The 56761-nt window shown below is 50.1% G+C and carries 50 protein-coding genes and 1 tRNA gene (1 of these 51 running past the window's edge); 23 read left to right on the top strand and 28 right to left on the bottom strand.

The window, feature by feature from the left end; all coding sequences use genetic code 11:
• Positions 1–350 precede the first annotated feature (350 nt).
• From prmB to BBW69_RS06985, 5 genes are all read left to right on the top strand, one after another.
• Complete coding sequence (gene prmB / locus BBW69_RS07005) at positions 351–1250, top strand: 50S ribosomal protein L3 N(5)-glutamine methyltransferase (RefSeq protein WP_167395548.1); 900 nt, start codon at positions 351–353, stop codon at positions 1248–1250.
• A gap of 152 nt (positions 1251–1402) precedes the next feature.
• Positions 1403–2140: a toxin-antitoxin system YwqK family antitoxin gene (locus BBW69_RS07000; RefSeq protein WP_107996524.1), complete on the top strand. Its 738-nt coding sequence runs from the start codon at positions 1403–1405 to the stop codon at positions 2138–2140.
• Positions 2141–2268: 128 nt separating this feature from the next.
• Positions 2269–2541 (top strand): ACT domain-containing protein, encoded by a 273-nt coding sequence (locus BBW69_RS06995; protein WP_003680574.1) that lies wholly within the window; start codon positions 2269–2271, stop codon positions 2539–2541.
• A gap of 19 nt (positions 2542–2560) precedes the next feature.
• Positions 2561–3379 (top strand): NYN domain-containing protein, encoded by an 819-nt coding sequence (locus BBW69_RS06990; RefSeq protein ID WP_188210850.1) that lies wholly within the window; start codon positions 2561–2563, stop codon positions 3377–3379.
• A 54-nt stretch (positions 3380–3433) separates the two neighbouring features.
• On the top strand, positions 3434–4792 hold the full coding sequence (locus BBW69_RS06985) for a PFL family protein (RefSeq protein WP_188210849.1): 1359 nt from the start codon (positions 3434–3436) through the stop codon (positions 4790–4792).
• A 60-nt stretch (positions 4793–4852) separates the two neighbouring features.
• Here the strand turns inward: BBW69_RS06985 and alr are convergent, their stop codons facing one another.
• Entirely contained in the window at positions 4853–5911 is a 1059-nt protein-coding gene (gene alr, locus BBW69_RS06980; RefSeq protein ID WP_107859677.1) for an alanine racemase, read from the bottom strand.
• A gap of 224 nt (positions 5912–6135) precedes the next feature.
• Between alr and BBW69_RS06975 the strand changes: the two genes are divergently transcribed.
• Both BBW69_RS06975 and BBW69_RS06970 read left to right on the top strand, forming a co-directional pair.
• Positions 6136–6600, top strand: a complete 465-nt coding sequence (locus BBW69_RS06975) for a winged helix-turn-helix transcriptional regulator (RefSeq protein WP_107859678.1) — start codon at positions 6136–6138, stop codon at positions 6598–6600.
• Between the two features lie 784 nt (positions 6601–7384).
• Positions 7385–7873, top strand: coding sequence for a disulfide bond formation protein B (locus BBW69_RS06970; RefSeq protein WP_188210848.1), 489 nt, complete (start codon positions 7385–7387; stop codon positions 7871–7873).
• Positions 7874–7929: 56 nt separating this feature from the next.
• On the opposite strand, the gene BBW69_RS06965 is transcribed toward BBW69_RS06970, so the two are convergent.
• On the bottom strand, positions 7930–8658 hold the full coding sequence (locus BBW69_RS06965) for a YebC/PmpR family DNA-binding transcriptional regulator (RefSeq protein WP_002238219.1): 729 nt from the start codon (positions 8656–8658) through the stop codon (positions 7930–7932).
• Between the two features lie 323 nt (positions 8659–8981).
• On the opposite strand from BBW69_RS06965, the gene BBW69_RS06960 reads away from it, so the two are divergent.
• The gene (locus BBW69_RS06960) at positions 8982–10400 is read left to right on the top strand and encodes a sodium:alanine symporter family protein (protein ID WP_188210847.1); all 1419 of its coding nucleotides are present in this window, start codon (positions 8982–8984) and stop codon (positions 10398–10400) included.
• Between the two features lie 63 nt (positions 10401–10463).
• Here BBW69_RS06960 and BBW69_RS06955 read toward each other — a convergent pair whose 3' ends face one another.
• Positions 10464–11090, bottom strand: coding sequence for a hemolysin III family protein (locus BBW69_RS06955; RefSeq protein WP_107859681.1), 627 nt, complete (start codon positions 11088–11090; stop codon positions 10464–10466).
• Between the two features lie 144 nt (positions 11091–11234).
• Between BBW69_RS06955 and BBW69_RS06950 the strand changes: the two genes are divergently transcribed.
• Positions 11235–12575, top strand: coding sequence for a DUF2868 domain-containing protein (locus BBW69_RS06950; RefSeq protein ID WP_188210846.1), 1341 nt, complete (start codon positions 11235–11237; stop codon positions 12573–12575).
• Between the two features lie 74 nt (positions 12576–12649).
• Positions 12650–13990 (top strand): DUF3482 domain-containing protein, encoded by a 1341-nt coding sequence (locus tag BBW69_RS06945; protein WP_188210845.1) that lies wholly within the window; start codon positions 12650–12652, stop codon positions 13988–13990.
• A 293-nt stretch (positions 13991–14283) separates the two neighbouring features.
• Here the strand turns inward: BBW69_RS06945 and infB are convergent, their stop codons facing one another.
• Genes infB through rimP form a run of 3 tightly spaced genes read right to left on the bottom strand, consistent with a single transcriptional unit; the run spans position 14284 to position 19124 of the window.
• The gene (infB, locus tag BBW69_RS06940) at positions 14284–17151 is read right to left on the bottom strand and encodes a translation initiation factor IF-2 (protein WP_107859684.1); all 2868 of its coding nucleotides are present in this window, start codon (positions 17149–17151) and stop codon (positions 14284–14286) included.
• Between the two features lie 11 nt (positions 17152–17162).
• On the bottom strand, positions 17163–18665 hold the full coding sequence (nusA, locus tag BBW69_RS06935) for a transcription termination factor NusA (RefSeq protein WP_188210844.1): 1503 nt from the start codon (positions 18663–18665) through the stop codon (positions 17163–17165).
• A gap of 27 nt (positions 18666–18692) precedes the next feature.
• The gene (gene rimP / locus BBW69_RS06930) at positions 18693–19124 is read right to left on the bottom strand and encodes a ribosome maturation factor RimP (RefSeq protein WP_167395547.1); all 432 of its coding nucleotides are present in this window, start codon (positions 19122–19124) and stop codon (positions 18693–18695) included.
• 352 nt (positions 19125–19476) lie between these two features.
• On the opposite strand from rimP, the gene serC reads away from it, so the two are divergent.
• Both serC and BBW69_RS06920 read left to right on the top strand, forming a co-directional pair.
• Positions 19477–20583 carry a phosphoserine transaminase gene (gene serC / locus BBW69_RS06925; RefSeq protein WP_107960733.1) on the top strand — a complete coding sequence of 369 codons (1107 nt, stop codon included), beginning with the start codon at positions 19477–19479 and terminating at the stop codon, positions 20581–20583.
• 123 nt (positions 20584–20706) lie between these two features.
• Positions 20707–21264 carry a nitroreductase family protein gene (locus BBW69_RS06920; RefSeq protein ID WP_003678239.1) on the top strand — a complete coding sequence of 186 codons (558 nt, stop codon included), beginning with the start codon at positions 20707–20709 and terminating at the stop codon, positions 21262–21264.
• 602 nt (positions 21265–21866) lie between these two features.
• On the opposite strand, the gene BBW69_RS06915 is transcribed toward BBW69_RS06920, so the two are convergent.
• A complete protein-coding gene (locus tag BBW69_RS06915; RefSeq protein ID WP_188210843.1) occupies positions 21867–22622 on the bottom strand; it encodes a formylglycine-generating enzyme family protein in 756 nt (251 codons plus the stop codon).
• A gap of 179 nt (positions 22623–22801) precedes the next feature.
• Entirely contained in the window at positions 22802–23974 is a 1173-nt protein-coding gene (gene nirK, locus BBW69_RS06910) for a copper-containing nitrite reductase (protein ID WP_188210842.1), read from the bottom strand.
• A 380-nt stretch (positions 23975–24354) separates the two neighbouring features.
• Here nirK and BBW69_RS06905 point away from each other — a divergent pair, with 380 nt between their 5' ends.
• Positions 24355–26610, top strand: a complete 2256-nt coding sequence (locus BBW69_RS06905) for a nitric-oxide reductase large subunit (protein ID WP_107859690.1) — start codon at positions 24355–24357, stop codon at positions 26608–26610.
• A gap of 401 nt (positions 26611–27011) precedes the next feature.
• On the opposite strand, the gene BBW69_RS06900 is transcribed toward BBW69_RS06905, so the two are convergent.
• The 3 genes from BBW69_RS06900 to rnhA form a co-directional block, all read right to left on the bottom strand.
• The gene (locus tag BBW69_RS06900; RefSeq protein ID WP_188210841.1) at positions 27012–28199 is read right to left on the bottom strand and encodes an LD-carboxypeptidase; all 1188 of its coding nucleotides are present in this window, start codon (positions 28197–28199) and stop codon (positions 27012–27014) included.
• Between the two features lie 39 nt (positions 28200–28238).
• Positions 28239–28643 carry an HIT family protein gene (locus tag BBW69_RS06895; RefSeq protein WP_188210840.1) on the bottom strand — a complete coding sequence of 135 codons (405 nt, stop codon included), beginning with the start codon at positions 28641–28643 and terminating at the stop codon, positions 28239–28241.
• A 279-nt stretch (positions 28644–28922) separates the two neighbouring features.
• Entirely contained in the window at positions 28923–29360 is a 438-nt protein-coding gene (gene rnhA / locus BBW69_RS06890) for a ribonuclease HI (protein WP_188210839.1), read from the bottom strand.
• A gap of 113 nt (positions 29361–29473) precedes the next feature.
• Between rnhA and tehB the strand changes: the two genes are divergently transcribed.
• Positions 29474–30343: an SAM-dependent methyltransferase TehB gene (tehB, locus tag BBW69_RS06885; RefSeq protein WP_107859694.1), complete on the top strand. Its 870-nt coding sequence runs from the start codon at positions 29474–29476 to the stop codon at positions 30341–30343.
• A gap of 49 nt (positions 30344–30392) precedes the next feature.
• On the opposite strand, the gene thiD is transcribed toward tehB, so the two are convergent.
• The 6 genes from thiD to BBW69_RS06855 form a co-directional block, all read right to left on the bottom strand.
• A complete protein-coding gene (thiD, locus tag BBW69_RS06880; protein WP_188210838.1) occupies positions 30393–31199 on the bottom strand; it encodes a bifunctional hydroxymethylpyrimidine kinase/phosphomethylpyrimidine kinase in 807 nt (268 codons plus the stop codon).
• A 345-nt stretch (positions 31200–31544) separates the two neighbouring features.
• A tRNA-Glu gene (locus BBW69_RS06875) sits at positions 31545–31620 on the bottom strand.
• Between the two features lie 127 nt (positions 31621–31747).
• Positions 31748–33160 carry a Trk system potassium transporter TrkA gene (trkA, locus tag BBW69_RS06870; protein WP_003678057.1) on the bottom strand — a complete coding sequence of 471 codons (1413 nt, stop codon included), beginning with the start codon at positions 33158–33160 and terminating at the stop codon, positions 31748–31750.
• A gap of 109 nt (positions 33161–33269) precedes the next feature.
• On the bottom strand, positions 33270–34793 hold the full coding sequence (locus BBW69_RS06865) for a fumarate hydratase (protein WP_107859697.1): 1524 nt from the start codon (positions 34791–34793) through the stop codon (positions 33270–33272).
• Positions 34794–35294: 501 nt separating this feature from the next.
• Entirely contained in the window at positions 35295–36101 is an 807-nt protein-coding gene (locus BBW69_RS06860; protein WP_003678051.1) for a basic amino acid ABC transporter substrate-binding protein, read from the bottom strand.
• A 51-nt stretch (positions 36102–36152) separates the two neighbouring features.
• A complete protein-coding gene (locus BBW69_RS06855; protein ID WP_002234140.1) occupies positions 36153–36404 on the bottom strand; it encodes a hypothetical protein in 252 nt (83 codons plus the stop codon).
• A gap of 101 nt (positions 36405–36505) precedes the next feature.
• Here BBW69_RS06855 and BBW69_RS06850 point away from each other — a divergent pair, with 101 nt between their 5' ends.
• The 3 genes from BBW69_RS06850 (at position 36506) to BBW69_RS06840 (ending at position 38893) form a co-directional block, all read left to right on the top strand.
• The gene (locus BBW69_RS06850; protein ID WP_188210837.1) at positions 36506–37276 is read left to right on the top strand and encodes a hypothetical protein; all 771 of its coding nucleotides are present in this window, start codon (positions 36506–36508) and stop codon (positions 37274–37276) included.
• Between the two features lie 145 nt (positions 37277–37421).
• Complete coding sequence (metZ, locus tag BBW69_RS06845; protein WP_188210836.1) at positions 37422–38591, top strand: O-succinylhomoserine sulfhydrylase; 1170 nt, start codon at positions 37422–37424, stop codon at positions 38589–38591.
• 95 nt (positions 38592–38686) lie between these two features.
• On the top strand, positions 38687–38893 hold the full coding sequence (locus BBW69_RS06840; protein WP_002212781.1) for a DUF2788 domain-containing protein: 207 nt from the start codon (positions 38687–38689) through the stop codon (positions 38891–38893).
• Positions 38894–38967: 74 nt separating this feature from the next.
• Here BBW69_RS06840 and BBW69_RS06835 read toward each other — a convergent pair whose 3' ends face one another.
• The 4 genes from BBW69_RS06835 to parC form a co-directional block, all read right to left on the bottom strand.
• Positions 38968–39720 carry a class I SAM-dependent methyltransferase gene (locus BBW69_RS06835; protein WP_188210835.1) on the bottom strand — a complete coding sequence of 251 codons (753 nt, stop codon included), beginning with the start codon at positions 39718–39720 and terminating at the stop codon, positions 38968–38970.
• Positions 39721–39818: 98 nt separating this feature from the next.
• Positions 39819–41318, bottom strand: a complete 1500-nt coding sequence (locus tag BBW69_RS06830; RefSeq protein ID WP_188210834.1) for a sigma-54 dependent transcriptional regulator — start codon at positions 41316–41318, stop codon at positions 39819–39821.
• Complete coding sequence (locus tag BBW69_RS06825; protein ID WP_188210833.1) at positions 41311–42903, bottom strand: ATP-binding protein; 1593 nt, start codon at positions 42901–42903, stop codon at positions 41311–41313. The genes BBW69_RS06830 and BBW69_RS06825 overlap by 8 nt, the downstream gene beginning before the upstream one ends.
• A 19-nt stretch (positions 42904–42922) precedes the next feature.
• Positions 42923–45226, bottom strand: coding sequence for a DNA topoisomerase IV subunit A (parC, locus tag BBW69_RS06820; protein ID WP_188210832.1), 2304 nt, complete (start codon positions 45224–45226; stop codon positions 42923–42925).
• Between the two features lie 148 nt (positions 45227–45374).
• Between parC and BBW69_RS06815 the strand changes: the two genes are divergently transcribed.
• Positions 45375–46058, top strand: a complete 684-nt coding sequence (locus BBW69_RS06815) for a 2,3-diphosphoglycerate-dependent phosphoglycerate mutase (protein WP_107960749.1) — start codon at positions 45375–45377, stop codon at positions 46056–46058.
• A gap of 72 nt (positions 46059–46130) precedes the next feature.
• Here BBW69_RS06815 and tehA read toward each other — a convergent pair whose 3' ends face one another.
• Positions 46131–47075 carry a dicarboxylate transporter/tellurite-resistance protein TehA gene (gene tehA / locus BBW69_RS06810; RefSeq protein WP_188210831.1) on the bottom strand — a complete coding sequence of 315 codons (945 nt, stop codon included), beginning with the start codon at positions 47073–47075 and terminating at the stop codon, positions 46131–46133.
• A gap of 111 nt (positions 47076–47186) precedes the next feature.
• Positions 47187–47546, bottom strand: a complete 360-nt coding sequence (locus BBW69_RS09995; protein WP_223169967.1) for a hypothetical protein — start codon at positions 47544–47546, stop codon at positions 47187–47189.
• Positions 47547–47659: 113 nt separating this feature from the next.
• On the opposite strand from BBW69_RS09995, the gene BBW69_RS06800 reads away from it, so the two are divergent.
• Positions 47660–48061 (top strand): hypothetical protein, encoded by a 402-nt coding sequence (locus BBW69_RS06800; RefSeq protein WP_188210857.1) that lies wholly within the window; start codon positions 47660–47662, stop codon positions 48059–48061.
• Positions 48062–48388: 327 nt separating this feature from the next.
• Here BBW69_RS06800 and BBW69_RS06795 read toward each other — a convergent pair whose 3' ends face one another.
• The 3 genes from BBW69_RS06795 to alaS all read right to left on the bottom strand — a co-directional run bounded on the left by BBW69_RS06795 (position 48389) and on the right by alaS (position 52177).
• Positions 48389–48583, bottom strand: coding sequence for a hypothetical protein (locus BBW69_RS06795; RefSeq protein WP_188210830.1), 195 nt, complete (start codon positions 48581–48583; stop codon positions 48389–48391).
• Positions 48584–48592: 9 nt separating this feature from the next.
• Positions 48593–49189: a hypothetical protein gene (locus tag BBW69_RS06790; protein ID WP_188210829.1), complete on the bottom strand. Its 597-nt coding sequence runs from the start codon at positions 49187–49189 to the stop codon at positions 48593–48595.
• 96 nt (positions 49190–49285) lie between these two features.
• Positions 49286–52177: an alanine--tRNA ligase gene (gene alaS, locus BBW69_RS06785; protein ID WP_188210828.1), complete on the bottom strand. Its 2892-nt coding sequence runs from the start codon at positions 52175–52177 to the stop codon at positions 49286–49288.
• Between the two features lie 194 nt (positions 52178–52371).
• Between alaS and BBW69_RS06780 the strand changes: the two genes are divergently transcribed.
• A complete protein-coding gene (locus tag BBW69_RS06780) occupies positions 52372–53502 on the top strand; it encodes a polyamine ABC transporter substrate-binding protein (RefSeq protein WP_188210827.1) in 1131 nt (376 codons plus the stop codon).
• 40 nt (positions 53503–53542) lie between these two features.
• Here BBW69_RS06780 and BBW69_RS06775 read toward each other — a convergent pair whose 3' ends face one another.
• The gene (locus BBW69_RS06775; protein WP_107859711.1) at positions 53543–54445 is read right to left on the bottom strand and encodes a DMT family transporter; all 903 of its coding nucleotides are present in this window, start codon (positions 54443–54445) and stop codon (positions 53543–53545) included.
• Positions 54446–54592: 147 nt separating this feature from the next.
• On the opposite strand from BBW69_RS06775, the gene BBW69_RS06770 reads away from it, so the two are divergent.
• Positions 54593–55081 (top strand): membrane lipoprotein lipid attachment site-containing protein, encoded by a 489-nt coding sequence (locus BBW69_RS06770; RefSeq protein WP_107860088.1) that lies wholly within the window; start codon positions 54593–54595, stop codon positions 55079–55081.
• A 56-nt stretch (positions 55082–55137) separates the two neighbouring features.
• Here the strand turns inward: BBW69_RS06770 and BBW69_RS06765 are convergent, their stop codons facing one another.
• The gene (locus BBW69_RS06765) at positions 55138–56052 is read right to left on the bottom strand and encodes an AraC family transcriptional regulator (RefSeq protein WP_188210825.1); all 915 of its coding nucleotides are present in this window, start codon (positions 56050–56052) and stop codon (positions 55138–55140) included.
• A gap of 128 nt (positions 56053–56180) precedes the next feature.
• Here BBW69_RS06765 and BBW69_RS06760 point away from each other — a divergent pair, with 128 nt between their 5' ends.
• Positions 56181–56516 carry a carboxymuconolactone decarboxylase family protein gene (locus BBW69_RS06760; protein ID WP_003678017.1) on the top strand — a complete coding sequence of 112 codons (336 nt, stop codon included), beginning with the start codon at positions 56181–56183 and terminating at the stop codon, positions 56514–56516.
• A gap of 176 nt (positions 56517–56692) precedes the next feature.
• Positions 56693–56761, top strand: the start of a protein-coding gene (locus BBW69_RS06755; RefSeq protein ID WP_188210856.1) for a hypothetical protein. 354 nt of this gene lie beyond the right edge of the window; the window shows 69 of its 423 coding nt (coding positions 1–69); its start codon is at positions 56693–56695; the stop codon falls past the right edge of the window.

The following is a 56761-nucleotide window of genomic DNA, read 5'->3' as shown; positions in this document are numbered from 1 at the left end:
CAGGACCGTGAAACGACTCAGCGCCGATGATAGTGTGGTTCTTCCATGCGAAAGTAGGTCACTGCCAAACACCCATTCAGAAAACCCCCGGATATCCGGGGGTTTTTGCTTTGCCAGGAAAAAATGTCGAGGATATTCAGGAATATTGAGGATATTTAGAAGGAATGAGAATAATAAATAAAAGGTTAGAGTGTGTTATCCTTTCCTAGAGGAAAGGATGTTTTGTTTTGATGTTTTCAGCAGCTTCTTGTATTTGAATGTACGGATTAAATGCTATTTGGTGATTTAAAATGGCATAGTTGTTGTTTCTGCTATAATTCTAGATGTTTATATGTGAAATGGTTCATGTTATGTTTATTCAAGCGGTACAGGAATTAATGACTATCCGTGATATTTTGCGTTTTGCAGTCAGTCGTTTTAATGAAGAGGGACTTTCTTTTGGTCATGGTAGTGATAATGCTCATGATGAAGCAGCTTATTTAATTTTGCATACGTTAAATTTGCCTTTGGATGTTCTTGATCCCTATCTTGATGCAAAATTACTTAAAGCTGAAAAAGAGAAAGTGTTGGCGGTTATTGAGCGACGCGCCGTTGAACATATTCCTGCTGCTTATTTGACGCAGCAGGCATGGCAGGGAGAGTTTGATTTTTATGTGGATGAGCGCGTAATCATACCTCGTTCTTTTATTTATGAATTGTTGGGTGACGGACTTCGTCCTTGGATAGAATACGATGAGTTGGTGCATAATGCGTTGGATCTTTGTACCGGAAGCGGATGTCTCGCAATTCAGATGGCGCATCACTATCCCGATGCGCACATTGATGCGGTTGATGTGAGCTTGGATGCTTTGGAAGTAGCAGGGATTAATGTCGAAGATTATGGTTTGGAAGAACGCATCCAGCTTATTCATACGGATTTGTTTGAAGGATTGGAAGGTACTTATGATTTGATTGTTTCCAATCCTCCTTATGTTGATGCGGAATCGGTTGAGTTATTACCTGAAGAGTATTTACATGAACCGGAATTGGCATTGGGTAGTGGTGAGGACGGATTGGATGCAACCAGACAAATTCTTCTGAATGCTGCAAAGTTTCTGAATCCTAAAGGTGTATTGTTGGTAGAAATCGGGCATAACAGGGATGTATTAGAAGCAGCGTATCCGGAATTGCCTTTTACTTGGTTGGAAACCAGTGGAGGAGATGGTTTTGTTTTCCTGTTGACGCGTGAACAGTTATTGGGTGAAGAGTGAGTTGAAGGGAAAATGCCGTCTGAAGACGATTTGTTTTCAGACGGCATTTTTTACTATGTGTTGTCTTGGGTTTGACGGTTGGTTGATAAATCCTTTACCATATTGTTTACAAGTTAATTGCTTTACTTTTTGATTTTTATATTGCTATTGTAATGAAAACGTTATATCGGATTATATTTTCAATTGTACTTTTGAGTTTTTCGGCTACGTTGTCGGCGCAGACTTATTCAGTTTATTTTAATCAGCATGGGAAACTGACGGCAACGATGTCATCTGCGGCTTATATCAGGCAATATAGTGTGGTGTCTGGTATTGCTCATGCTCAGGATTTTTATTATCCGTCGATGAAGAAATATTCCGAACCTTATATTGTTGCTTCAACACAAATCAAATCTTTTGTACCTAACCTGCAAAATGGCATGTTGATTTTGTGGCATTTTAATGGTCAAAGAAAGATGACGGGAAGTTTCAGTAAGGGTAAACCGGATGGTGAATGGGTCAACTGGTATCCGAACGGTAAAAAATCTGCAGTTATGCCTTATAAAAATGGCTTGAGTGAGGGTACGGGATACCGCTATTACCGTAATGGCAGCAAGGAAAGCGAAATCCAGTTTAAACAGAATAAGGCAAACGGCGTATGGAAACAATGGTATGCTGATGGCAATATCAAGACGGAAATGGTCATGGTTAATGATGAGCCAGCCAAGATTCTGACATGGGATGAAAGCGGCCGATTACTCTCGGAACTGTCTATCCATCATCATAAACGTAATGGAGTAGTCTTAGAGTGGTATGAAGATGGTTCTAAAAAGAGCGAAGCTGTTTATCAAGATGATAAGTTGGTTAGGAAAACCCAGTGGGATAAGGATGGTTATTTAATCGAACCCTAAATTTGATGCCGTCTGAAATATATTCAGACGGCATTCTTATATGTGCAGATTGATGGCATTGTTTCTTGAAAATTTAGCAGTGGTATATAATTTTGGCTTTAAATGAATATCTGCAAGGAGAAAGCTTCGTGAATAATTCAGTCATCACCGTCATCGGCAAAGACCGTGTGGGCATTGTGTACGACGTTTCCAAAATTTTAGCGGAAAACCAAATCAATATTCTTAACATCAGCCAACAACTGATGGATGATTTTTTTACCATGATTATTTTGGTGGACACTTCAAAATGCACCAAATCGCGTCAAGAAGTCTTGGATTTGTTTGCGGAAGAGAGCAAAAAACTCGCGCTTGATATCCGTATGCAAAACGAAGAAATATTCCAAGCCATGCACCGCATTTGATTTTAGGAATTCTAAAATTATGTCAAAAAATAAAATTAGTTTTAATGTCGCTGAAGAGAAATCTGCACGGCTGGCTGTTTTAATTGATGCTGATAATGCGTCAGCGCAAACCATTGATGCGATTTTAGAAGAAACAACTAAATTCGGTGAAGCGATGGCAAAACGCATATATGGCAACTTTGTTGGTGACAACGGCAAATGGAAAACCGTCATTAATGAACATGCTATCAAACCTATGCAGCAATTCGCCTACACCACAGGTAAAAACGCCACTGACGGTTTTATGATTATTGATGCGATGGATTTACTCTATACCGGCCGTTTTGATGGTTTTTGTTTGGTATCTAGTGATAGTGACTTTACTGCACTAGCTATTCGATTGAAGGAACAAGGTGTAACAGTTTACGGTTTCGGAAAAAAGCAAACGCCTGAAGCTTTCCGTAATGCGTGCAGCCAATTTATCTATGTAGAAAACTTGATGCCTGAACCCGCAAAAAAAGGCACAGTAATTGATAAACCACAGAAACCAATAGAAAAACAGATTCAAACAGTCTCACCCGAGAATGTTCAAGCTCAACCGAAAATTGCCGAACAACTTGAGAACAAATTACCATTAGAGACGATACATAAAATTTTCGAACATGCGGAAAGTGAATGGATGGCTATGACTGCATTCGGTGCTACGTGGAAACGCTTGCAGGTAGATTTTGACCCACGTAATTACGGGTGTAAGAAATTTACCGATTTAGTGAAAAAATATTCTGATGTGTTTGATTACGAAATGCGAAAAACTGCCGACGGCACGCAAGAGCATATGTATGTCAAGCTTAAAGTCTAATTGGAGGCCGTCTGAAAATATTCTTCAGATGACCCGTAAGAAAGGTTGAAGCCCATGAACAATTTCCACAGTAGCGAGATACTTGAAACTGTCAAAATGGTTGCCGACCAGCATTTCGACGTCCGCACCATTACCATAGGTATTGATTTGCACGACTGCATCAGCAGCGATATTAATGTATTGAACCAAAACATTTACAACAAAATCACTACTGTCGGCAAAGATTTAGTCGCTACGGCGAAACATCTGTCCGCCAAATACGGCGTGCCGATTGTGAATCAGCGTATTTCCGTCACGCCGATTGCCCAAATTGCGGCGGCGACCAAAGCCGATTCTTACGTCAGCGTGGCGCAGACTTTGGATAAGGCAGCTAAAGCCATCGGCGTGTCTTTTATCGGCGGCTTTTCCGCGCTGGTACAAAAAGGCATGTCGCCTTCAGACGAGGTGTTAATCCGCTCCATTCCTGAAGCAATGAAGACGACCGACATCGTGTGCAGCTCCATCAATATCGGCAGCACACGCGCGGGCATCAATATGGACGCGGTCAGACTGGCGGGCGAAACGATCAAACGCACGGCGGCAATCACGCCCGAAGGTTTTGGCTGCGCCAAAATCGTCGTATTCTGTAACGCGGTGGAAGACAATCCGTTTATGGCGGGCGCGTTTCACGGTTCGGGCGAAGCGGATGCCGTTATCAATGTCGGCGTATCCGGCCCAGGCGTGGTCAAAGCTGCACTGGAAAATTCGGACGCGGTCAGCCTGACCGAAGTCGCCGAAGTTGTGAAGAAAACCGCCTTCAAAATCACCCGCGTGGGCGAACTCATCGGCCGCGAAGCCTCGAAAATACTGGGCATTCCGTTCGGTATTCTTGATTTGTCGCTGGCACCGACCCCTGCCGTCGGCGACTCGGTGGCGCGCATCCTTGAAGAAATGGGCTTGAGTGTCTGCGGTACGCACGGCACGACGGCTGCCTTGGCATTGTTGAACGATGCCGTGAAAAAAGGCGGTATGATGGCTTCCAGCGCGGTCGGTGGTTTGAGCGGCGCGTTTATTCCCGTTTCCGAAGACGAAGGTATGATTGCCGCCGCCGAAGCAGGCGTACTGACGCTGGACAAACTCGAAGCGATGACCGCCGTCTGCTCGGTCGGGCTGGACATGATTGCCGTTCCCGGCGATACGCCTACTCATACCATTTCCGGCATCATCGCCGACGAAGCCGCCATCGGCATGATCAACAGCAAAACCACCGCTGTGCGCATTATTCCGGTAACGGGCAAAACCGTCGGTGACAGCGTCGAGTTCGGCGGCCTGTTGGGCTATGCGCCTGTGATGCCGGTTAAAGAAGGTTCCTGCGAAGTGTTCGTTAACCGCGGCGGCAGGATTCCTGCACCGGTTCAATCGATGAAAAACTGATTGCCGTATATTAAAAATGCCGTCTGAAACACTTCAGACGGCATTTCTTTTTTAGTTCATTTATTCAATATAAGTGAATTTTGCACGTTTTATATTGCACATTAATTCGTAAGGAATGGTTCCGGCTGCTTCGGCAACGGTATTGATATTGACCGTATCGCCCCACAGTTCGACTTCATGACCCAAACCTTCTTGCGAAGCATCCAGCTCGATGGTCATCATATCCATAGAGACCCTGCCGATGACCCGGGTCAATTTACCGTCGACGGCTACGGGGGAGTTGGTTGGAGCACGGCGCGGATAACCGTCCGCATAACCGCAGGCAATCAGGCCGACGCGCGTAGATTTACTGGTATAAAATGTTGCGCCATAACCGATAGGGGAGTGCGGCTGTAAAACGCGTTCGCCGAAAATACGGGTGGAAAGCCTCATCACGGGTTTCAGCCTGTCATCGCTGCCTCCGAACGGGGAAATGCCGTATAACGCCAAGCCCGCGCGCCCCCAATCCCTGCGTGCTTCGGGGATATTCAAAATAGCCGCCGAATTGGCAAGGCTTTCTTCGCCTTCCAGCCCTTTCGTACCCAAATCGAATGCTTCCATCTGTATTTCCGTCATGCCGCTTTCGGGTTCGTCCGCACAGGAGAAATGCGAGAACTTGACAATACTGTCCACATATTCCGACTGTTTCAATGCTGCGTATGCCGAAGCGTAATCATGAGGGAAAAATCCGGTACGGTGCATCCCCGAATCCATTTTCAACCAGACCTTGACAGGTTTTTTCCAATGACGGGAAAGCAAAGCCTCAAGCTGCCATTGGTTTCCGACTGCCGGCCAGAGCGAGTATTGTTCGACCGCTTCATACTCTGATGCTTCAAATACGCCTTCTAAAAGGACAATCGGATTGGTAATGCCGCTCTCCCGCAGCTTGATTCCCTCATCGATTGTGGCCACTGCGAAACCATCTGCCAAGTCTGCCAGCGCGAAAGCACATCTGACCGCACCGTGTCCGTATGCGTCGGCCTTCACTACCGCCAACAGTTTGCCTCCGTGCATTTCCTTTAAAATCTGATAATTGTGCCTAAGGTTGCCCAACCTGATCTGCACGTTCAAAGGGCGCATAAATTCATTCCTTACCAAACAAGTGTTTATTAGCAAAATTAAGAAATCGGTTAGGGGATTATAATCCAACGGCAAGGCTTTTAAAATATTAAAGAACCGTACTCTCCGGAGGTAGGGTTGGGTTTGCCATAGGGAAAGGAGGCTTGTGTTTTCCTGATATAATTGTCTTTCCTTATCAGTATCCAAACCATTAAAATCAATAATAAACAATAAGGTAAAGACAAATGAAAGAGTTAGATAAGATTGATTTCCGTATCCTCAAGATCCTGCAGAAAAATGCCCGTATTCCCATGACGGAGCTTGCCGAGAAAGTAGGATTGTCTACTACTCCGGTTACCGAACGGGTACGCCGTTTGGAGCGGGAGCATTATATTACGGGTTATCATGCACATCTCAATCCTCATTTATTGGGCAAACCGTTGTTGGTTTTCGTCGAACTGAAATTACAATCCAAGTCGGGCAACATCTTTGAAGACTTTAAAAAGGAAGTATTGAAAATACCGCAGATTATGGAGTGCCATCTGGTATCGGGGGAGTATGATTATCTGATTAAAGTCCGCTTACACGATATGTCGGCTTACCGCGATATGCTCGGCAATATTTTGTTACAACTTCCTGCAGCATCTGAGAGCAGGAGTTATGTCGTGATGGAAGAAGTCAAAGAAAATACGGTGTTGGATTTGGATTGAATATTTCAGGCTGGCTATGTAGTTTGACACCTGAATGAAATATAACAACAAAACGTATGGTGGGTTGTAGTTTTAGATAAAAAATGCACACATTCAATAGAATGTGTGCCAAGTCTACAAAGGAGAAATAGAGGAGAAACTATTAACTGACTACTCGAACCAGCTAACGGGGTAAATTATGCCGTTATCAGTCATAAAAGGCAAGTTTTTTCTTGTTAAATTTCTTAAAGAATAGAAATCCAAACGATAAAAGTAATTAAACTTCAAGAGAGGACGGGATAAAAAAACGCGCACAGCTTGTTTAAGCGTGCGCCAAGTCTACAAAGGAGAAATAGAGGAGAAAAATCAAGCTGCATCAAGCAACTCAACGGCGGTAATTATCCGCCGTTTCTTACTTGCTGTCAATTATTTTCTGAAAATTTACCCGCCTGATTCGAATTCGGCAAAAAATCTTACCCGATGACTAACGGGGAACAAATTTCTCCAAAAACTTATCAATCCGTTTGTTTCAAGAAAATCATACGCACTTCATTGAAATAAACTTTTGCCTTTTCTTTATCGGCTGTTGTTTTTCATTCATTAAGTTTGCCAAATCTAAATTCCTCGGTATTTCCTTGTCGGTATTGAGCGGAGCAAATCGCCGTTTTGTCCCTTGTCAGGTCTTGTACATATTAGAGAAAACCGAAATTGTCTGCACCTGCACTGATTTTTATGCGTCCCTTGCCATCTCGGAATATATCCAGCAAAATCGGTGTATCGGTATTTTGATTGATGTGTTGAGAAAATGAACCCGTTATTTAAAAAAACCGTTTGGCTGCTGTTTGCCGTCTCGGTTTGCGCTTTCGCCGGCTCTTTGGCGGCGCAGTATGTTTTGGGCATGGACCCTTGTGTTTTGTGTATCAGCCAGCGGTTGTGCGTCTTGGCAACCGCATTATGTGCGGCAATTGTGCTGGCGTGTAAGCCTAAGGGCAGGGTGGGCGGACTGTCAGGCGCAGTGTTTATCAGTATTCCTGCCGTTACGGGCGCGGCTGTTGCGGCATATCAGTTGTGGCTGCAGTCGCTGCCGCCGGGTACGGCTCCTTCGTGCGGTGCGCCGTGGACGTTTCGATTGAAGGGCTGGCCTTTGTTTGATTGGTTCGAGCCTGTTGTGCGCGGGTTCGGAAATTGTGCTGAACCGGATTATCTGCTGGGGGTCGCTTTGCCTGTTTGGAGTGTGGTGTATTTTCTGGCGGTTGTCCTGACGGTTTGGTGGGCGTGGGCAAGGGCTAAATAAATCAATGCCGTCTGAAAGGTTCAGACGGCATTGTCGGATGCTTGTGCTATACGGTATCAGTCTAAATTCAGTACGGCAGAAGTATAAACGTCTTGTACGTCGTCTAAATCTTCCAGCGCGTCAATCAGCTTCTGCATTTTGACGGCATCGTCGCCGGAGAGTTCAGTTTCGTTTTGAGCGCGCATGGTTACGTCGCCGTCAACGGATTTGTAACCCGCTGCTTCGAGAGCGGATTTCACGCCCGCCCAATCGTTTGGCGCGGTGATGACCTCGATGGAACCGTCGTCGTTGGCAACCACGTCTTCTGCACCGGCTTCCAAAGCCGCTTCCATCAGCGCGTCTTCATCAACGCCGGGTTCAAATACCAAATAACCTTGATGTACGAAGTTGAACGCTACGCAGCCGTCGGTACCCAAGTTGCCGCCGTTTTTGGTGAACGCATGGCGTACGTCTGCAACGGTGCGGGTTTTGTTGTCGGTCAGGCAGTCCACCATCAGCGCTGCACCGCCGATGCCGTAGCCTTCGTAGCGCAATTCGATGTATTCCACACCCTCTAAGTTGCCCGTACCTTTGTCGATGGCACGTTGTACGTTGTCTTTGGGCATATTGTTTTCGGCTGCTTTTTCCAGAGCCAGGCGCAGGCGCGGGTTGGCACCGGGATCTCCGCCGCCCATACGCGCCGCAACGGTGATTTCTTTGATTAAACGGGTGAAGATTTTGCCACGTTTGGCATCTTGACGGGCTTTTTTATGCTGGATATTCGCCCACTTGCTATGGCCTGCCATAGATTTCCTTTCATATTTCAAATAATTAATCCGCTTTATCGGATTTTTAGACGTGCATTTTAACATAAGTTGCAACCGCCCAAAATATTCTGCCCTATATCACTCCGACTCATATTGTCTTCATCTGAAATGGGGAAGGGGATGCAGGTTTTCACTTGAAAACAAGGAAATATTTTAATTGGCGTTGTTTTACGGTATGATGGCTCTGCTTTATTCCGATTGTTGACAATTGGGGCGGTATGATAAACGCGGCCTGCTCGCCGTGTTGCCCGTTGGCACTTTTGGGATAAGCGATTGTTTTAATCGTAATGTAAGGTTATTTTATGGAAAATATATTGTCTGTTCTGGTGGGTACAGTCAATCGGTTCCTTTGGGACTACCTGTTGATTTATGCGCTTTTGGGTATCGGCCTGTTTTTTACGCTGTATCTTGGTGCGCCTCAGATTTTGAAGTTTGGCGCGGGGTTTAAATCCGTATTCGGCGGTTTGTTTGCCAAAAGGGATAAAGACGATAAGTCCTTATCGCAGTTTCAGGCGCTTGCGGTTGCCATATCCGCGCAAATCGGTACGGGCAATGTCGCCGGCGTGGCGACCGCTATCACCGCAGGCGGGCCGGGAGCGATTTTTTGGATGTGGATTTCCGCTGCTTTGGGGATGTCCACGATTTTTGCCGAAGCCCTGCTCGCGCAGAAATATCGGGTGGTCAGCCACGGCAAATATATCGGCGGACCGGCGTTTTATATTACGCACGGCCTGACTCCGAAAATTGGTCGCGGCGCGGCGCGTTTTTTGTCTGGTTTCTTTTCCATTGCGTTGATTATCGCATTGGGCTTTATCGGTAATGCGACACAGGCCAATTCCATTGCTTCTGCAGTTAATATTGCGTTTGGTGTGCCTTCGCTGACGGTAGGCATTGTGCTTGCCGTCTTTACCGGCATGATTGTCATCGGCGGTGTAAACCGTATTGCCAATATTGCCCAGTTTGTCGTGCCGTTTATGGCGGTTGTCTATATTTTGTGCGCGGTGGTGATTTTGTTTGAATTTTCAGACCATATCATACCTATGCTCAACCATATTTTTGTTTCCGCCTTTAATCCTGAAGCGGTATTGGGCGGTGCTGCAGGTATCGGTATGCGCGAAGCGATACGTTTTGGCGTGGCGCGCGGCCTGTTTTCCAATGAGGCGGGGATGGGTTCTACCCCGCATGCACATGCAACCGCGGATGTGAAACACCCTGTCCAACAAGGTATGGCGGCATTTGTCGGTGTGTTTATCGATACGATTTTGGTGTGTACGGCTACGGCGTTGATTATCTTGTTGACTGATGCCAACCTTTCAAGCGGACAGGGCGCGGCGGTTACTCAGTTTGCCTTTAATAAGGCCTTCCCGGGATTCGGTTCGCAATTGCTTGCGGTATGTCTGACTTTCTTTGCCTTTACCACTATTATCGGTTGGTATTATTTCGGTGAGTCCAACATCCGCTTTCTGTTCCGCGGCAGGCATCTGGGTATTTACCGTGCGTTGGTTCTGTTTGCCATTGTCTTGGGTACGTTGGGTAAAGTCGATTTGGTTTGGAGTCTGTCGGATATGTTCAACGGTTTTATGGTTATCCCCAACTTGATTGCCCTGTTCTTGCTGCGTAAGGAAATCCGCGCCATTTATGATGATTATCTGGCGCAGGAAAAGTCCGGCCGGGGTTTGTCTTATCAGTATGAATTTCACGAGTTTCACGATAAGGGCTGATGCCGGAAAATAAAAAGCCTCCCAACTGCCAAGGTTGGGAGGTTTTGTTTTTCAGACGGCATTTTATATGACGTAACCGTATACGCTGATAAATTGGGTGATGCTGCCGCCTAGTACGAATAAATGCCAGATGCCGTGTCCGTGTCTGATTTTTTTATCGTTTACAAACCAGTAAATGCCGATACTGTACAGTATTCCGCCTGCTGCCAGCCAAACCAGCCCTGCTGCCGGGAGGGAGGCGGTCAGGGTTTTCATCACCGCTAAAACCATCCAACCCATAACGACATAAATCACAATAGACAGCAGTCGTTTTTCACTTTTCCGCCCTAAAGTGAGTTCTTGGATGATGCCTGCAACCGCTAGCAGCCATGACAGCAAAAATACCGTCCAGCCCGGCCCGTTTCGTAAAGAGACCAGTGCAAACGGTGTGTAGCTTCCGGCAATAAGCACATAAATCATACAATGATCGACTTTTTTCAGAATGCTTTTCAGCCTTCCGGCTTTGATTCCGTGATACAGGGAAGAGCTCAAATACAGCAGGAAAAGGCTGATGCCGTAAACGGATACGCTGAAGGTACGGTAGCCGTCGCCGTATTCTTCGGCCTTAAGCAGCATCATGACCAAACCTGCTGCAGCTAAAACCAAACCGCTCAAATGGCTGTAAGTATTGAAGCGTTCGCCTGGATACATCGCATAACCTTCCGATTGGACAGAGGCAGCCAGTTTACGCCGATATCTTTGCCTTTGTCTGGGATTTACTCTTTGCCTACATTCTGCATATTCTCGAAAATGCTTGTGTTAGAATCTCGTTTTCTTCTTTTCAGACGGCATTTTATGTTGAATCCTTCCCAAAAACTGGTTGAGCTGGTCCGCATCTTGGAAGAAAACGGTTATATTTTCAGCGGCGATCCTGTTCAGGCAACGGAAGCGCTGTGCAGTATAGAAGGCAGTATCGGAGAAAAAATGATACGCCGTGCCGAGATTATCGACCGAAATCGAACGTTGAGGCATACTTTGGAAAATGTTCGCTCCGGTTCGTTTTGGTTGTGGCTGGCAGCAGCGATGTTTACATTTTTTACCGGTTTTTCCGGCGCGTATCTTCTGATGGACAGCCAAGGGCTGAATTTCTTCCTGATTTTGGCGGGCGTGTTGGGCATGAATACGCTGATGTTGGCGGTATGGTTGGCATCGCTGTTCCTGCGCGTGAAAGTGGGGCGGTTTTTCAGCAGTCCGGCGACGTGGTTTCGGGGTAAAGATCCCGTCAATCAGGCGGTGTTTCGGCTGTATGCGGACGAATGGCGGCAGCCTTCGGCGCGTTGGATCGCCGGCGCAACTTCGCACAGTCTATGGCTTTGTACCCTGAGCGGGATGCTGGTGTCGGTATTGCTGCTGCTTTTAGTGCGGCAATATACATTCAACTGGGAAAGCACGCTGTTGAGCAATGCCGCTTCGGTACGCGCGGTGGAAATGCTGGCGTGGCTGCCGTCGAAACTCGGTTTCCCTGCGCCGGACGCGCAGGCGGTGGTCGAAGGTCGTCTGAACGGCAATATCGCCGATGCGCGCGCGTGGTCGGGCTTGTTGGTCGGCAGCATAGCCTGCTACGGCATCCTGCCGCGCCTGCTGGCTTGGGCGGTATGCAAAATCTTTTTAAAAACAAGCCAAAGCAAGTTAGATTTGGAGAAGCCTTATTATCAGGCGGTCATCCGCCGTTGGCAGAACAAAATCGTCGATGCGGATACGCGTCGGGAAACCGTGTCCGCCGTTTCTCCGAAAATCACTTTAAACGACGCGCCCAAGTGGGCAGTCATGCTGGAAACCGAATGGCACGAAAGCACATGGTTTACGGGCAGGCTGGCGCAAGAATGGCTGGATAAAGGCGTAGCGGCGAATCGGGAAGAGGTGGCCGCTTTGGAAGCCGAGTTGAAACAGAAACCCGCCCAGCTTCTCATCGGCGTACGCGCGGAAACCGTCCCCGACCGAGGCGTGTTGCGGCAGATTGTCCGACTCTCGGAAGCGGCGCAGGGAGGCGCGGTGGTGCAGCTTTTGACGGAACGTGCGCTTTCAGACGACCTGTCCGAAACATTGAACCATTGGCGTAATGCGCTGGCAGAGTGCGACGTGGCATGGTTGGAACCTGACAAGGCGGCGCAGGAAGGTCGTCTGAAAGACCAATAAAATCACTTGAAATGTTCTGTTAAGCCGCCATTCTGAAAAAAGGCCGTCTGAAAATCCATTCTTCAAAAAACATCATGAACAAACAACCCCTTTCCCTTGCCGTCGTCGGGCATACCAATACCGGCAAAACCTCGCTCCTGCGCACCCTGTTGCGCGACAGCGGCTTCGGCGAAGTCAAAAATGCCCCGTCCACCACGCGCCATGTCGAAGAAGCAGCGATTACCGACGGCACCGACACGCTGCTGTACCTGTACGATACGCCCGGGCTCGAAGACGCGGGCGGCGTTTTGGACTGGCTTGAAACCCATACGGAAGCACGCGCCGACGGTATCGAGCGGCTGCAAAAGTTCCTCGACAGCGACGGCGCGCATCATGATTTCAACCAAGAAGCCAAAGTGCTGCGGCAGCTTCTGCAAAGCGACATGGCGTTGTACGTCATCGACGCGCGTGAACCCGTCCTCGACAAATATCGGGATGAATTGACCATCCTTTCATGGTGTGCCAAACCGGTTATGCCCGTGTTCAACTTTACCGGCGGACAGCTTCCCGAAGCGTGGACGACCATGCTGGCACGGAGAAACTTGCACGTTTTCGCAGGATTCGACACCGTCGCATTCGATTTTGAAGGCGAATTGAACCTTTGGAACAAGCTTGCCACCATGTTGCCGCAGCACGAAGTCATCGACCGCCTGATTGCTTCCCGCCGCCGCGAATGGACGCGTTTGGATAAAGAAGCGCGACACGAAATCGCAGGTTTCCTGCTCGACGTTGCCGCCTTCGCGCAGGAAATTGGCGAAAACGACGACCCCGCGCCCGTCCTGCAAACCATGCAGGCGGAAATACGCCAGCTCGAACGGCAGATGCAGCAGCGGCTGTTTTCCCTTTACCGCTTCTACCACAGTGAAATCGACGGCGGCGACTGGGTGCCCAAAGCCTTCCATCAAGACCCGTTCGACAGCGAATTGCTCAAACAATACGGCATCCGCACCGGCACGGGCGCGGCAACCGGCGCACTCATCGGATTGGGGCTGGACATCGCCACGCTCGGCGGTTCGCTCGGATTGGGGACGGCAATCGGCGGCTTTTTGGGCGGCATCCTGCCCAATACCCGCACCATTTCCGACAAGCTCAACGGCCGCCAAACCTTACACACCGATCCCGAAACCCTGACCCTGCTTGCCGCCCGCGCCCTCGATTTGCTCCACATCCTGCAAACGCGCGGCCACGCGGCGCAATCGCAAGTCGAGTTGCACAGCCGCAAAGCACCCTGGACACCAGACAAACTCCCTTCCGAACTCAACAAAGCCCGCAGCAGGTGGAAATGGTCGTCTCTCAACACCCATCTCCCCGAAACCAGCCGCGCCGAACGCGAGGAATATGTGGAAAAACTCCAAATACGTTTGTCGGGCAAATAATGCCGTCTGAAGCGTTATTGTTTGTCGGGGTTTTCTAAAAATAGGGGGAGCAAGGAAGGATGCGGTTTCGGGAGACGGAGCCGGGATTTATGATGAGGAAAGGATTCTTACAGATCAAGACAGGCATTAAGCTGGGGCTTTATGTTCATTTTTGAGCGAGGACAAGGTGTCTTGTATTGAAATCAGGGCAGGTTGATAATCAGTGATAAAAACGGGTTCCGTATCGTAATTATACGGAACCCGTTTTGAGATGCCGTCTGAATGTTTCAGACGGCATTTGATTTGCATGAAAATTATAGCGTGCGTGCAACTTCGACGATGTCGAAGCATTCCAGTTGGTCGCCTTCCATAATTTCGTTGTAGCCTTTTATCATCAGGCCGCATTCGAAGCCCATGCGGACTTCTTTGACGTCGTCTTTGTAGCGTTTCAAAGAAGACAGCTCGCCGGTATGGATAACCACGTTGTTGCGGATGAGGCGGACATGGGAATCGCGTTTGACCACACCGTCGGTAACCATACAGCCTGCAATGTTACCGACTTTTGAAACGGAGATAACCTGACGGATTTCGACCGTACCGGTTACTTGCTCTTTCTCTTCCGGAGAGAGCATGCCGCTCATCGCGGCTTTCACGTCGTCAATGGCATCATAGATGATGTTGTAGTAGCGGATTTCCACGTTTTCATTTTCGGCCAGCTTGCGTGAGGAAGCGTCTGCACGGACGTTAAAGCCGATGATGAATGCGCCTGAAGCGATGGCAAGGTTGACATCCGATTCGGTAATGCCGCCCACGCCGCTGTGCAACACGTTCACTTTTACTTCGTCGGTGGACAGTTTTTTCAGGCTGCCCGCCAGAGCTTCGTAAGAACCTTGTACGTCTGCTTTGATGATGACCGACAAGGATTGGGCTTGGTTTTCGCCCATGTTGTTGAACATGTTTTCCAGTTTCGCAGCTTGTTGCTTGGCCAAGCGTACGTCGCGGTATTTGCCTTGGCGGAAGAGGGCGATTTCGCGCGCTTTTTTCTCGTCGGCCAATACCATCGCATCTTCGCCTGCGTTCGGAACATCGGACAAACCGAGGATTTCGACCGGAATAGACGGGCCTGCTTCGTTAATGGCTTTGCCGTTTTCGTCAACCATCGCACGGATTTTACCGAATGCGGTACCGGCCAGCAGCATATCGCCTTTTTTCAGCGTGCCGCTTTGTACCAAGAGGGTGGCAACCGCACCGCGGCCTTTGTCCAGACGGGCTTCGACGATAATGCCTTTTGCAGGTGCATCGACAGGGGCTGTCAGTTCCAAGACTTCGGCTTCGAGCAACACGGCTTCGAGCAGTGCGTCAATGTTCGTTCCTTTTTTGGCGGATACGTCGATAAACTGTACGGTGCCGCCCCAATCATCGGGGATGACTTCGTGTTGGGTCAGTTCTTGGCGGATACGTTCGGGATTGGCCGTATCTTTATCGATTTTATTGACGGCCACCACAATCGGAACATCTGCCGCCTTGGCATGTGCAATGGCTTCGATGGTTTGCGGCATTACACCGTCGTCTGCGGCAACCACGAGAATCACGATGTCGGTCGCTTTCGCGCCGCGCGCGCGCATGGCGGTAAACGCTTCGTGACCCGGAGTATCCAAGAAGGTAATCACGCCGCGCGGCGTTTTGACGTGATAAGCGCCGATGTGCTGCGTAATGCCGCCTGCTTCGCCCTGCACTACTTTGGCGCGGCGGATGTAGTCCAGCAGCGAGGTCTTGCCGTGGTCGACGTGACCCATAACGGTAACGACGGGCGGACGTGGCAGGGCTTCTGCATCTGCGGCCTCTACACCTTCGTCCAAAAAGGCTTCCGGATCGTCTGCTGCGGCAGGTTTGCCGATATGTCCGAGTTCTTCCACCACAATCAGGGCGGTGTCTTGGTCGATAGATTGGTTGATGGTTACCATCATGCCCATTTTCATCAGGGCTTTAACCACTTCCACGCCTTTAACGGCCATTTTGTGTGCCAAGTCGGCAACGGTAATGGTTTCAGGCACCAAAACTTCGTGTACGACAGGTTCGGTCGGCGCTTGGAAGGCGTGTTGGTTTGGCTCAAGTTTGAGTTTTTTGCCTTTTTTGCCTCCGCGTACGCGCTCGTCGTCACCATTGCGCGCATTGTTGCGGTCACGTCCGCCTTTACCGCCTTTGCCTTTGGCATTGCGGCCCTGACCTTCGTCATCACGGTTGTAGCGGTCTTCTTTTTTTGCTTTTGACGGATTGAGGGGTTTGTTTTCGCTTGCAGAAGCGGCAACCTGCGTTTTTTCAGCGGGTTTTGCTGCGCGCTGCCCCACGGTTTTGGCTTCCGGTGAGGTTTTTGCCTGTTGCTCTGCTTGTTGTTTTATGGCTTCACGACGTGCCTGACGTTCCTGTTTCTCTCTTAACAGTGCTTCTTGATGGGCGCGCAACGCTGCGGCACGACGCGCCTCCTCATCACGTTGCGCCTGTTCTTCCGCACTGACTACAGGCTGTGGGATGGCGGGTTCGACCGGTTTTGCCGGTTTTTTTGCTTCTTTGCCTTTGCTGCCTTTATCTTGTTTCGGTGTGGATTCAGCTGTTTTCCCGGACGGTACTTTGTTGGAAGGGGCTGCTTTGTTTCCTGCAACAGGTTTGTGTTTGTCGGAGGCGGTTTTCGGCATGTCTTCGGCAGGTTTGTTTTCCTGAGCGGCAGGCTTGGTTTTGCTGCCGGATTTTGCCGCTTTCAATTTTGCTGCTTCCGCTTCTGCTTTGGCGCGTGCTTCTGCGCGTGCGGCAGATTCGCTTTCTGCTTTGGCTGCATCTTCCGTCATTTTTTCTACCTGAGCCGGAGGTGCTTGGACCTGTGAGGCTTTTGCCTGCGCTACCAGCTCTTCAGGGGATGGAATGTTGACGGTGCGTCCACGTTTGCGTGTTTCAACTTTTACGCCGTCGATGGTGCTGACTTCGGTCTTGGTGCGACGGATGCTGATAGTACCGCTGTTGCTGCCGTTTTTCTTGGTCAGGTAGGCGTTTAGAAGCTGTTTGTCGTCCAGTGTCAGGGAATCGCTGCCGCTGGTTTTGCTGACGCCGGCTTCTTTCAACTGTTTCAGCAGGTCGTCGACCGGGCGTTTCAGTTCGGCGGCAAATTGTTCTACGGTTGTGTTACTCATCTTTACCCCCTTTATTTGTCTTCGGTAAACCAGTGTTCGCGTGCGGTCAGGATGACGGCTTTTGCGGTTTCTTCATTGACACCGGTAATTTCAATCAGCTCATCGACGGACAGTTCTGCCAAGTCGTCGCGTGTGGTAATGCCTGCTTCGGCGAGTTTGAGCAGCATATCGGCATCCACACCTTCCAGGCTGCGCATATCATCGGATACTTCGCCCAGTTTTTCTTCGGCGGCAATCGCTATGGTCAGAATGGCGTCACGTGCCCTGTTTCGGAGCATATCGACAATTTCTTCGTCAAAACCTTCTATGGCAAGCAGTTCGGCTGCAGGAACGTAGGCAACTTCTTCTAATGTTGCGAAACCCTCTTGAACCAGGATGTCTGCGGTTTCTTCGTCTACATTCAGATGGGAAACAAACAGTGTTCGGATAGCGGCATCTTCGGCAGCATTGCGTTTGTCGGCTTCTGCAGAAGTCATGATGTTGAGCTGCCAGCCGGTCAGTTCCGATGCCAGTCGGACATTTTGACCGCCGCGTCCGATGGCAAGCGCAAGTTGATCTTCGGAAACGATAACGTCGACGGCATGTTTTTCCTCGTCGATTACAATACGGCTGACTTCGGCGGGGGAGAGTGCGCCCATAACGAATTGGGCAGGCTCAGGAGACCAGAGGACGACATCGATGCGTTCGCCGGACAATTCGTTGCTGACGGCATTGACGCGTGAACCGCGTACGCCGATACAGGTGCCTTGCGGGTCGATGCGTTGGTCGTTGGCTTTGACGGCAACTTTGGCGCGTTGGCCCGGGTCGCGTGCGACTGCGCGGATTTCCAACATGCCGTCTGAAATTTCGGGGACTTCGTTGGCATAGAGTTTGGCCAGAAAGTCGCCGCTGGTACGGCTCAAAATGACTTGTTTCCGGCCGGTATTGCCGATTTCGTCCACGCGAAGGAAAAGTGCGCGGATACGGTCGCCGCTGCGGAAGTTTTCGCGGGGGATGGCTTGGTCGCGCGGAATCAGTGCATCCAGTTTGCCGGCAATAATTTCAACGATGATGCCATGGCGTTCTACCCGTTTGACCGTTCCGGTAACGATGTCTTCTTTGACGGCGAGAAATTCGTTCAGGTTTTGTTCGCGTTCGGCATCGCGGATACGTTGCAGGATGATTTGTTTGGCGGTTTGCGCGGCTTGGCGGCCGAAACCTTCGTTAGGCAGCTGCTCCTCGTAGTATTCGCCGATTTGGATGGTCGTGCCGGGGATTTCTTCTTGGATTTCCTCGATGGTTTTTTCAATATCGGGGTAGGTATAGTCTTCATCGGCCACAATCAGCCAGCGGCGGAAGGTTTGGTATTCGCCGGTGTCGCGGTTGATTTGTACGCGGACATCCATGTGTTCTCGGTCTGCCTTTTTCTTGGCTGCGCTAGAGAGTGCGAATTCCAAGGCTTGGAATACGACTTCTGCGTCAACATTTTTTTCGCTTGCCAGAGCTTCTGCCAGCTGTAATATTTCACGACTCATTTTGAAAATCTCCAATATTGTTGTGTTTTAGAATTTGAATTCGGGACGCAGGCGGGCTTTGTCGATATTGTCCATTTCGATTTGCACGGTCTTGCCGTCGAAGGAAACGGTAACAGTGTCGTTTTCACAGCCTTCGATTTTGCCGATAAAGTTTTTCTGACCGTCTATCGGCAGGCGGGTTTTGATTTTTGCCTGCTGACCGGCAAAGCGTACGAAGTCGGCGGCTTTTTTCAGAGGACGGTCGAGTCCGGGACTGGAAATTTCCAGATTTTTATAATCGATGTCTTCCACCATAAACAAACGGCTCAAATGGTTGCTGACGGTTGCGCAGTCTTCGACAGTAATACCGCCTTCTTTATCGATGAATACGCGCAAAGTTCCTTGAGCGGTTAGTTCGAAATCGACCAGTTCATAGCCCAAGCCGGGCAGGGTTTTTTCGAGGATGGTCTGAATATCCATGCTGCTCCCTAGGTACATAATAAAAAAATGGCCGAGAGGCCATTTTTCGTTAGGATTGAAAAATTGGCACGATTATAACCTGTTTTATGAAAAAATGAAAGTGTTGATTTATTTTGTGTTTTCCAATTTCAAACAAATGATTTTGGTAATGCCGGTTTGAGGGGTGAGGTTAATATTGTTAACAAAATTGTGTCGGAATTTTATGTCTAGATATTTAAATCATTAAAAATCAATATATTGATTTCATTCTTTGATTTTGTTGCCGATGGGGGAGGTGTTTTCTTGCCTTGCATAAAGATTATCCCAAGCCTAAAATCGGGTCGGTTTATTTCTGACAGTTCGGGGCTGTATTATGTCTCTTTATCCGATTTACAATTTCTCTGCCGGTCCTGCGGCATTGCCTGAAGCGGTTTTGCAGACGGCACAGCAGGAAATGTTGGACTACAACGGAACCGGTTTTCCAGTTATGGCGATGAGCCACCGCTCGGAGATGTTTTTGAGTATCCTGCATCATGCGGAAGAAGATCTGCGGCGGCTTCTGAAGATTCCCTCAAATTATAAGATATTGTTTTTACAGGGTGGGGCAACAACTCAATTTAATATGGTGGCCATGAATTTGGCACATGGTTTCCGTACTGCGGATGCCGTGGTAACGGGTAACTGGAGCCGGATTGCCTATGAGCAGATGGGACGGTTGACGGATACGGAAATCCGCTTGGCGGCACATGGTGGCGAGCAGTTCGATTATTTGGATTTGCCCAAACCGGAAACATGGGACGTGGACAGGAATTCTGCCTTTGTTCATTTTGCCGTCAATGAAACCGTCAATGGATTGCAATACGGCAAAGTGCCGCGCCTTTCAGACGGCATGCCGCCGTTGGTATGCGATATGTCCAGTGAGATTTTGTCGCGTGAGTTTGAGGTTGCCGATTACGGGCTGATTTATGCGGGTGCTCAGAAAAATATCGGGCCGGCAGGTGTTACTGTAGTCATTGTTCGAGAAGACCTGTTGGACCGCTGTCCCGATAATATTCCTGATGTGTTCAACTATCGTTCCCATATCGAACGCAACGGTATGTACAATACGCCTTCAACTTATTCGATTTATATGTCGGGGCTGGTGTTCCGCTGGTTGTTGGCGCAGGGCGGAGTGGGAAAAATTGAAAAAATCAATCATCTGAAGGCGCAAATTTTGTATGGTGCAATAGATGGCAGCGATGGTTTTTATATCAACCGTATCCGTCCGAACGCGCGTTCTAAAATGAATGTTGTGTTTCAGACGGGCAATGAGGAACTTGACCGCCGTTTTGTATTCGAGGCTGAATTGCAAGGTTTGTGTCTGTTGAAGGGTTATAAATCTGTCGGCGGGATGCGGGCCAGTATTTATAACGCAATGCCGCTGGAAGGTGTGAGGGCGTTGGCGGATTTTATGAGTGATTTCCAACGTCGTTACGGCTGATTTTGAGATGCCGTCTGAATGTGTTTTCAGATGGCATTATTTTTCCCGGTTAGGCGGTGTAATGGCATTGCCGGATGCTTTGTGTTATAAAACACTTTCCGAAATGATTTGAGAAACGATTATATGGATGCTTTGCAGCTTTTGATTACACGGCGGTCTTCAAAAAAATTGGCGGCGCCCGCTCCTGATGCCGGACAGTTGGAACAAATATTGCAGGCGGCAACGCAGGTTCCGGATCATGGAAATATGCGTCCTTTTCATTTTACCGTCATCCAAGGCGAGGTAGGATTGCAACGTTTTCGCGATGTGTTGAAGCAAACGGTTACCGAATTGAATTTCGGCGATGATGCGATGAAAAAGGCTGAAAAAGTGGGTAATATGGCGCCAATGGTAATAGGGGTAACGTTTGCTCCGAACCGAGAAGTGGCGAAGCCGAAACCGGAGTGGGAACAGATGCTGACAGCAGGTTGTGCAGCGTATGCTTTACAGCTGGCGGCAACTGCCCAAGGTTTCGACAATGTGTGGATTACAGGAATGTGGATCAACAGCCCTTTGTTGCGTCAGGCTTTCGGGTGTGCGGATAAGGATAAAATTATCGGATTGATGATGGTGGGGTCGCCGACAGAAGAAATACATAAGCCCAAAAATACGGATTTGGAACAGTTTGTCAGCTATTGGTAAACAGGATTTCAAATAAAATGCCGTCTGAAGGTTTTCAGACGGCATTTTATTTGAAATCCTCAAGTTGGATCTATAAGACGATTGATATAGCGGATAAAATTTACGGTGTCTTTCCATGTTTGAATGCCATTAGCGATACCGAGTAGGCAAGGGAAGATAAGGATATATCGTGATTCTCCGGTCAGACTGTTGATAAATTAAACTGCTAAGGCAACAGTTGCCTTAAATCGGGGCATGAAAAATTCGTAATATCGAAAGATTTTATGTTTTTGCGCAGGATATGTGCCGTGCTTGTCGGAGTGGTGCAAACGACATCCTAAGATATGATTCTTTGGGTGCTTGGTGAAACTTTGACCTTCTGATCAGGTAGACCAGCCATGCCGGATAATTACAACATGCTCAGTATGTTTAATGGCGTATCTCCTAAAATTCATCTGTTCTGAAAAGCATTAAGCAAGCTTTCCTCAAAGCCTGAAATTTTTATTGGATTGTTTTGGTGCAAATAAGGTCTGGAATATTTTGCAAATCAGGCCGTAATTTTACAGATAAAAAAACGGCGGTACTTTTTAGTACCGCCAAAGCTGCTTTGGTAATTAAAAAAGTTATTGACCGGCACAACGGAAGCCTAAGTTGTGCAGGACATATTTGGATTGCAAACTGGTTCGGATACCGTACCGGAGGAAGGCAGCATAGTTGGATGAGTCGCTCGATCCGACAGAAGCACCGCTGCAGAACATTTGCGCATTGGCATTTCCGGAAGAAAGCAGGCTACTGTTGAAATCTTCCGTCCATTCCCAAATAAGTCCGTGCATATCATAAACACCCCAGTAGTTGGGACGGCCCTTGCCGACGTCATGCAAGCCTTTTCGTCCGCCATCTGCGTACCAATCAAGAATAGTGCGGTTATAACCGGGCTCGTTGGAGCCGTTTTTTTGAGTGGCGGAGGCAAGTCCGGCAAATTCCCATTCGTTAATAGTCGGTAGGCGTTTGCCTTGTGCAACACAGTATGCGTTGGCGGCAAACCAAGAAACATTGGTAACGGGCTGTTTCAGTTCGCTTGCCTTTGGTGCATAGCTGCGGCTGCCGTTTTTAATCCAGTGTTTCAGATAAGAAGGCTCCGCCTGTTTGGAACTGACCTTGCCTTTTTGCCATTGGGGATGATTTTTGACAAATTCTGCAAATTCAGCATTGGTAACAGGATATTTATCAAGTTGGAAAGGTTTGACTTTAATTAAGGTTGTATCTTTTTTCAGATAGAGGGGGCGGTAGCTCCCACCTTCTATTTTGACCATTTCGGTAGCTGCCGCATTGGTACTGATGAGTGCCGTACAGAGAAAAAATAACCGGATGTACTTCATATCAAGCCTCCTGACAGACGGTTAAAATTGATTTTTCAGGCAGTATTTTAAACGAAAGCTTTGAATGCCGTCTGAAGAATCAATCTTTCGAAGTGAAAAAATTGATTATTAAAAAACCACTGCCGTGCGTAATTAAGTACGGCGGCAGTGGTTCGTTTACCTAAAAATGGGCGTTCAATTTAGTGATCGCTTTTTGCAGGAGCAGAGGCTGCGGGAGCAGAAGCAGCAGGAGCGGAGGCAGCAGGAGCTGCACCGTTACCGGCATAAGCAGTATCACTCAATTTTTGAGTCATGATTTCAGGGTTTTCTGCACCTTCTACTTTCAATTGACCCAGTGCGCCTTTGTTGAATGCGCGGAAGATAGAGTGGTCAACCAAGGTGTAGCTGCCCGGTACGTCTACTTTGAATTCAACCATAGCAGAACCACCTGCAGGAACGATAGTGCTTTGTACGTTTTCGTTAATCAGTTTACCGCCTTCAACATAAACTTTGTCGAAGATTTCGCCGATTACGTGGAAGGAAGATACCAAGTTAGGACCACCGTTACCAACGTACATACGTACAGTTTCGCCTGCTTTGGCTTTCAGGGCGTTGTCGCCAGCGATAGCGCCTACGTGACCGTTAAATACTACGTATTCAGGTTGTTCGGCGACGGCTTTATCCATATCGAACGGTTGCAGGCCTTGTGCACCTTTTTTACCTTTGGTGTAGAAGTCGCCTTGAACGATGTAGAATTCTTTATCCACTTTCGGCAGACCTTCTTTAGGTTCAACCAAAATCAGACCGTACATACCGTTGGCGATGTGCATACCGACGGGCGCAACGGCGCAGTGGTAGATATACAGACCAGGTTGCAGGGCTTTGAAGCTGAATGTAGAGGTACGGCCCGGGGCAGTGAAGGAGGCTGCCGCGCCGCCGCCAGGACCGGTAGCTGCGTGGAAGTCAACGTTATGAGGAACGGTAGAAGAAGGGTTGTTAGAGAATTCTACTTCTACTGTATCACCTTCGCGTACGCGAATCATGCGACCCGGAACATCGCCGTTAAATGTCCAGTAGTGGTATTCGACGCCATCATCCATTTTCATGGTTTTTTCGACGGTTTCCATTTTCACGCGGACTTTGGCAGGGTAGTCGCGGTCGATTGCAGGAGGTACTTCTGGAGCGTGTGTGGTAACTGCATCGATAACGGGCAGTTCGCCTGCCGGAGTTTCGGCGGCAGCTTGTGTAGCGGAGCTTGCAGCTTCAGCGGAAGCGGCAGGCGCTTCGGCAGGGGCTTGTGCAGCTTGTTCGCCACCACAGGCGGCTAAAGCAAACATGGAAGCGATAATTGCAGCTAAGGCTTGACGTTTCATGATGTTTTCCTTTTTGTAAGAAAAATTAAATTGTCCTGAAAGGATTGGTTAAGAACTGGGCGTGATTATGCGGTGGCTCACCCCTATATATTTTGACATAAATCAAATAATTCTATAAATACGAACTTAAAATGACACTTCTAATACTTTATAACTACTAAAAATGTGCAAAATAATCCAAATTAAGTAAATGGATGGTTACAGGTAAAGATAGGTAGCTCCTAAATTGCGATAATGATATAGATTATCATCTATATATTTGTTTATATACGGGTTTGTTTGAACAAATGTTTATTTGTGCGGTAAACCGTGCTACAATCTTTAACATTCATATTCTATGAATTTTAAACAACCACTTTTTACCAAAAGGAGCTCTCAAAATGGGACAGTACAAGAAGCTATGGTACTTGCTGTTTGCCGTTCTGGCGGTATGCTTTACCATTCTTGGCTATATGGGCAGCGAGGTTTACAAAAAAGCCCCGCCTTACCCTGAACAGGTCGTTTCTGCATCAGGCAAGGTTCTGATGACGAAAGACGATATTTTGGCAGGTCAGTCTGCATGGCAAAGTACCGGCGGTATGGAGGTCGGTTCGATTCTGGGTCATGGTGCATATCAGGCTCCGGACTGGACTGCGGACTGGCTGCATCGTGAGTTGGTTGCATGGTTGGATTTGACTGCGCAACAGACTTACGGCAAAAAATTCGATGAGGTTTCCCCTGAAGAACAAGCTGTCTTGAAAACACGCCTGGCTGACGAATACCGTAATCAAAGCCGTGTGAAAGAAGATGGTTCCGTTGTCATCAGCGATACGCGTGTAAAAGCTATCGAAAGCATCCTGCCTTACTACCACGGTGTTTATGGCGACGATCCTAAGCTGCAAACCACTCGTGAACACTTTGCAATGAAAAACAATACATTGCCAAGTCAAGAAGCACGTGAAAAACTGTTCAACTTCTTCTTCTGGACTTCATGGTCTGCTTCGACCAACCGTCCTAACGAAACCTTTACCTATACCAACAACTGGCCGCACGAGCCTTTGATCAACAATGTGCCGACCACTGAAAACTATATGTGGTCATTCACCAGCGTTGTTCTTCTGTTGATGGGCATTGGTTTGTTGATGTGGGGTTATTCTTTCCTGACCAAACACGAAGAAGTGGAGGTTCCGGCTGAAGATCCTATTTCTAAGGTTCAGTTGACTCCTTCGCAAAAAGCATTGGGCAAATATGTATTCCTGACAGTTGCCCTGTTTGTGGTACAAGTATTGTTGGGTGGTCTGACTGCGCACTATACCGTCGAAGGTCAAGGTTTCTACGGCATTGACGAAGCACTGGGCTTCGAAATGTCCGATTGGTTCCCTTATGCCTTGACCCGTACTTGGCACCTTCAATCCGCCATCTTCTGGATTGCAACCGGTTTCCTGACAGCAGGTCTGTTCTTGGCTCCGATTGTGAACGGCGGTAAAGATCCCAAGTTCCAACGTGCCGGTGTGAACTTCCTGTACATCGCCCTGTTCATCGTAGTCGGCGGTTCTTACGCAGGTAACTTCTTTGCTTTGACTCACATCATTCCACCCGAGCTGAACTTCTGGTTCGGCCACCAAGGTTACGAATACCTTGATTTGGGTCGCTTCTGGCAACTCCTGTTGATGGTCGGTCTGTTGTTGTGGCTGTTCCTGATGTTGCGTTGTACTATCTCTGCCTTTAAAGAGAAAGGCGTGGATAAAAACCTGCTGGCGATCTTTGTTGCTTCCATGGTTGGTGTTGGTGTGTTCTACGCACCGGGCCTGTTCTATGGTGAGAAATCTCCGATTGCTGTAATGGAATACTGGCGCTGGTGGGTGGTTCACCTGTGGGTGGAAGGTTTCTTCGAAGTGTTCGCTACCGCTGCCTTCGCATTTATCTTCTACAACATGGGCTTTGTCCGCCGTAGTACCGCTACTGCTTCTACCCTGGCTGCAGGTGCTATCTTCATGCTGGGCGGTATCCCGGGTACGTTGCACCACTTGTATTTCTCCGGCTCTACTTCTGCTTCTATGGCAATCGGTGCCTGCTTCTCCGCTTTGGAGGTAGTACCGCTGGTATTGCTGGGCCGTGAAGCATACGAACACTGGTCTTACCAACACTTGTCCGATTGGGCGAAACGTTTGCGTTGGCCGCTGATGTGCTTCGTTGCAGTCGCCTTCTGGAACATGATTGGTGCCGGTGTATTCGGTTTTCTGATTAACCCGCCGATTTCCCTGTTCTATATCCAAGGTTTGAATACTTCTGCTGTTCATGCGCACGCTGCCTTGTTCGGTGTGTACGGTTTCTTGGCTCTGGGCTTCGTATTGCTGGTTGCCCGTTATTTGAAACCGAACGTGCAGTTTGACGACAAGTTGATGACTTGGGGCTTCTGGTTGCTCAATGGCGGTTTGGTCGGCATGATTGTCATCAGCCTGCTGCCTGTCGGTGCTATTCAAGCATATGCCTCTATTACTCACGGTTTGTGGTATGCACGTAGTGAAGAATTCCTGCAAATGGAAATCCTCGATACCTTGCGTTGGGTACGTACGGCAGCTGACTTGATCTTCATTGGCGGTGCAGTATGCGTTGCTATTCAAGCTACTAAAATTGTATTCAGCCGAGACAAATAAGTTTTAGTTTGAATATTAGAAACTGCACCTGTTATCAGGTGCAGTTTTTTTATGGATAAGATTCTTAATAAAGCGTAAGTCGATGTAGAAATACCGTATTGGTATGATTGGACGTGCTCGGAAGGATTGTAAGATATAGTGTTTTAATTAATGTAAATTGTCATTTTGAAGGACTTATATATATATAAAGAAATTATCCGGTTAAAAATTTCTTGTTGAAATCTGGATTGACGGGGAAAGAAATTGAAATATATGCGAAAAGTGGATATAGGTGGAGTTTTGTTCAATCTGTAACCGGTTGGGACGGGTGTATATCCGTGCATTGTATTTTTTAACACTTATTTGTTAAGAATGCCGTCTGAAGGCTTCAGACGGCATTTTTTTTTGTCTTTCTAATACTGCTATTCTGAAATATCAGTAAGGCTGTTTTCTGTAAATACCGAGAGATCAGGCGGGGGAAGCAGGGTGTCTAAAGTCAGGACAGATGTATCGAGAGTAGGATAACTGTCAAATTCAACCGAATAACCGCCATCACTTCTGCTACGGACTTTGGCGTGCGCACCCAGCGGGAAAGTAATTTTGTCGGCAATATGTCCGAACGGGAAACCTGTCAGCACAGGAATTTTTGCCGTACGCGAAATATGGTTGACCACGGTAGAAAAATCATAAGACGAATCGTATACATCGCGGATATTGCCCATACGGAAATCGCCGAAAATAATGGCGCGTTGTTTGCCCAAAATACCTGAAAGATATAGGGTATTGAGCATACGTTCGATGCGGTATGGTTGTTCGCCGACATCTTCGATGAATAAAATGCCGCCTTGAATATCGGGCATATAGGGGGTACCGGCAAGTGAAGCAAGGACGCTGAGGTTGCCTCCCCACAATATGCCTTCGGTTTCGATATCGGAGCGTTGGATATTAGGAATATCAACAGTCAGGCTGCGTTGGGTTACCCCCTTGATAAAGGCATCCATTGTAAACACGCTGGGGGAGGGTTTGCCGAATTCGCTGTATGCCATCGGACCGGCAAAACTCATCATATTGCCTTTTGCCAAGAGTGCCAGCTGGACGGCGCAAACATCGCTGAAGCCAAAAAACAGCGTACCGCGTTCGCGCATTCTTGCGCCGAGTGAGGCAAAATCGATATGCGGCAGAATGCGTGCCGCACCATAACCGCCGCGCAAACCCATCAGAACTTTCGGCATGGCAACGCGACCGGAAGCGACATCTTGGAAATCGGCGGCACGTTGTGCATCCGTACCGGCAAACCGTTGGAAGCGGCGGCTGCCCGCCTGTTGGTTGGTTACGGTAAAACCGGCATTGTAAAGGCGGGTCAATGCAGTATTGACACGGTTGATGTCTTCGGCAAAGCCTGAGGAGGCGACAATACGCAGAAGATTGTCGGCAGAATTAGAATGGCGTGGTGGTTTGGGGTACACGGTTCGGGCTTTCGTAACAGGGTGAGAGGGCGCGGATGGGGCATTGTTTGAAGCAGGCGCAGTACCGCAAGCCTGGAGCAGTCCCGCGCCTGCGGCGGCGGTGCAGGTTTTCAGGAAACGGCGGCGGGAGGTCGGTTCGGTCATAATTTCCCTTTCATACGGTTTCAGACGGCATCGGCGGGCTTAAAGCAGCTTTTTAAGCTGTTCCGTCCAATCTTGCGGCAGGGTCATACCGTGTTTTCGGACGGGGTTTGCCCAAATCGGCGCAGGGAAAGTCGCATCGTTTTCAAATCGGGCGATAATATGCCAGTGCAGGTGTGGAACGACATTGCCCAAGCTGGCGAGGTTAATCTTGGCCGGTTGAAACACTTGGCGCATGGCGGCCTCGACGTTGTACACCATTTCCATGATTTCATGGCGTTCGGCTGCCGAAAGGTCGGTCATTTCGGCAATATGCTTACGCCAAATGACGCGGCAGAATGCCGGCGAACCGCTGTCGTTATGGACGGCAATGACGCGGAGGTTGGGGGTTTGCAACAAAATATCTTCATCTTGTGCCGTGCAGATGGGACAAGGCTTAGTGTTCATGTTTCTTTATTCCTTAAAGTATCCAAAAAGGCGGCAAAGGGTGTCTTGTTGTTTTAACTTGTCTGTTCGCATTGCCGTCAATTGTACCATTTCATATCCGATTGGTTTTTACAAATTAATGTATGTTTATCGTGGTTGAATTCTTGCAAACAGCATTATTTTACGGTTGCACTCAAGCAGGTGGATACACCGTTAATTGCGGAATAAGGAGTATATGGCAAAAATGCCGTCTGAATCCTGTTGGCGGTTTCAGACGGCATTTTCTTGTCGGTGCGGCACTCAGGAAAACTGCGCCGCGCCACGGTTTGCCAAATCGTCGGCGCGTTCGTTTTCGGCGTGTCCGACGTGTCCTTTAACCCAAGTCCAGCTGACTTGATGCTGCCCAACCAGTGTATCGAGTTCTTTCCACAAATCATCGTTTTTGACGGGCTGTTTGGAGGCGGTTTTCCAGCCGTTGCGCTTCCAACCGTGTATCCAGTTTTCCATGCCGTTTTTGACGTATTGCGAGTCGGTGCAGATGATGACGGTGCAGCGGCGTTTGAGGGATTTCAGTCCTTCGATGACGGCGGTCAGCTCCATGCGGTTGTTGGTAGTTTGCGCTTTGCCGCCGAAAAGTTCTTTTTCGTGGTTGCCGTAGCGCATTAATACGCCCCAGCCGCCCGGGCCGGGATTGCCTTTGCATGAGCCGTCGGTGTAAAGGTAAACGGTTTTGTCCATTATTGTGCCTTTGTGTGTTATCGGACGTGATTATAAGCGGTTTGTGCGCTGTGCCGTCTGAAAGATTGCGGCGGATTAAAATAGGCATATAATGTGCAACTTTATTTTTGAATATGAAGGAGCGGATAGTGGGTCAAAGTGGCGAGTTGTTTTGTTTCGGACAGATGCCTGTATGGAAAGTGGAAAACCTGCCGGAAGTTTTGTTGTCGGGCTATTCGTCTGAGGAAGGGGAGTGGGTCTGCCTGAATGTGTTGCAGGGCGATGTCGAAGTCCGTGCACCAGACGGGTCGGCAGAAGTTTGGTCGGCAGACGGCGGCGATTGTGTGTTTGCGCCGCAGCAGGTGTTTTCTGTCAAACCGAAAACGGACGATGCTGAAATCCGTTTGTCGATGTATTGTGCGGCCGAAGATTATTTCCACAAAAAATACGGCATGAGCGCCACGCATTCTGCAGTGGCGGCGGCTCAGGATACCGTACCTGCGGGCAGGGCGCTCGATATGGGCTGCGGACAGGGACGCAACGCACTGTTTCTCGGTTTGAAGGGATTTGAAGTTACTGCAGTCGATCACAATCCGGCCGCGTTGGCAAACGTGGCGGAGCTGGCAGAGGCGGAGGGTTTGAACGTCCGCACGCTGGAATATGATTTGAATGCCGCTGCTTTACAGGGCGAATTTGATTATATTGTGGCAACAGTGGTGCTGATGTTCCTGATGCCGCAGCGCGTGCCTGACGTGATTGCCGATATGCAGGTGCATACGGCGGCGGGAGGGTACAATTTGATTGTGTCGGCAATGGATACGGCGGATTTCCCCTGTCCGATGCCGTTCCCTTTTAAATTTAAAGAGGGCGAGCTGAAGGATTATTATCGGGATTGGGAGCTGGTCGAATATAAAGAAGAATTGGGTTCTATGCATGCCAAAGATGAAAACGGCAATCCGATACGGTTTAAATTTGTAACCATGCTGGCGAAAAAGCCTGAATAATCCTCAAAAATGCCGTCTGAACATTTTGTTTCAGACGGCATTTTTACGGTTAGTCCCGATAGGCCCAATGATTGACCGGGCCGTGTCCCGCGCCGATTTCCAAAGGGTTTGAGATTGCCGCCGTGATGTAGGCCTTGGCAGTCTGTACGGCTTTGCAAACGTCTAAGCCTTTTGCCAACTCGGCGGTAATGCAGGCGGAAAACGTGCAGCCTGTGCCGTGCGTGTGGGCGGTCGGAAAGCGGAGGCTGTCGAATTCCAGCGTTTCATTTTGCGTAAACAGCCAGTCAGTGCAGTGTCCGCTGCTGCTGCCGTTCAAATGTCCGCCTTTGATAACGACATTTTTTACACCGTAATCAAGCAGGATTTTTGCCGCACGTTCCGCATCTTTACGGTTTTCGATATGCACACCCGTCAAGGCTTCCGCTTCGGGCAGGTTGGGGGTCAATACATCCGTACCGGGAAGCAGCAGCCGCGTCAGTGCTGCAACGGCGGAATCCTGCAACAGCGGTGCTCCGCCTTTGGCAATCATTACAGGATCAAGCACGCGCCTGCCGAAGCTGCAGTGTTTCAGGTTGTCGGCAACGCATTCGATGATTTCCGCTGTGCCGAGCATTCCTATTTTGTAGGCGCGGATGTCGAAGTCTTCCCTGATTGCTTGGATTTGTGCAGTGATGGTTTCGGTCGGGACGAGATGAACTGCCGATACGCCCAAGGTATTTTGCGCGGTAACGGCGGTTATTACGCTGGTGCCGAATACGCCGCGCATCTGAAAAGTTTTCAGGTCTGCCTGTATCCCTGCGCCGCCGCCCGAGTCCGAACCGGCAATTGTCAGGGTTTGGACAAAAGTTTCTTCCATTCTTATGCTCCTGTGCCATTAAAGTATTGAAACAGTTTGGAGGAAAAAGGCAATGCCGCTTGAAAATAAATAAAGCACCATCTGATGGACGGTGCCTGACGCTGCAACACCGGTTTCCTGCCAATCAGGTTCGACGGGTATATTCTCAGTCTTTAAACAGACACCCCGACCGTGTTTGATAATGCTTATCTTATCACAGCCCTTAAGGTATCGGGAAATGCCGGCTAATTGTTTGTTAATCAAAATCCGGACGGTGGGAAAATACTTCTCAGACAATATGACGGTTTGAAAAAGAATGGCGGTAAGATATGAAAAAACCTGCTTGAAACAAGCAGGTTTTTAAATTGGCACGCCCACGGGGATTCGAACCCCGGTTGCCGCCGTGAAAGGGCAGTGTCCTAGGCCTCTAGACGATGGGCGCCTAAGAAGCTGCGCATTCTAGTCAGGTATGGCAGCGTTGTCAATCGTTTCCGCGCGGAAATACGTCGGAAGCAATATGAATTTTAATAACTTTATGATATTCCAAATCATTTATTTTGATTGCGGGATTAGCCAAAAAAACCCATTTTGACCTGGATGAGCTTTTCAAGTTCCTTCAATACGCGCCGGCGAGAAACAAAGAAGATGATGTGGTCCCCGTCTTGAATGCAGGTCTCGGTGTGATGTCCCATAACGACTTCGCCGGTTTCGGCGCGGACGATGGCGGCGATATGGCAGCCGCTCGGCCATTTGATATCGGTAATCCTTCTGCCGACAATGGCAGAGGTGGAAGTATCGCCGTGAACGACGGCTTCGATTGCCTCCGCCGTACCGCGTCTCAGGGGGTGGACGGCAACAATGTCGCCCCGGCGTATATGGGCGAGTATCGAACCGATGGTGATGAGGTGGGGTGAGACGACGATATCGATTTTATTGCCTTCGAGCAGGTTGACATAGCTTGAGCGGTTGACGATGGTAACGACGCGTTTTGCACCGAGGTTTTTTGCCAAGAGGCTGGACATGATGTTGTTTTCATCATCGTTGGTGAGGGCACAGAAGACGTCTATTTCGTCGATATATTCGTCGTCAAGCAGGGTTTCATCGGTTGCCGATCCTTGTAGGACTAATGTGTTGTCGAGGTTTTCTGCTATCCATTCGGCGCGCCGGGGGTTATATTCGATAATTTTGATGTCGTACTTGGATTCAAGCTGTTTGGCTAGGCGGTAACCGATATTGCCGCCGCCGGCAATCATAATGCGGCGGGTACGGGCTTCTTTGGGGCGAAGTTCGCGCATGATGGTGTTGACGCTGTCGGTTGCTGCGGCAAACAGGATTTCGTCTCCTTCGATAATGACGGTTTGCGGCATAGGGACGATAAGTCGGTTGTTGCGGTAGATGGCGCAGATTTGACAGTCGGCGTTTTCGGGCAGGTGTTGTGTGATGTCGGCAATTTCGCGGTTGACGAGCAGCCCGCCCTGACGTGCCTGTACGATGACCATGCGGACTTTGTCGTCGGCAAAATTGAGAACCTGTAATGCGCTGGTGTAATTTAAAAGGCCGGCGAGCTGTTCGGTAACGAGTTGTTCAGGGCTGATGGTTTCCGTAATGCCGAATATGGAGAGGCTGCCGTTTTCGTTTTCTTCGATTTTCGGATTGCTGTATTCAATATATTCGCTGGAGCGGACACGGGCGATACGGCCTGGGATGTTGAACAGGTCGGCGGCAACTTTGCAGGCAACGATATTAGTCTCGTCATTCCGTGTCAGTGCAAGCAGCAGGTCGGCATCCGCCGCTCCGGCGCGTTCGAGGGTAAGGGGGGATGCTCCGTTGCCGACAACGGTTTGGACATCAAGCCGGCCGTTGATTTTCTGCAGGGCTTTTTCATCAATATCGATGACGGTAACGTCGTTGCTGGGAGTGGCGGCAAGGTTTTGTGCGATGGTCGAACCAACCTGACCGCTGCCTAGGATAAGGATTTTCACGGCGATATAGTGTTGGGAATGTGGGAATGTGATTGTATACCAAATAATGGTAGAAATGCCGTCTGAACACGGGTTTGTGTTCAGACGGCATGGATTATGGTTGTTTCAATCAGGACTCGACGGGGATGATGCCGATTTTTGCCTGCCATTTGCGCGGTGCGGTGGCGTGGATGGATTCGCCTTTGCTGTCCACGGCGACGGTTACGGGCATGTCTTTGACTTCAAACTCGTAAACCGCTTCCATGCCCAATTCGGGGAACGCCAAGACTTTGGAAGATTTGATGGCTTTTGCCACGAGGTATGCCGCGCCGCCGACTGCCATGAGGTACACGGCTTTGTTGTCGGCGATGGCTTCGCAGGTGGCCGCGCCGCGCTCGGATTTGCCGATCATGCCCAAGAGGCCGGTTTGTTCGAGCATTTGGCGGGTAAATTTGTCCATGCGGGTGGCTGTGGTCGGACCTGCTGGGCCGACGACTTCATCGCCGACCGGATCGACGGGGCCGACGTAGTAAATCAGGCGGTTGGTGAAATCGACGGGCAATTCTTCGCCTTTGTTGAGCATATCGACGAGACGTTTGTGTGCGGCATCGCGGCCGGTGAGGATTTTGCCGTTCAGCAGCAATACGTCGCCGGTTTTCCAGCTGGCGACTTCTTCTTTGGTCAGTTTGTCGACATCGATGCGTTTGCCGTTGTCGGGGCTGTAAGTCAAATCGGGCCAGTCTTCGACGCGCGGCGGGGTCAGTTCGACCGGACCTGAGCCGTCCAATTCAAACTCGACGTGGCGGGTGGCGGCGCAGTTCGGAATCATAGCAATCGGCTTAGAAGCGGCATGGGTCGGGTAATCGAGGATTTTGACATCCAACACGGTGGTCAGACCGCCCAAACCTTGTGCGCCGATGCCCAGCGCGTTGACTTTTTCAAAGAGTTCGAGGCGCAGGGCTTCGGTGGTGGACAATTCTGCGCCGGACGCGGCTTTTTCCTGCAACTCTTGAATGTCGATGTGGCTCATCAAGGATTCTTTCGCCATCAGTACGGCTTTTTCGGGCGTACCGCCGATGCCGATGCCCAAGATGCCGGGAGGACACCAGCCCGCGCCCATGGTCGGGATGGTTTTCAGCACCCAATCAACGATGTTGTCGGAAGGATTGAGCATGGCGAGTTTAGATTTGTTTTCAGAGCCGCCACCTTTTGCCGCGCAGGTTACTTCGACTTTGTCGCCCGGTACGATGCTCATATGAATGACGGCGGGGGTGTTGTCTTTGGTATTTTGGCGTTTGCCGGCCGGGTCGGCGAGAACGGAAGCGCGCAGCGTATTGCCTTCCCAAGTGTAGGCGCGGCGTACACCTTCGTTAACCATCTCTTCCACGCTCATGTCCGCATCCCATTGGACGTTCATGCCGACTTTGAGGAAGACGGTTGCGATACCGGTATCTTGGCAGATGGGGCGGTTGTTTTCCGCACACATGCGGCTGTTGACCAAAATCTGTGTCATCGCGTCTTTGGCGGCAGGATTTTCTTCCTTCTGCCACGCCTTATAAAGCGCGTCGATGTAGTCTTTCGGATGGTAGTAGCTGATGAATTGGAAGGCATCGCAGATACTTTGGATAAAGTCTTCTTGCTTGATGACGGTCATGATTGTGTTCCTTTTCAAAGTTATGGTAGCAGGTGGTTTGGCTTTTGTTTTAAAACGTATGGCGTAGATTGTTCATTTGAAATGTAATCGTGCCGGCAGTTATATGGTAAGGCAATGTAAAAATGATAATATTCTGATTTTAATGACCTGCCGCGATGCCGGTTTCAAGCCTGTGATTTACGGCTTAAACTTTGCCGACATGGCGAAACAGCAGAAGGCAGGTTTTATTACGGGCTTGCCCTAAATTTGATTTTCAGTACCGGCGGCGTTATTTTACGGGAATTTCCAAGCTATTGGGCGTAGTCTACAATAGTTTGGCGGATGAGCAAAGTTGCCCGTATATCTTATTTCGTGTTTTCAGACGGCATGGTTGGGAAAGATATGAATGAACCTTATTCAGGGGATGGTATATGCGGTTTTATTTGAAATGGGTGCACTCTCTGTTTCTTATGAGAAATGCCGTCTGAAACGGTTTCAGACGGCATTTTGTTTAGACGGGGGTTATTTTGCGGCCTGTTCGCCTTCTTTTGCAAAATATTTGGCGTAGATTTTGTCGTATTCGCCGCTTTCACGTACTTTTTTCAACGCATCGTTCATTACTTTTAAGGTTTCCCCGTCGCCTTTGCGTACCGCGATACCGTAGTGTTCGGTAGTGAAGTCGGGCAGGGTGACGAAGTCCATTCCTTTGGTCGGATTGTTTTTCACATAATTGGCAATGACCGCGCTGTCGCTGACTACGGAATCCAAGCCGCCGTTTTCCAGTTCTTTGATAATCAGGGGAACGTTTTCAAAGCGCGCGATTTTCGGATTGTCGCTGCCCAAGAGTTTGGATACGGAGAAATCGCCCGTGTAGCCGGTTACCACGCCGACTTTGTTCATGTTTTTCAAATCGTCGGAAGAAGATATTTTTTTACCTTTCGGAACCAAGACGACTTGGGTGATTTCAAAATACGGATCGCTGAAGTCCATAGACTGTTTGCGGTCGTCGGTAATGGTAACACCCGACATGACGACGTCCGCATCGCCGTTGTTCAAAGCGGGAAAGAGGCTGTCCCAAGGCTGGTGTTTGAATTCGATTTTAAAATTGCCTTCCTTTGCCATCGCATTCATCAAATCCACATCAAAACCTTCGACATCGCCTTTTGAGTCTAAAGATTCAAAAGGGGCAAACTCGGCGTTAGAAGCCACGCGGTAAACTTTGCCGGTGTTTGCGGCAGGTGAGGCGGCATCTTTGCTTTGACCGCCGCAGGCAGACAGCGTGAGCGCGGAACAGGCAATGGCGGCGGCAATCCATTTTTTCATATTCATCAATATTCCTTTCAGTAATAAAAAAGCCTAAAAGGTCAGTTTAACATAAAATTAACGTTCCTTTTCACGGAAAAACGCATAAGTAACGTCGTGGAACAAATCCGTATGCGGGCTGTCCTCATAGCTCAATTCTGCCAAGGCGTCCTCAAAAGCAAGCTGAATCGACTCGACCGCGACTTCGGCGGTGTCTGCGGGAAGGGCGCGGATCAGGGCTTTGAAGGCGGTGGACAGGACGTGGTTCTGCATACGCAGCACATCGTTTGCCTCTTCCAGATATTCCAAACGCTGTTCGATACTGCTCATGATGGATCCTTATGAATCTGTTAAAATGCGCCATTATATCAAACTGCGCTTTGGGCGCGAGTTTGCCCGCCTGCAAAGATTAAGAACCGGAAGCCGAAAAAATGGATACAAACAATCAGGATAAAGAGCCGAATTGGGAAAAACGCCTGGAAAACCTGCGTCAGACGCGCCGTATGAATACTGCGCCTGCCTATGCACCGCTGACCAAACCTTCTGAAGCCGGAAAGGAAGAGCCCATACCTAAATTGGACGATGCAAACCGAGACCGTGTGTTAAAGGCGTATCTGAAGAAATGGCAGGAAGAACACAACAGCGCCGTTGCCGATTGCGGAGAAGAAGTTGAAACCGACCCGATGGTCATTCTTCAGGAAAACTGGCTCAATGCACAGGCTTCCCTGCAAATGTCGGTTTCGGAAAAACACATCGAATCGCAGCGGAAAATCTGGTTCAATGCAAAAAAAGACAGTGTCGAATTTGAAACCGCACAGATTGAGGGTGAGGAAAACGCCGACGAGTCAGAGTCCGGCATGAATGAGCAGGCGGTTTCGGAAAACGGGGAAAACGATGAGGAAGAAACGTTGATGCCCGTTTGTCTTAATATTCTGAATCCGAAAGCCGTCAACCGGCGCGAAGTGTTCTGCCTGTCCGAACAGGAGCTGACCGAGCGGCTGATTAAACGCCTGCGCCCACATCTGACTGATACCGTCAACGGCATTATCCGTACGGCGGTGCAGAAGCAGATGGCGCTCTTTACTTATCAGCTCCAGCAAATGCTGCACGAGCAGGCGGGTGCGGTAGTCGAAGACGTGTTGGAACACGATATCCGCAAAATCCTCAACGACATCAAGTACGAATTAAAATACAAACGCTGACTGTCATGCCGTCTGAAAGCCGTGTTCAGACGGCATTTGCATTCTCATCCGACTTGAAAGCCTCATGGAACAGGCGCAAAATATTAATAAATTAAACAACGGGTGCACGCCCCGTTGCCGAACGGACAAAACCGAGGAATTACCGATGAGCAAAAAACTCCACCCGCAGACGCTCGCCATACGCGGCGGCAAAGAACAAACCGAATACCGCGAACACAATCAGGCCTTGTTTCTGACCAGCAGCTTCATGTGGGACAACGCCCAACACGCTGCCGATTTGTTTTCAAAAAAAATCAAAGGGTTCACTTATACCCGTACTGCCAATCCGACCATCGCGGCCTTTGAAAAACGCATTGCCGCTTTGGAAGGTGCGGAACGCGCGGTCGCCACTTCGACCGGCATGTCCGCGATTCAGGCAGCGTTTTTCACCTTCCTGCAGGCGGGCGACCATGTGATTTCCAGCCGCAGCCTGTTCGGCACGACCGTCGGCTTTATCAATAACATCGTTACTAAATTCGGCATCGAAGTGAGCCATGTGTCGCCGACTGATATAAACGAATGGAAAGCCGCCGTCAAAGCCAACACCAAACTGTTGTTTTTGGAAACGCCGTCCAACCCCTTGGGCGAAGTGGCCGACTTGGAAGCCTTGGCGGAATTGGCGCACGGCATCGGCGCGCTCTTGGTGGTGGACAACAGCCTGCTGTCGCCAGTCGGATCGCAGCCTTTGAAACACGGTGCGGATATTTCCGTTTCCTCCGCGACCAAAGCCATAGACGGACACGGACGCGTGATGGGCGGCGTGTTGGCGGGTTCGGAAGAGCTGATGGCGCAGGTCGCCATGTATTGCAACTCTTGCGGGCTGGCAATGTCGCCGTTTAACGCGTGGCAGTTGTTGAGCGGCGTAGAAACCCTGTCGCTGCGTATGGAAAAACAGTTCGACAACGCCCTGAAAATCGCACAATGGCTGCAAGCGCAGCCGCAGGTTCAAGCCGTGTACTACACCGGATTGCCCGATCATCCGCAGGCGGCGCTTATCCGCAAACAGCAAAACGGCGGCGGTATCGTCATCGGCTTTGAAGTTGCTGATCAAGAAGCGGCGTGGAAAGTTGTGGACGGTGTGGAACTCTTTTCCCGCACCGCCAACCTTGGCGATGTGCGCTCGACCATTACCCACCCGTGGACAACCACGCATGGCAGGATGCAGCCCGAAGAAAAACTCGCCGCTGGTATCCGCCCCGGATTGGTGCGCCTGTCGGTCGGTTTGGAATATGTTGACGACCTCGTCGATGATTTGAAACAGGCACTCGCACGCTGATTGCGTGTTTCAGACGGCATTGGCAGGGAAACACGGCAAATGCCGTCTGAAACCGTTATCTCACTATGGCATACACATCAACAATAGGAAAAAATATGGATGAAGCGGTTTTTGCCGATTGGGCGTTGAAAATCTGCCTGACCGGCTTGATTATTTTTTTAGGTTTTATCGTTTGGAATTTGGGCAAGGAGTCTAAAGCGGGCAAATTCGGCATCGCCATTTTGTTTTTGGTCTTGGGCTTAGGCGTGTTCGGTTTTGTGTTCAAAGAGTTATTGATTAAGTTTTTGGTATTGCCTAAATAGGTTTGCTGTCTGTCAAAATGCCGTCTGAAACGCAGGGTTTCAGACGGCATTTTTTATCAGGGCTTGAAGGGGTGTTATCCGTTGTCCGGTTCGTAGGGCAGGTAAACGTCGAAGCGGGTGCTTTTGCCTGTGTATTGGTAGGCGGGGGTTTGCCCTGCAAGCAATCCGCCGAGGCGGGGGCGTTTGACGACGACGCGTTTTTTTGCAGTCTGTCGGGCGGTATGGAGGAGGACGGCCTCATCTTGCGCCTCGCCGACGAGCCGGTGGAAGTAGGCCATTTCTTTTTTAACGGCGGCACTTTTGCGGCGTTCGGGATACATGGGGTCGAGATAGACGATGTCGGGTTTGCCTTGTGTTTGAACAAGTGCGGACATTTGTTCGGCGGCGTTGCCGAAATGGAGGTTGATGCGCGCGGCGGTGTCTTGCGTTTCGGGATTGAGGAGGGCGCGGCGGATGCCGTCTGAAAGCAGGCAGGCGACGGCGGGATGTTGCTCGAAGGCGGTAACGGTCAGTCCGAGCGAGGCGAGGACGAAGCTGTCGCGCCCCAATCCTGCGGTTGCATCCCATACGGTGGGTTTGACGGTATGGTTGACGGCTTTGGCGATGAGTTCGCCTCCGCCTTTTGTGCGCCGATATTGTGCGGCTCCCGAGGCAAAGTCGACGATGACGCTGCTTTTTTCCCCGACAAGCCTGAGGCTGACGGTATCGTGTTCGGCAAGGAGGTAACTGCCTTGTTCGGGCGGTTGGGAAACGGGCATGAGGGGGAATGCCCGTATCAGGGCGCGGACGGTTTCGGTGGCGGTGTTATCAATAAGGATGTCGGTCATGGCAGTTTTGTTTGTTCGGAAGCAAGGGGCGGTACCCGCTTTGCCGTATGTCGCTTCATGCAGCGTTTTGTCCGGATTGGCGGGCTGTTGTTTTTCCGTCAGCCGATGTTGAGGCGTTCCATACGGTAGCGCATGGAACGGAAGCTGATGCCCAAGCGTTTGGCGGCCTGCGTGCGGTTGCCTTCGGTTTGTTTGAGGACTTGTTCGATGATGTCGCGTTCGATTTTGTCGAGATAGTCCTGTATCTGCATGGTATCGGGGTCGAACGGGAGAAGGCGGGACGGTGCGGCGGCTGTTTCAGACGGCAAGGTATCGGCAACGGGGACGGCGGTTTCCGTCCGGATGGGTTTGTGGCGCACATCTTGGATTTGCAGGTCGTCGATTTGCACGGTATGTCCGACGCACAGGGCGACGGCGCGTTCGAGGATGTTTTCGAGTTCGCGGAAATTGCCCGGATAACTGTAATTCAGGAGCATCTGTTGCGCGGCGGGGGAGAGTGTGTAAGGCAGGTTGTTGTGGCTGTGTTTGTACAGGAGGTAGGGGATGAGCAGCTTCAAATCTTCGCGCATTTCACGCAGGGACGGCATATTGAGGCTGACGACATTGAGGCGGTAATACAGGTCTTGGCGGAATGCGCCGCTTTCGACAAGGGCTTCGAGGTTTTTGTGGGTGGCACAGACGATGCGGACATCGACGGGCTGCTCGGTCGCGTCGCCGATACGGCGCACGGCTTTTTCTTGAATTGCGCGCAAGAGTTTGACCTGCATGGAAAGGGGCAGGTCGGCCACTTCGTCAAGGAAGAGCGTACCGCCGTCGGCATGGCGGAAGAAACCGGCATGGTCTTTGTCGGCACCGGTAAAGCTGCCTTTGCGGTAGCCGAAAAATTCGCTTTCCATGAGGTTTTCGGGAATTGCACCGCAGTTGACGGCGACGAAGGGTTTGCCCGCGCGGTCGGACAGTTCGTGTATGGTGCGTGCCGCCTGTTCCTTACCTGTACCGGACTCGCCGGAAATATAGACGGGTACGCCGCTGGGCGCAAGGCGGCGGATGAGGTGGCGGACTTCAACCATCTGCGGAGAGCTGCCGAGCAGGCGGGGCATATCGGGTTCTGCATAAGGGACGCCGACCGGTACCGAAGGTGCCGTTTCGGGGCGTTCAGACGGCATGGGGTATGGAGAGGGCGGTTCCGACGGAACGGGCGGTTCGGGAATTTTGTTTTGGTGTTCGGAAACGGAAACGGCAGATTTGACGAGGGAGCGGAGCTGCGCGAGGGTAATCGGCTTTTGGATGTAGTCGAACGCGCCGCAACGCAGGGCTTCCTGTGCCTGATCGGCATTGCCAAAGGCGGTGATGACGGCAACCGGCGTATCGAGTAGGCGGCTGTTGATGTGTTGGACGACTTCGAGCCCGGAGCCGTCCGGCATACGCATATCGGTCAGGACGAGCGAATAGCGTTGGTTGTCGAGCTTGTTTTTGGCTTCGGTAACGCCTGACGCGGTATGGACGCGCAACCCCATTTTCATCAGGGTCATTTCCATCAGGTCGAGAATATCGGTTTCGTCATCGACGACGAGGACGGGATGTTGCAGTTCAGTCATGGCTTTCTTCCGGTAATGTGAGTTCGAAACATTTGGCTTCCGGCAGGTAGGTCAAATCACCGAAGTTGGCATGTGCCAGTTCACGGGCGACATACAGCCCCAGTCCGGTTCCGTTTTTCGCCGTGGTGTAAAAGGGTTCGAACAAGTGTTCCCGCACTTCGGGCGGAACACCGCCGCCGTCGTCGGCAAACAGGATGCTGATGGTGTTTTTTTGCGCCGGCCGGACAACGACGGTAATCGAGCCGCTACGTTTGCTGCTGTGCCGCCATGCGTTGTTGCACAGGTTCCACATGATTTGCCTCAGGTGGGCGGAATCGAAATAGGCGGTCAGGTGATTGCCCTGCATATCCAGGCGGATGCAGCCGACGGCATCGGGATTGTTGAGCAGGAATTCCTGTTTGAAGCCTATCCAAAACTGCATCAGGTCGATGGCTTCGCGCTCGGTTTTGTTGCTTTTGTTGAGCGAGGAGATGTCTTCGAGCATTTTGTCGATACGGCGGACGTTGCCGTCGATGATTTCGCAAAGTTTGACCTTGAACGGGTCGGTTTCTTCTTCCTCTGCATTTTCGCGCAACAGGTCGTTCGCATGGCGGATGGCGGACATGGGGTTGCGGATTTCGTGGGCGAGGTTGGCGGTCAGTTGTCCGAGTGCGGCAAGTTTGACGGACAGGGCTTCCGACTGGATTTCGTTTTGGGGGCGGATATAGAGGACGAGCAGGTTGTTTTGCTCTTTGTTCATCGGTATGGCGCGGACGCGGGCGGTCAGTTCGGGCGTGTCGATATGGCGTTCGAAGGTGCGTGAGGATGTTTTATCCCATAAGACGGCGACAGGGTCGAACAGGGAGATATGCTGTCCGATTTCAAGCATGGGGAGCAGATCTTTTGCCTTTTTATTGAACAGTATGGTCTGATGCTCGACGTTGATGACGACGACCGCTTCCTGAACGCGGTTGAGCACGATTTGGTTCAAGCCCTTGAGGCGGCGGTAGGCAACGTGGTTTTCATGGGCAAGTTTGCCGGCACGGTCGATGTATCTGACCGACAGCGAGGCAATCATGGCGACGAAATAGGAGCCTGCTACGAGGATAGAGGTGTGGGCGATGGTTTTTGCATCCAGAATCAGCGGATACATATTGATATTGCTGTCTGCAAGGGCATTCAATATCAGTAGGATGGATGCGTAGCTGGCATAGAGCAGGGGATAATGCCCGTAACTGAGCAGGCAGGAGCTGACCACGAAGGGCAGAATCAGGATGCCGAAACCTGAATCGATGCCGCCGAACAGGTAGGTCAGTATGCCGATTAAGGTAATGTCGGCTACGGCGCTGAAACTCGGTATCCTCAAAGCCTGCCATTGCCAGTGCGGATTGAGGATAGAAAAGAAAATCATCCAGCAGGCAATGGCGAGCCACAAGTAAAATGCCCATGTCGTCCATGTGGTGTGCAGGTTTTCATGTCCGCCGACCTCCAACCCGAAGATATGCATAATCAGCAGAGGGAGGACAATGGCGATGCGGGCGATGTTGATCAGATTGGGGATCCGGTCTTTGAGTTTCTCAAGTTCGCGGGTATTGTAAATCACCATAATATGTGCGGAATCGGGTTTATTTCGGGGAAGAAAGCTGTTTCAGGCTGCCCGATATGGGTAATAGTTTGCCTTTTTTGCCGCGTTTTGCCTCAAGCAGGGAGACGGAGATCCGGTCTTTGTGTACCGCGCCGCGTTTGCCTTCGCTTTCAATCAGGATTTCCGTTTCGGAGGAAACGCCGGTATGCGTCATCGATTCGCCGGTGTTTAATCCGATGATTTGCAGTCCTTTGCCTTTCGGCATGATTTTCAATTCGCCGATGGGGAAGGCGATGGCGCGGTTTTGATTGGTGGCGGCAATGATTTTGCAGTCAGGATTGATGAGCGAGGAGGCATAGACGGCAACCGGAGGCAGGATGGTTTCGCCGCTGTCCACGGTCATCACCACTTTGCCCGCTTTCACGCGCCCAACCATATCGGCCAACTTGGCGATGAAGCCGTAGCCGCCGCTGCCTGAGAGCAGGTAGTGCTGTTCGGGTTGTCCGGTGAGCATGGCGACGGGTTTCGCGCCGTTTTGCAGCTCGATTAACGATGAAACCGGCACGCCGTCGCCGCGTCCGCCGGGGATTTCGGCGGCATCGAGCGTGTAGGTTCTGCCCAATGAATCTAGGATGACGACGGGTAAAACAGTACGGCCTTCGAGGGTTTGTTTGAGGCGGTCGCCTTCTTTGAATGCGGTTTGGCTCAAATCAAGGTTGTGTCCGGCCCGGCTGCGTATCCACCCTTTTTCCGACAGAATCAGCGTGATGGGTTCGTCGGCGGTGGTCTGCGTCAGCACGGCGCGTCCGGCTTCTTCCACCAGCGTGCGGCGCGCGTCGCCGAACTGTTTCATGTCCGTCTGCATCTCTTTGATAATCAGCTTGCGTTTTTCGTTTTCATCGCCCAAAAGGATATTCAGACGACCCTGTTCCTCACTCAATTCGTTCAATTCTTTTTCGAGTTTGAAACCTTCCAAACGCGCCAACTGACGCAGGCGGATTTCCAAAATATCTTCGGCTTGGATTTCGGTCAGCCCGAACGCCGCCATCAAATCGGCTTTCGGGTCGTCTGATTCGCGGATGACTTTAATCACTTCGTCAATGTGCAGAAAGACTTTCAGACGACCTTCAAGGATGTGCAGCCGTTTTTCCACTTGGTTCAAACGGAATTTCAGACGACGTGTTACGGTTACGACGCGGAAATCCAACCATTCCTGCAAAATCGTTTTCAGGTTTTTCTGCGCAGGGCGGTTGTCCAGCCCCATCATCACCAAGTTCACGGACACATTGCCTTCCAGCGAAGTCTGCGCCATCAGCGTGTTGATGAAGGTATCGGTATCGATGCGGCTGGATTTCGGCTCGAACACCAGACGCACGGGATGTTCGCCGTCGGATTCGTCGCGCACGCGGTCGATTAAATCCAGCATCAGCTTTTTGGTGTTGAGCTGGTCTTGGTTGAGCTGCTTTTTGCCTGCCTTCGGTTTCGGGTTGGTCTGTTCTTCGATTTCGGCAAGGATTTTGGCGGAATTGGCGTTCGGCGGCAGCTCGGTCACAATCACGCGCCATTGCCCGCGCGCCAGCTTCTCGATTTCGTAACGCGCACGCACGCGAACGCTGCCTTTGCCGGTTTCGTAAATCCGGCGCAATTCGTCCTCCGGCGTGATGATTTGACCGCCGCCGGCAAAATCGGGCGCGGGAATATATTGCATCAGGTCGACGGTTTCCAGCGTCGGCTTCTTCAACAGCGCAATCGCCGCTTGCGTGACTTCGTTCAAATTGTGCGACGGAATTTCGGTCGCCATGCCCACCGCGATGCCTGATGCGCCGTTGAGCAACACCATAGGCAGGCGGGCGGGCAGGTACAGCGGTTCGTCAAACGCGCCGTCGTAGTTCGGCACGAAATCCACCGTCCCCTGATTGATTTCGGACAACAGCAATTCCGCAATCGGCGTCAGCCGCGCTTCGGTGTAACGCATCGCCGCCGCCCCGTCGCCGTCGCGCGAACCGAAGTTGCCGATGCCGTCGATTAAGGGGTAGCGCAAGGTAAAATCCTGAGCCATCCGCACCATCGCTTCATAGGCGGAACTGTCGCCGTGCGGATGGTATTTACCCAAAATCTCGCCGACCACGCGCGCCGACTTCACCGGCTTCGCGCCCGCCGTCAAACCCATATCGCGCATGGCAAACAAAATGCGCCGCTGCACGGGCTTCTGACCGTCTGAAACTTCAGGTAACGCACGGCCTTTGACCACGCTCATGGCGTATTCGAGATAGGCGCGTTCGGCGTATTGACCGAGCATCAGCGTATTGGAATCGGTATGGGAAGCGTGCGGTTGCGTATTCATTGTGTATGCGGAATGTAAAGCAAAGGACATTATTGTAAATCAAAACGGCAAACCATAGTGGGTACCGTGTCTAAATCTGAATCAAATACGGGAAATGTGAAAATATGTTATAAATAAGGCTTTCCCACTTTCACACATTGGAGACGATATGGAATTGGTATTTATCCGCCACGGACAAAGCGAATGGAACGCGAAAAACCTGTTTACAGGCTGGCGCGACGTGAAGCTGAGCGAGCAGGGGCTTGCCGAGGCTGCCGCTGCCGGTAAAAAACTGAAAGAAAACGGCTATGAGTTCGACATCGCCTTCACATCCGTCCTGACCCGCGCGATTAAAACCTGCAACATCGTTTTGGAAGAATCCGACCAACTGTTCGTACCGCAAATCAAAACATGGCGGCTGAACGAACGCCACTACGGCCAACTGCAAGGTCTGGACAAAAAACAAACCGCCGAAAAATACGGCGACGAGCAAGTCCGCATCTGGCGGCGCAGCTACGACACCCTGCCGCCGCTTTTGGACAAAGACGATGAGTTTTCCGCACACAAAGACCGCCGCTATGCCCATCTGCCTGCCGATGTTATCCCCGACGGCGAAAACCTGAAAGTAACGCTGGAGCGCGTATTGCCGTTTTGGGAAGACCAAATCGCCCCCGCGATTTTGAGCGGCAAACGCGTTTTGGTAGCGGCGCACGGCAACTCCCTGCGCGCGCTGGCAAAACACATCGAGGGCATTTCCGACGAAGACATCATGGGCTTGGAAATCCCGACCGGTCAGCCGCTGGTGTACAAATTAGACGACAACTTGAAAGTCATCGAAAAATTCTACCTGTAAGGGTTTGAAATAAAAAATGCCGTCTGAAGCCCAGCGTTTCAGACGGCATTTTTGACAAGGCGGCAAAACGCATCAGCCGCGTACCAAGAAACGCCCCGTCGCTATCCGGTGCAGCGTACCGGCAAGCAGCAGCGCCACGCCTGCCGATCCGGCAGCGGCAAGCGTCAGCCCCAAGCCCGACAATACGCCGGAAGCCGCCAGATGCAGGCCGCATCCCGCCATTGCCGCGAAACCGAATGAAAATCCCCAAAAGCTCATCGTAAAACCGCCTTCCCAAAACCAGCGGGTCAGGCGCAGCAAGAACAAAAGCTGCAGGCAGCCGTAGCCGATTAATGCCAACGAAAAACCGTCGATTTTACCGCCGACGGCAAAATACGCGCCGCAGCCGACAAAGGCGGGCGCAAGCTGGATGCCGACCACGCCGCGCGCCGCCGTGCCGACCGGTGCCGCCGTGCGCAGCCTGCCCAAGATGGAGGCTTCCAAGCTCAGCCAGGAAAACATACCCGCGCCGAAAAACAAAGCCGCATAATCATGATGTCCCAACGCCGCCAGAGATGACGCACTGACAAAATTTGTCGCCACCGTAGGCAGGTAAATAATCGGCGTCGTCGCCTCCAAGGAATGCAGGCCGCGCCACAGACCTGCCGCCCGATACATCGAAAACGCCAACTGTCCGGCAACGCCGGCATAAATTAGGACTGCCGCCGCGCCTGCCTGATAGGGCTTCAGCGTGAGTCCCTCCAGCATAGCGGTAATCGGAATCGCGCTGATGAAGCAGCATTGCACCAAGTCCCGCAAATCAGACAAAAAATCGTTTCGGTACGCAAATATTTTGATCAAGTATGCCGCTACCAGCAAAAGCCAGACGACCGAAGCCGCCGCAAGCAGCGATTCGGCGGCCAAGGCGGGCAGCAGCCCGACAGACGCGCCGTAACGCCACGACAGCCCCAAGGCAAACAAGCCCAGCGCAATGCTGAAATAACTCAAAGGAATCGGAAATTTCTTAGATGCAGACATAAACACCCTTCAGACGGCATGCCGTCGTAACTTACAGATAAAATTGAGTATGATATAAAAAACAGGCAGGCAGAGAATGACGTATCCGTATCGGCATATTGCCGTTTTGTCTCATTGCGCCCGATGTCGGAAGCGGTTGCCGCATCGGGCGCGCGTTTTTTGCGGTGCAGCGTGATTCGGATGCAGGGGAAACGAATCAGTAACCGTATTAACCGAAGGGTGGGCTTCAGCCCACCAATTAATAATCGAAAATGAAGGAAAACGGTGGGCTGAAGCCCACACTACGCAACTGAAATAACCCGCCCCGCAGCAAATTCGGGGGTGCGGCACAAAGTGCAGCCGTTGTGCGATTTGTTGCGGCGAAAGCGCCCAGTTACTCAAAGGAATCAGCAGCGTGAATGCCAGTTGGTACGGGAAGATTTTGCCTTTTTGCGTGAGTCCCTGCCAAATGCTTTTGAGCGTCTTAAACATGGGGATTCCTTTGGGTAATGTTGTTTTGCATTGTGCCTACACAATATACAGTATAAAAATAGTGTGCGTTTTTTCCAATCATCACAAAAAGCAGCCTGCACTTCGATTTTTGAATGTGCAGGCTGCTTTCGATAGAGAGAGGCCGTCTGAAAATTATTTTTCAGACGACCTTTGATATTACAGGTGATATGAGGATTTCGTTGGACTATGAACCAAGCTGCGTTTGCTGCCGACCGGATTACGACATGGTTTGGAATCATTCGGTAACAATAAAAACCGCGTGCGTGCGTACCGCACACACTCTACACCTCAATCTTAAGGTTTGCGTCGCCCGCAGTAGTAGGGTGTGTGGTGTAGCCACGCACGCAGCTGGCATGGATGCAGGCTACAGCTTGCTCGCCGTTATCAAGTTTTCTGCAGCAGAAGCAGCATTGACCGATGCAGACGGTAATGCTTTGAAACAGGAAGAACTGTTTTTACAGTTGAGAAAGATTGATTGTCAGATGATTGAATAAAAAGCTTAAATATTAGCTTGAAATGAAAACAGAAAGGCAGTCTGAAATTCAGACGGCCTTTGATATTGAGTTTTGTTGGTACATGACCTAAGCTGCGTTTGCTGCTGACTGGATTACGGCATGGTTTGGAATCATTCGGTAGCAACAAAAACCGCGTGCGTGCGTACCGCACACATCCTACACCTTAATCTTAAGGTTTGCGTCGCCCGCAGGTAGGGTGTGTGGCGTAGCCACGCACGCGGTTGGTGTGAATGCAGGCTATGGCTTGCTAATCAGGTGCGTGGTTATATTATTTCAAAAGAAAACTTATAACTAACTGAGACTTAATTATTTCTTATTTTGATTGTTTATAGCTTCACCTTCAACGCTATCAAAAGCCATTCTTGTTTTTGGTTTATAAGACTCAAATGCATATTGTAAGTTAGGACGTTCATCCTTTTGTACAGTAGGCTGACTAGACTGGGAGGATTTTTTCCCAAATGAACTTTGAGCTGTTGGCTGAGTGGACTTTTTTTCTGCCACGATTGTTCCTTAATTTAAATACTTAATTGAAAATAGTAAAGCTGTAGTGCAAGCCATCAAGATAATTGACATATGTACTTTTTTAGCAGCAATACGAATTTTATTTTGTTTCGTATCTATAGATTCTTTCGTTTTATTGATTGCCTCCTGATAACACTGAATCAAATAATGTTTAAATGCGGCACTGTTGCACGCGTTTAATCGGTCTAAATCTTGCTCTAAATTAGGTAATTTCCATGTAGGAACAAAATCCAAGCTATCCGAAAGGAATTTTATGGTTTTGATGCTATAAATCCCTGTAGCTACTAATAAAAACAATAAAATAATTGATAAAAAACTTTTTAATGTAAGCGGATTGGTTTGGAATATTAAGCTATCCATAAGGGAGCTTGCTAATATTGTAAAGAAACCAGCAATAAAAATAGATACGACAACTAAATACTTATTAGTCTTCTCATCTGCTTGCCGTATAGTTTCAATTTGATTGTAATATTCTTGACTTAATGCAGTAATAACGCAATCATGTTTACGTTCCCAATCCTCTAAGTCGGATTTTTTGTCGGATTCATTAGCTGATGTATCTTGATTCTCAACTTGTTCTGTCATAAATATCCTTTATAAATAAATTATTTATTTATTTATTTATTTATTGATCACAGGCTGCCTGAAAACCCACTTTCAGGCAGCCTGCACTTTCCTACATTACAGCTTCTCTTTAACCCAATTTTCAATGCTTGCTAACGCTTCAGGCAGTTTCTCAGCATCAGTACCGCCGGCTTGCGCCAAGTCAGGACGGCCGCCGCCTTTGCCGCCGACTTGTTCGGCTGCAAATTTAACCAGATCGCCTGCTTTGACTTTGCCAGTCAACGGTTTGGATACGCCTGCGCACAGGGAGACTTTGCCGTCGTTGACTGCGGCGAGCAATACGATGGCTTGTTCTGATTTTCCGGTCAAGTCGGTTACGATTTCGCGCAGGGCTGCGGCATCGGCTTCGATTTGGGCGGCAACGAGTTTGGCTGAGCCCAAGTCTTTTGCATCGTCCAAGAGTTTGGCGCCTGCGTGGACGGCAAGTTCGGCTTTGGCGCGTGCCAATTCTTTTTCCAATGCTTTGGCGTGTGCCGCGCCTGCTTGGATTTTCGCCAGTACGTCTTTTTCGGTTTGGGCTTTGGTTTCAGCAATAATGTCTTTCACCAAACGCTCTTGTTCTTGCGCCCATTTGAGTGCGTTCAGGCCGGTGATGGCTTCGATACGGCGCACGCCTGCGGCAATACCGCCTTCACTGATGATTTTGAAGAGGCCGATGTCGCCGGTGCGTGAAACGTGTGTGCCGCCGCACAATTCGGTTGAGAAACCGCCCATTTGCAGTACGCGCACTTCGTCGCCGTATTTTTCGCCGAAGAGCATCATCGCGCCGGTTTTTTGGGCATCTTCCATGCTCATAATGGCTGCGTTGACGGCAACGTTGGCCAAAATGGCTTCGTTGACGCGGCGTTCTACTTCGGCGATTTCTTCGGCAGTTACTGCTTGAGGATGGGAAATGTCAAAACGGGTGGATTCGGCGGTAACCAAAGAGCCTTTTTGTTCAACGTGTTCGCCCAATACATCGCGCAGAGCTTTGTGCATCAAGTGGGTCGCGCTGTGGTTGCGCATATTGGCATTGCGGATTTCGTCATCCACTTTGGCGGTAACGCTGTCGCCGACTTTCAGACGGCCTGAAGTTTGTACGCCGAATTGGCCGAATACGGCCGCTTTGATTTTTTGGGTATCGAGTACTTCAAAGCGGTTTTCGCCTGCGAAGATATAGCCGACGTCGCCGACTTGACCGCCGGATTCTGCATAGAACGGGGTAAAGTCGATAACGATGGCACCTTCATCGCCTTCGTTCAATTCGTTGACTTGCTCGCCGTCTTTGTAGAGGGCGAGGACTTTGGATTCGGTTTGGCGTTCGCTATAACCTTTAAACTCGGTGTCTTGACCTTCGTAAGGAAGTTGGGCGTTGGCTTTGAAGCTTTGTGCGGCGCGTGCGCGTGCGCGTTGGGCTTCCATTTCGCGGTTGAAGCCTGCTTCGTCCAAATCGATACCTAATTCACGCGCCATGTCAGCGGTCAGGTCGTAGGGGAAGCCGTAGGTGTCGTAGAGTTTGAAGATATGTTCGCCACCGATAACGAGTTTGCTGTTGGCAATGTTGTCCATCAAATAGGCATTCAAGGTTTCGGCAAACGGTTTTTCCGCGTCGGGAATATGGGCGGTTTCCAAAGCAGCCTGCAAATCGATATACATGCCTTCGTTCAGGCTACCTGAAACTTGGGGACGGATAACGATTTGCTTTTTGCCTGAAGCGGCACGGGAGGCGGCGGTGAATTCCACACCCTCTGCGGTTTTCAATGCCAGTGGTTTGCCCGCACCATCTTGCGGCAGCAGGCTTTCCAGTTTCAAGAATTTCATGCCGTTGAACACTTGATTGAACAAGCCCATGCCTTTTTCCAGCGTTTCGCCGAAACGGCTCTCTTCCGCGCGCAGGGCTTCCATAATCTGCGTCTGCTTCTCTTTCAACTCAGGATAAGCATCACCCATTACTTTCACCAAGTCGGGCACGAGTTTGTAGAAAAACGCTTGTTTCTGACCGAGTTTGTAACCGTGGCGTACGGCGCGGCGGATGATGCGACGCAGTACATAGCCGCGGCCTTCGTTGGACGGCATCACGCCGTCTGCAATCAGGAAGGAGCAGGAGCGGATGTGGTCGGCGATGACTTTCAGGCTTGGTTCTTCCATGCTGAACGGCGCGCCGGTTTCGCGTGCAACGGCTTTGAGCAGGTCTTGGAACAGGTCGATTTCGTAGTTGCTGTGGACATGCTGCATGACGGCGGCCATACGTTCCAAGCCCATGCCGGTATCAACGGATGGTTTAGGCAGCGGATTCATATTGCCTTGTTCGTCGCGGTTGAACTGCATAAATACGCAGTTCCAAATTTCGATCCAGCGGTCGCCGTCTTCTTCAGGGCTGCCCGGAATGCCACCCCAGATTTCTTCGCCGTGGTCGTAGAAAATTTCGGAGCAAGGGCCGCAAGGACCGGTGTCGCCCATTTGCCAGAAGTTGTCGGACGCGTATTTCGCGCCTTTGTTGTCGCCGATGCGGACGATGCGTTCAGACGGCATGCCGATTTCGTTCAACCAGATGTTGTAGGCTTCATCGTCTTCGGCATACACGGTCGCCAAGAGTTTGTCTTTGGGGATGTTCAACCATTCGGGGGAAGTGAGGAATTCCCAAGCGAAGTGGATGGCGTCTCGTTTGAAGTAGTCGCCGAAGGAGAAGTTACCCATCATTTCAAAGAAGGTGTGGTGGCGGGCGGTGTAGCCGACGTTTTCTAAGTCGTTGTGTTTGCCGCCTGCACGTACGCATTTTTGCGCGGTGGTGGCGCGGCTGTACGGGCGTTTGTCGAAACCTAAGAATACGTCTTTAAATTGGTTCATACCTGCGTTGGTAAACAGCAGGGTCGGGTCGTCGTGCGGCACGAGCGAGGATGAATGGACGACGGTGTGGCCTTTGGTTTCGAAAAATTTTAGGAATTTTTGGCGCAGTTCGGAGGTTTTCATAATTTTTTCAATATCTCTCAAATGTCTTGTAATGGTAAAAGCAGGGAAAACGAATGGCGGTATCTTACCGCAAATCCCTGTTTCTAGCTATGGAATCGGCGGTTTTCGGAAGGTATGGCGGGATTTTGAATGCCGTCTGAAGCCATCGCGTTTATAATGGCTGCTTTCTTCAACCTGATATGCAAGGAATGATAATGACCAAACATCTGCCCCTGGCCGTCCTGACTGCTTTGCTGCTTGCAGCGTGCGGCGGTTCGGACAAACCGCCTGCCGAAAAACCGGCACCGGCGGAAAACCAAAACGTATTGAAAATTTACAACTGGTCGGAATACGTCGATCCGGAAACCGTTGCCGATTTTGAAAAGAAAAACGGCATTAAGGTTACTTATGATGTGTACGACAGCGATGAAACGCTGGAAAGCAAGGTACTGACCGGAAAATCCGGTTACGACATTGTCGCGCCGTCCAATGCGTTTGTAGGCAGGCAGATTAAGGCAGGTGCTTATCAGAAAATCGATAAGTCTATGATTCCCAATTATAAACACCTCAACCCCGAAATGATGAGGCTGATGGACGGGGTCGATCCCGGCCACGAATACGCCGTTCCGTTTTATTGGGGTACCAACACTTTCGCCATCAATACCGAACGTGTGAAAAAGGCTTTGGGCACGGATCAGCTGCCGGACAATCAATGGGATTTGGTGTTTAACCCCGAATACACGTCCAAACTCAAACAATGCGGTATCAGCTATTTGGACAGCGCGGCGGAAATTTATCCTATGGTGTTGAACTACATGGGTAAAAATCCAAACAGCAGCGAAACGGCGGATATTAAGGCGGCAACTGCCTTGCTTAAGAAAAACCGTCCGTACATCAAGCGTTTTACCTCATCCGGCTTTATCGATGATTTGGCGCGCGGCGATACTTGCGTAACGATTGGCTTCGGCGGCGATTTGAATATTGCCAAACGCCGTGCCGAAGAAGCAGGTGGCAAAGAAAAAATCCGCGTGATGATGCCGAAAGAGGGAGTGGGGATTTGGGTGGATTCTTTCGTGATTCCGAAAGATGCGAAAAACGTCGCCAACGCGCACAAATATATCAACGACTTCCTCGATCCGGAAGTGTCGGCGAAGAACGGCAATTTCGTTACTTATGCGCCTTCTAGCAAGCCGGCGCGTGAGCTGATGGATAAGGAGTTTAGGGATGACAACACGATTTTCCCGAGCGACGGGGATTTGGAAAACAGCTTTATTATGGTTCCCATCCAGCCGGCGGCGTTGAAGTTTATGGTGCGCCAGTGGCAGGATGTGAAGGCAGGGAAATAAAGCCTGATATGCCGTCTGAAGGATGTTCGGACGGCATTTTTTATTTTCGGAGGAAGAGGGCTTGCAGCCGCTGTTTGAAGGCAATGGGGCTGATGCTGCTCAAAATGCCGCTGAGGATAATGATGCACATACCGAGTATTTCCTGCCAGAAAAGCTCTTCGCCCAGAAAAAATGCGGCAGACAGGGCGGAAAAGACGACGGTCATATAGGAGAGCGAGGCAACCGTGAATTTGTTGCCGACTTTATAGGCGCGCGTCATCGACAGTTGGGCAACCAGTGCGGACAGGCCGATGCCCGACAGATAAACCGCCGATGGGAGGGACAGGGTGTGCCAGCCGGTCAGCGTCGCCCAAACCGACGACATCGCCACACCTGTCGCGGAAAGGTAAAATACAATGCGCCAGCCGGGTTCTCCAGCCAGGGACAATTCGCGTACTTTTAGATACGCCCAGCCGGACATCGCGCCGCCCGCCAGCCCGGCGAGTGCCGCCAGTTCCTGACCGCTGCGGAACGATGGATTAAGCAGCAATATGACACCCGTAAAGCCGAAGAACAGCACTGCCTGCGTGTAAACGGAAATCCGCTCTTTCAAAATCAGGAAGGAGAATATTGCCAAAAAAATCGACGAGGTGTAGCTTAGGGTTACGCCGGTTGCCAAAGGCAGATGCGTTACCGCGTAGAACAGCAGCAGCATCGCCCCCGATCCGATAATGCTGCGGTTCAGGTGGTTTTTCCAATGAGGTGTGCGGAAGGTGTCGCGCCGCAATATCGCGGTACCGCCGAGTGCGGCGGCGGAAAACAGCATACGCCAAAATACCAGCTCGCCGCTGCTGAAGGCAAACCGGGCCGCCGCATCTTTAATTAACAGGTTCATTATGGTAAAGCAGGCTGCCGCCACCAGCATCCAACCCGATCCTAAAATGTCTTTTTTTTCGATATCCATAAACGGTCGTTGCGATAAGGACGGTCGGATTGTAAACCTTGCGGCAAGGCTTGTGGAATGTGTTTTTGCCTGCTTCTGATGCCGAAATTTTATTTTTCGTGCCGAACAATTTGTTTTCTCAAGGCAAACTTGATTATAATGGCGGGCATGAAAAAATACCTTATCCCTCTTTCCATTGCGGCAGTCCTTTCCGGCTGCCAGTCTATTTATGTGCCCACATTGACGGAAATCCCCGTGAATCCTATCAATACCGTCAAAACGGAAGCACCCGCAAAAGATTTCCGTCTCGCGCCTTCGCATTGGACGGATGTTTCCAAAATTCGCGATGAGGCTACTCGCCTGAGCTATCAGGTGAGTATCGGTAAAATGACCAAGGTTCAGGCCGCGCAATATCTGAACAACTTCAGAAAACGCCTGGTCGGACGTAATGCCGTCGATGACAGTATGTATGAAATCTACCTGCGTTCGGCGGTAGACAGCCAGCGCGGCGAAATCAATACGGAACAGTCCAAGCTGTATATCCAGAATGCCTTGCGCGGCTGGCAGCAGCGTTGGAAAAATATGGATGCCAAACCCAACAATCCCGCATTTACCAACTTCCTCTTGGAAGTGATGAAGATGCAGCCGTTAAAATGATACGGTACGCAAATGCCGTCTGAAAGTATTTTCAGACGGCATTTGCGTTTTAAGGTTCAGATATTTTGTTGTTGCCCGCCTTCTTTCCGGTATTGACCCGGCGAAACGTGATATTGCCGTTTGAATGCTTTGCCGAAGTGCGTTTCCGACTGAAAGCCTACCGACAGTGCGACCGACAAAACCGAATCCGGGGTTTTCTTCAGCAGCAATGCGCCTTTTTGTAGGCGGATATGGTTCACAAAGGCGTGCGGGCTGAGTCCAACCTGGCTTTTGAAACGGCGCATCAGCTGCGCGCGCGACATATTGGCGGCCGCCACCATTTTGTCAACATTCCATTCGTCTTCCGGTTTGTCTATCACCTTTTGGATTAAATGTCCCAAACGTTTGTCCTGCCAACCTTTCAATACGCCTGACAGTTGGGCATCTTTTTCCTGTTCAAGATAGGCGCGCAGGATAAGTACCAGTAAAACGGACGATAATGCGTTGACTACGGAAACCGTCCCCGCCAAAGGTTTTTCGCTTTCCAGTTGCAGCATTGAAACAACATATTGCAAACCGGGGTGGGTAATATTCAGAAAAACGGTTTCAGGCAGGCCGTTCATCAAATCTGCATGAGTATCATAGCGGAAACGGGCGCAAAACAGGCTCATATCCAGCCCGTTGCCGCATTGTTTGACCGTGAATGCGCCGTGTTGGCGTATATCCGGCGTTAAGGTTTCTTTGTTTTGTCCGTTGTGGCTTAAGACATGCCCCAATCCCCGCGGGAAAAATACAATATCCCCCGTACTGACCGGACGTGGGGAAGTTTCACCGTCGATGCAGAGATAGCCGCTGCCCGATGTAACAATGTGTACCAGCCCTTCACGTTGCAACGTTTCATGCCGTACCGACCATTGTTCGCCCAAAAGGCACTGTACATCCACACTACCCGTCAGTTGGGCCAGGTCAACCAGTTTGTCGAGAATGTCCATAAATCTTTTTGAACCATCAAATGAGATTATTAAGCGATAAATACAACTAAATAATTGCAATAATACACACATCAAAAACGGATGCGCAACCGCGTATCAGGGTTAAACGTAAGATAAAGGAAAAGAAAATGTTTAAAGATTGGAAAGAACATACCGCATTGGTTAAAAAATCATTTGGCGAGCTGGGTAAAGAGCATCCTAAAATGCTGCAGGCCTACGGCGCATTGGAACAAGCGGCAGCTGCAGAGGCACTTGATGCTAAAACACGCGAACTGATTGCCATCGCCGTTGCTATTACCACACGTTGTGAGAGCTGCATCAGTGTTCACGCCGCCGCCGCCGCCAAAGCCGGTGCGACCGACAGCGAAATCGCAGGTGCATTGGCAACCGCCATTGCCCTGAATGCGGGTGCCGCTTACACTTATGCCCTGCGTGCATTGGAAGCGGTTGAAACGCAAAAATAATCCGTTTCGGATAAGAAATGCCGTCTGAAAATATTTCAGACGGCATTTTGTCTGTTATGCTTCCCAATACTGTAAACAATATATGAAGCCGCTTATTTCAGACGGCATTTGAGAAACAAGGGGTAAGCGTGAAATATTATCGCTGGGTATGGTTTGCCGCCATAAGCTGTCTGCTGTTGTCCGCCGTTTTTATTGCACCTTACCTGACGGCATTTCACGAACAAGAAAAAACATTCGAATATGCA

It is taken from the genome of Neisseria sp. RH3002v2f, assembly GCF_014596375.1.
Classification (GTDB): domain Bacteria; phylum Pseudomonadota; class Gammaproteobacteria; order Burkholderiales; family Neisseriaceae; genus Neisseria; species Neisseria cinerea.
The sequence above is the reverse complement of the archived record's forward strand: the minus strand, read 5'-3'. Positions and strand labels throughout refer to the sequence as shown.

Excerpts from the sequence above, each read along its gene's own strand:
- prmB (WP_167395548.1), top strand. The coding sequence starts at position 351 with ATGTTTATTCAAGCGGTACAGGAATTAATGACTATCCGTGATATTTTG.
- BBW69_RS07000 (WP_107996524.1), top strand. The coding sequence starts at position 1,403 with ATGAAAACGTTATATCGGATTATATTTTCAATTGTACTTTTGAGTTTT.
- BBW69_RS06990 (WP_188210850.1), top strand. The coding sequence starts at position 2,561 with ATGTCAAAAAATAAAATTAGTTTTAATGTCGCTGAAGAGAAATCTGCA.
- BBW69_RS06985 (WP_188210849.1), top strand. The coding sequence starts at position 3,434 with ATGAACAATTTCCACAGTAGCGAGATACTTGAAACTGTCAAAATGGTT.
- alr (WP_107859677.1), bottom strand. The coding sequence starts at position 5,911 with ATGCGCCCTTTGAACGTGCAGATCAGGTTGGGCAACCTTAGGCACAAT.
- BBW69_RS06975 (WP_107859678.1), top strand. The coding sequence starts at position 6,136 with ATGAAAGAGTTAGATAAGATTGATTTCCGTATCCTCAAGATCCTGCAG.
- BBW69_RS06970 (WP_188210848.1), top strand. The coding sequence starts at position 7,385 with ATGAACCCGTTATTTAAAAAAACCGTTTGGCTGCTGTTTGCCGTCTCG.
- BBW69_RS06965 (WP_002238219.1), bottom strand. The coding sequence starts at position 8,658 with ATGGCAGGCCATAGCAAGTGGGCGAATATCCAGCATAAAAAAGCCCGT.
- BBW69_RS06960 (WP_188210847.1), top strand. The coding sequence starts at position 8,982 with ATGGAAAATATATTGTCTGTTCTGGTGGGTACAGTCAATCGGTTCCTT.
- BBW69_RS06955 (WP_107859681.1), bottom strand. The coding sequence starts at position 11,090 with ATGTATCCAGGCGAACGCTTCAATACTTACAGCCATTTGAGCGGTTTG.
- BBW69_RS06950 (WP_188210846.1), top strand. The coding sequence starts at position 11,235 with ATGTTGAATCCTTCCCAAAAACTGGTTGAGCTGGTCCGCATCTTGGAA.
- BBW69_RS06945 (WP_188210845.1), top strand. The coding sequence starts at position 12,650 with ATGAACAAACAACCCCTTTCCCTTGCCGTCGTCGGGCATACCAATACC.
- infB (WP_107859684.1), bottom strand. The coding sequence starts at position 17,151 with ATGAGTAACACAACCGTAGAACAATTTGCCGCCGAACTGAAACGCCCG.
- nusA (WP_188210844.1), bottom strand. The coding sequence starts at position 18,665 with ATGAGTCGTGAAATATTACAGCTGGCAGAAGCTCTGGCAAGCGAAAAA.
- rimP (WP_167395547.1), bottom strand. The coding sequence starts at position 19,124 with ATGGATATTCAGACCATCCTCGAAAAAACCCTGCCCGGCTTGGGCTAT.
- serC (WP_107960733.1), top strand. The coding sequence starts at position 19,477 with ATGTCTCTTTATCCGATTTACAATTTCTCTGCCGGTCCTGCGGCATTG.
- BBW69_RS06920 (WP_003678239.1), top strand. The coding sequence starts at position 20,707 with ATGGATGCTTTGCAGCTTTTGATTACACGGCGGTCTTCAAAAAAATTG.
- BBW69_RS06915 (WP_188210843.1), bottom strand. The coding sequence starts at position 22,622 with ATGAAGTACATCCGGTTATTTTTTCTCTGTACGGCACTCATCAGTACC.
- nirK (WP_188210842.1), bottom strand. The coding sequence starts at position 23,974 with ATGAAACGTCAAGCCTTAGCTGCAATTATCGCTTCCATGTTTGCTTTA.
- BBW69_RS06905 (WP_107859690.1), top strand. The coding sequence starts at position 24,355 with ATGGGACAGTACAAGAAGCTATGGTACTTGCTGTTTGCCGTTCTGGCG.
- BBW69_RS06900 (WP_188210841.1), bottom strand. The coding sequence starts at position 28,199 with ATGACCGAACCGACCTCCCGCCGCCGTTTCCTGAAAACCTGCACCGCC.
- BBW69_RS06895 (WP_188210840.1), bottom strand. The coding sequence starts at position 28,643 with ATGAACACTAAGCCTTGTCCCATCTGCACGGCACAAGATGAAGATATT.
- rnhA (WP_188210839.1), bottom strand. The coding sequence starts at position 29,360 with ATGGACAAAACCGTTTACCTTTACACCGACGGCTCATGCAAAGGCAAT.
- tehB (WP_107859694.1), top strand. The coding sequence starts at position 29,474 with ATGAAGGAGCGGATAGTGGGTCAAAGTGGCGAGTTGTTTTGTTTCGGA.
- thiD (WP_188210838.1), bottom strand. The coding sequence starts at position 31,199 with ATGGAAGAAACTTTTGTCCAAACCCTGACAATTGCCGGTTCGGACTCG.
- BBW69_RS06865 (WP_107859697.1), bottom strand. The coding sequence starts at position 34,793 with ATGACCGTCATCAAGCAAGAAGACTTTATCCAAAGTATCTGCGATGCC.
- BBW69_RS06860 (WP_003678051.1), bottom strand. The coding sequence starts at position 36,101 with ATGAATATGAAAAAATGGATTGCCGCCGCCATTGCCTGTTCCGCGCTC.
- BBW69_RS06855 (WP_002234140.1), bottom strand. The coding sequence starts at position 36,404 with ATGAGCAGTATCGAACAGCGTTTGGAATATCTGGAAGAGGCAAACGAT.
- BBW69_RS06850 (WP_188210837.1), top strand. The coding sequence starts at position 36,506 with ATGGATACAAACAATCAGGATAAAGAGCCGAATTGGGAAAAACGCCTG.
- metZ (WP_188210836.1), top strand. The coding sequence starts at position 37,422 with ATGAGCAAAAAACTCCACCCGCAGACGCTCGCCATACGCGGCGGCAAA.
- BBW69_RS06840 (WP_002212781.1), top strand. The coding sequence starts at position 38,687 with ATGGATGAAGCGGTTTTTGCCGATTGGGCGTTGAAAATCTGCCTGACC.
- BBW69_RS06835 (WP_188210835.1), bottom strand. The coding sequence starts at position 39,720 with ATGACCGACATCCTTATTGATAACACCGCCACCGAAACCGTCCGCGCC.
- BBW69_RS06830 (WP_188210834.1), bottom strand. The coding sequence starts at position 41,318 with ATGACTGAACTGCAACATCCCGTCCTCGTCGTCGATGACGAAACCGAT.
- BBW69_RS06825 (WP_188210833.1), bottom strand. The coding sequence starts at position 42,903 with ATGGTGATTTACAATACCCGCGAACTTGAGAAACTCAAAGACCGGATC.
- parC (WP_188210832.1), bottom strand. The coding sequence starts at position 45,226 with ATGAATACGCAACCGCACGCTTCCCATACCGATTCCAATACGCTGATG.
- BBW69_RS06815 (WP_107960749.1), top strand. The coding sequence starts at position 45,375 with ATGGAATTGGTATTTATCCGCCACGGACAAAGCGAATGGAACGCGAAA.
- tehA (WP_188210831.1), bottom strand. The coding sequence starts at position 47,075 with ATGTCTGCATCTAAGAAATTTCCGATTCCTTTGAGTTATTTCAGCATT.
- BBW69_RS09995 (WP_223169967.1), bottom strand. The coding sequence starts at position 47,546 with ATGTTTAAGACGCTCAAAAGCATTTGGCAGGGACTCACGCAAAAAGGC.
- BBW69_RS06800 (WP_188210857.1), top strand. The coding sequence starts at position 47,660 with ATGTGCAGGCTGCTTTCGATAGAGAGAGGCCGTCTGAAAATTATTTTT.
- BBW69_RS06790 (WP_188210829.1), bottom strand. The coding sequence starts at position 49,189 with ATGACAGAACAAGTTGAGAATCAAGATACATCAGCTAATGAATCCGAC.
- alaS (WP_188210828.1), bottom strand. The coding sequence starts at position 52,177 with ATGAAAACCTCCGAACTGCGCCAAAAATTCCTAAAATTTTTCGAAACC.
- BBW69_RS06780 (WP_188210827.1), top strand. The coding sequence starts at position 52,372 with ATGACCAAACATCTGCCCCTGGCCGTCCTGACTGCTTTGCTGCTTGCA.
- BBW69_RS06775 (WP_107859711.1), bottom strand. The coding sequence starts at position 54,445 with ATGGATATCGAAAAAAAAGACATTTTAGGATCGGGTTGGATGCTGGTG.
- BBW69_RS06770 (WP_107860088.1), top strand. The coding sequence starts at position 54,593 with ATGAAAAAATACCTTATCCCTCTTTCCATTGCGGCAGTCCTTTCCGGC.
- BBW69_RS06765 (WP_188210825.1), bottom strand. The coding sequence starts at position 56,052 with ATGGACATTCTCGACAAACTGGTTGACCTGGCCCAACTGACGGGTAGT.
- BBW69_RS06760 (WP_003678017.1), top strand. The coding sequence starts at position 56,181 with ATGTTTAAAGATTGGAAAGAACATACCGCATTGGTTAAAAAATCATTT.